53 protein-coding genes and 2 pseudogenes are annotated in these 57,671 nt (G+C 58.5%); 27 read left to right on the forward strand and 28 right to left on the reverse strand.

Annotation, left to right across the window (positions count from 1 at the left end; translation table 11 throughout):
• Positions 1-233 precede the first annotated feature (233 nt).
• On the forward strand, positions 234-896 hold the full coding sequence (locus tag ATC00_RS22175) for a hypothetical protein (RefSeq protein WP_064254467.1): 663 nt from the start codon (positions 234-236) through the stop codon (positions 894-896).
• Between the two features lie 1,323 nt (positions 897-2,219).
• On the opposite strand, the gene ATC00_RS33730 is transcribed toward ATC00_RS22175, so the two are convergent.
• Positions 2,220-2,453, reverse strand: coding sequence for a hypothetical protein (locus ATC00_RS33730; RefSeq protein WP_234782403.1), 234 nt, complete (start codon positions 2,451-2,453; stop codon positions 2,220-2,222).
• Positions 2,454-3,045: 592 nt separating this feature from the next.
• Here ATC00_RS33730 and ATC00_RS22185 point away from each other — a divergent pair.
• The 3 genes from ATC00_RS22185 (at position 3,046) to ATC00_RS33735 (ending at position 3,860) form a co-directional block, all read left to right on the forward strand.
• Positions 3,046-3,228 carry a DUF3606 domain-containing protein gene (locus ATC00_RS22185; RefSeq protein WP_064254468.1) on the forward strand — a complete coding sequence of 61 codons (183 nt, stop codon included), beginning with the start codon at positions 3,046-3,048 and terminating at the stop codon, positions 3,226-3,228.
• A gap of 37 nt (positions 3,229-3,265) precedes the next feature.
• A complete protein-coding gene (locus ATC00_RS22190) occupies positions 3,266-3,487 on the forward strand; it encodes a hypothetical protein (RefSeq protein WP_064254469.1) in 222 nt (73 codons plus the stop codon).
• A gap of 181 nt (positions 3,488-3,668) precedes the next feature.
• The gene (locus ATC00_RS33735; RefSeq protein ID WP_072642866.1) at positions 3,669-3,860 is read left to right on the forward strand and encodes a hypothetical protein; all 192 of its coding nucleotides are present in this window, start codon (positions 3,669-3,671) and stop codon (positions 3,858-3,860) included.
• Positions 3,861-4,521: 661 nt separating this feature from the next.
• On the opposite strand, the gene ATC00_RS22195 is transcribed toward ATC00_RS33735, so the two are convergent.
• The 9 genes from ATC00_RS22195 to ATC00_RS22235 all read right to left on the reverse strand — a co-directional run bounded on the left by ATC00_RS22195 (position 4,522) and on the right by ATC00_RS22235 (position 14,285).
• Entirely contained in the window at positions 4,522-5,229 is a 708-nt protein-coding gene (locus ATC00_RS22195) for a methyltransferase (protein WP_064254470.1), read from the reverse strand.
• A gap of 277 nt (positions 5,230-5,506) precedes the next feature.
• On the reverse strand, positions 5,507-7,135 hold the full coding sequence (gene groL, locus ATC00_RS22200; RefSeq protein ID WP_064254471.1) for a chaperonin GroEL: 1,629 nt from the start codon (positions 7,133-7,135) through the stop codon (positions 5,507-5,509).
• Positions 7,136-7,173: 38 nt separating this feature from the next.
• Positions 7,174-7,488 carry a co-chaperone GroES gene (gene groES / locus ATC00_RS22205; RefSeq protein ID WP_064254472.1) on the reverse strand — a complete coding sequence of 105 codons (315 nt, stop codon included), beginning with the start codon at positions 7,486-7,488 and terminating at the stop codon, positions 7,174-7,176.
• A gap of 400 nt (positions 7,489-7,888) precedes the next feature.
• Positions 7,889-8,848 carry a transcriptional regulator NodD2 gene (gene nodD2, locus ATC00_RS22210; protein WP_064254473.1) on the reverse strand — a complete coding sequence of 320 codons (960 nt, stop codon included), beginning with the start codon at positions 8,846-8,848 and terminating at the stop codon, positions 7,889-7,891.
• Positions 8,849-9,071: 223 nt separating this feature from the next.
• Positions 9,072-10,163: an LLM class flavin-dependent oxidoreductase gene (locus ATC00_RS22215; RefSeq protein WP_064254474.1), complete on the reverse strand. Its 1,092-nt coding sequence runs from the start codon at positions 10,161-10,163 to the stop codon at positions 9,072-9,074.
• 164 nt (positions 10,164-10,327) lie between these two features.
• On the reverse strand, positions 10,328-11,944 hold the full coding sequence (locus tag ATC00_RS22220; RefSeq protein ID WP_064254475.1) for an SDR family oxidoreductase: 1,617 nt from the start codon (positions 11,942-11,944) through the stop codon (positions 10,328-10,330).
• Positions 11,945-12,066: 122 nt separating this feature from the next.
• The gene (locus ATC00_RS22225) at positions 12,067-12,612 is read right to left on the reverse strand and encodes a nuclear transport factor 2 family protein (protein WP_064254476.1); all 546 of its coding nucleotides are present in this window, start codon (positions 12,610-12,612) and stop codon (positions 12,067-12,069) included.
• 213 nt (positions 12,613-12,825) lie between these two features.
• Positions 12,826-13,074, reverse strand: coding sequence for a ferredoxin (locus ATC00_RS22230; RefSeq protein WP_064254477.1), 249 nt, complete (start codon positions 13,072-13,074; stop codon positions 12,826-12,828).
• A gap of 32 nt (positions 13,075-13,106) precedes the next feature.
• Positions 13,107-14,285, reverse strand: coding sequence for a cytochrome P450 (locus tag ATC00_RS22235; protein WP_082912504.1), 1,179 nt, complete (start codon positions 14,283-14,285; stop codon positions 13,107-13,109).
• Between the two features lie 821 nt (positions 14,286-15,106).
• On the opposite strand from ATC00_RS22235, the gene ATC00_RS22240 reads away from it, so the two are divergent.
• The 4 genes from ATC00_RS22240 to rpoN all read left to right on the forward strand — a co-directional run bounded on the left by ATC00_RS22240 (position 15,107) and on the right by rpoN (position 20,060).
• Positions 15,107-15,922 carry a calcium-binding protein gene (locus ATC00_RS22240; protein WP_064254479.1) on the forward strand — a complete coding sequence of 272 codons (816 nt, stop codon included), beginning with the start codon at positions 15,107-15,109 and terminating at the stop codon, positions 15,920-15,922.
• Positions 15,923-16,562: 640 nt separating this feature from the next.
• The gene (locus tag ATC00_RS31505; RefSeq protein ID WP_072642865.1) at positions 16,563-17,417 is read left to right on the forward strand and encodes a radical SAM/SPASM domain-containing protein; all 855 of its coding nucleotides are present in this window, start codon (positions 16,563-16,565) and stop codon (positions 17,415-17,417) included.
• A 571-nt stretch (positions 17,418-17,988) separates the two neighbouring features.
• Positions 17,989-18,528: a peroxiredoxin gene (locus ATC00_RS22250; RefSeq protein ID WP_064254481.1), complete on the forward strand. Its 540-nt coding sequence runs from the start codon at positions 17,989-17,991 to the stop codon at positions 18,526-18,528.
• 77 nt (positions 18,529-18,605) lie between these two features.
• Complete coding sequence (rpoN, locus tag ATC00_RS22255) at positions 18,606-20,060, forward strand: RNA polymerase factor sigma-54 (protein ID WP_072642864.1); 1,455 nt, start codon at positions 18,606-18,608, stop codon at positions 20,058-20,060.
• Positions 20,061-20,111: 51 nt separating this feature from the next.
• Here the strand turns inward: rpoN and ATC00_RS22260 are convergent, their stop codons facing one another.
• Entirely contained in the window at positions 20,112-20,768 is a 657-nt protein-coding gene (locus ATC00_RS22260; RefSeq protein ID WP_037390206.1) for a nitrogen fixation protein NifQ, read from the reverse strand.
• 260 nt (positions 20,769-21,028) lie between these two features.
• Here ATC00_RS22260 and ATC00_RS22265 point away from each other — a divergent pair, with 260 nt between their 5' ends.
• From ATC00_RS22265 to ATC00_RS22340, 16 genes are all read left to right on the forward strand, one after another.
• Complete coding sequence (locus ATC00_RS22265) at positions 21,029-21,793, forward strand: hypothetical protein (protein ID WP_234782404.1); 765 nt, start codon at positions 21,029-21,031, stop codon at positions 21,791-21,793.
• Between the two features lie 635 nt (positions 21,794-22,428).
• Positions 22,429-22,749 (forward strand): iron-sulfur cluster assembly accessory protein, encoded by a 321-nt coding sequence (locus ATC00_RS22270; RefSeq protein ID WP_064254483.1) that lies wholly within the window; start codon positions 22,429-22,431, stop codon positions 22,747-22,749.
• Between the two features lie 42 nt (positions 22,750-22,791).
• Positions 22,792-23,592, forward strand: a complete 801-nt coding sequence (locus tag ATC00_RS34145) for an iron-sulfur cluster assembly scaffold protein (protein ID WP_412458415.1) — start codon at positions 22,792-22,794, stop codon at positions 23,590-23,592.
• A complete protein-coding gene (nifS, locus tag ATC00_RS22280; RefSeq protein WP_064254485.1) occupies positions 23,589-24,779 on the forward strand; it encodes a cysteine desulfurase NifS in 1,191 nt (396 codons plus the stop codon). Before ATC00_RS34145 ends, nifS begins: the two co-directional genes overlap by 4 nt.
• Positions 24,780-24,801: 22 nt before the next feature.
• Positions 24,802-25,953: a homocitrate synthase/isopropylmalate synthase family protein gene (locus ATC00_RS22285; protein ID WP_064254506.1), complete on the forward strand. Its 1,152-nt coding sequence runs from the start codon at positions 24,802-24,804 to the stop codon at positions 25,951-25,953.
• 146 nt (positions 25,954-26,099) lie between these two features.
• The gene (nifW, locus tag ATC00_RS22290) at positions 26,100-26,483 is read left to right on the forward strand and encodes a nitrogenase stabilizing/protective protein NifW (RefSeq protein ID WP_037390211.1); all 384 of its coding nucleotides are present in this window, start codon (positions 26,100-26,102) and stop codon (positions 26,481-26,483) included.
• A 185-nt stretch (positions 26,484-26,668) separates the two neighbouring features.
• The gene (locus tag ATC00_RS22295) at positions 26,669-27,520 is read left to right on the forward strand and encodes an electron transfer flavoprotein subunit beta/FixA family protein (protein WP_037390212.1); all 852 of its coding nucleotides are present in this window, start codon (positions 26,669-26,671) and stop codon (positions 27,518-27,520) included.
• Between the two features lie 15 nt (positions 27,521-27,535).
• Positions 27,536-28,645: an electron transfer flavoprotein subunit alpha/FixB family protein gene (locus ATC00_RS22300; RefSeq protein WP_064254486.1), complete on the forward strand. Its 1,110-nt coding sequence runs from the start codon at positions 27,536-27,538 to the stop codon at positions 28,643-28,645.
• A 12-nt stretch (positions 28,646-28,657) separates the two neighbouring features.
• Positions 28,658-29,965 (forward strand): FAD-binding protein, encoded by a 1,308-nt coding sequence (locus ATC00_RS22305; RefSeq protein ID WP_037390214.1) that lies wholly within the window; start codon positions 28,658-28,660, stop codon positions 29,963-29,965.
• A gap of 12 nt (positions 29,966-29,977) precedes the next feature.
• A complete protein-coding gene (locus ATC00_RS22310) occupies positions 29,978-30,277 on the forward strand; it encodes a ferredoxin family protein (RefSeq protein ID WP_064254487.1) in 300 nt (99 codons plus the stop codon).
• 144 nt (positions 30,278-30,421) lie between these two features.
• Positions 30,422-32,170 (forward strand): nif-specific transcriptional activator NifA, encoded by a 1,749-nt coding sequence (nifA, locus tag ATC00_RS22315; RefSeq protein ID WP_064254488.1) that lies wholly within the window; start codon positions 30,422-30,424, stop codon positions 32,168-32,170.
• Between the two features lie 230 nt (positions 32,171-32,400).
• The gene (gene nifB / locus ATC00_RS22320) at positions 32,401-33,882 is read left to right on the forward strand and encodes a nitrogenase cofactor biosynthesis protein NifB (protein WP_064254489.1); all 1,482 of its coding nucleotides are present in this window, start codon (positions 32,401-32,403) and stop codon (positions 33,880-33,882) included.
• Between the two features lie 30 nt (positions 33,883-33,912).
• Positions 33,913-34,113, forward strand: a complete 201-nt coding sequence (locus ATC00_RS22325; protein ID WP_064254490.1) for a 4Fe-4S dicluster domain-containing protein — start codon at positions 33,913-33,915, stop codon at positions 34,111-34,113.
• 71 nt (positions 34,114-34,184) lie between these two features.
• Positions 34,185-34,487 carry a nitrogen fixation protein NifZ gene (locus ATC00_RS22330; RefSeq protein WP_064254491.1) on the forward strand — a complete coding sequence of 101 codons (303 nt, stop codon included), beginning with the start codon at positions 34,185-34,187 and terminating at the stop codon, positions 34,485-34,487.
• A complete protein-coding gene (gene nifT, locus ATC00_RS22335) occupies positions 34,484-34,696 on the forward strand; it encodes a putative nitrogen fixation protein NifT (RefSeq protein ID WP_064254492.1) in 213 nt (70 codons plus the stop codon). Before ATC00_RS22330 ends, nifT begins: the two co-directional genes overlap by 4 nt.
• 40 nt (positions 34,697-34,736) lie before the next feature.
• Positions 34,737-35,612 carry an SIR2 family NAD-dependent protein deacylase gene (locus ATC00_RS22340; RefSeq protein ID WP_064254493.1) on the forward strand — a complete coding sequence of 292 codons (876 nt, stop codon included), beginning with the start codon at positions 34,737-34,739 and terminating at the stop codon, positions 35,610-35,612.
• 147 nt (positions 35,613-35,759) lie between these two features.
• Here the strand turns inward: ATC00_RS22340 and nodD1 are convergent, their stop codons facing one another.
• From nodD1 to ATC00_RS22415, 14 genes and pseudogenes are all read right to left on the reverse strand, one after another.
• A complete protein-coding gene (nodD1, locus tag ATC00_RS22345) occupies positions 35,760-36,704 on the reverse strand; it encodes a transcriptional regulator NodD1 (RefSeq protein ID WP_037390222.1) in 945 nt (314 codons plus the stop codon).
• 1,004 nt (positions 36,705-37,708) lie between these two features.
• Positions 37,709-38,669 (reverse strand): annotated as a pseudogene (locus tag ATC00_RS33145) (acyltransferase family protein).
• A gap of 93 nt (positions 38,670-38,762) precedes the next feature.
• On the reverse strand, positions 38,763-39,110 hold the full coding sequence (locus ATC00_RS22360) for a YybH family protein (RefSeq protein ID WP_037390286.1): 348 nt from the start codon (positions 39,108-39,110) through the stop codon (positions 38,763-38,765).
• A 214-nt stretch (positions 39,111-39,324) separates the two neighbouring features.
• On the reverse strand, positions 39,325-41,217 hold the full coding sequence (gene nodQ, locus ATC00_RS22365; protein WP_064254495.1) for a bifunctional sulfate adenylyltransferase/adenylyl-sulfate kinase NodQ: 1,893 nt from the start codon (positions 41,215-41,217) through the stop codon (positions 39,325-39,327).
• Positions 41,217-41,871, reverse strand: a 655-nt coding sequence (gene cysD / locus ATC00_RS22370) for a sulfate adenylyltransferase subunit CysD (protein WP_153045273.1), incomplete at its 5' end; no start/stop codon positions are given. The genes nodQ and cysD, both read right to left, overlap by 1 nt.
• 5 nt (positions 41,872-41,876) lie before the next feature.
• Positions 41,877-42,638 carry a sulfotransferase gene (locus tag ATC00_RS22375; RefSeq protein WP_064254496.1) on the reverse strand — a complete coding sequence of 254 codons (762 nt, stop codon included), beginning with the start codon at positions 42,636-42,638 and terminating at the stop codon, positions 41,877-41,879.
• A gap of 150 nt (positions 42,639-42,788) precedes the next feature.
• Complete coding sequence (locus ATC00_RS22380; protein ID WP_064254497.1) at positions 42,789-43,841, reverse strand: NADP(H)-dependent aldo-keto reductase; 1,053 nt, start codon at positions 43,839-43,841, stop codon at positions 42,789-42,791.
• A gap of 34 nt (positions 43,842-43,875) precedes the next feature.
• On the reverse strand, positions 43,876-44,664 hold the full coding sequence (locus tag ATC00_RS22385; protein ID WP_037390228.1) for an ABC transporter permease: 789 nt from the start codon (positions 44,662-44,664) through the stop codon (positions 43,876-43,878).
• A 3-nt stretch (positions 44,665-44,667) separates the two neighbouring features.
• The gene (gene nodI, locus ATC00_RS22390; RefSeq protein WP_037390229.1) at positions 44,668-45,582 is read right to left on the reverse strand and encodes a nodulation factor ABC transporter ATP-binding protein NodI; all 915 of its coding nucleotides are present in this window, start codon (positions 45,580-45,582) and stop codon (positions 44,668-44,670) included.
• A pseudogene (gene nodU, locus ATC00_RS22395) lies at positions 45,549-47,299 on the reverse strand (nodulation protein NodU). Before nodU ends, nodI begins: the two are co-directional and overlap by 34 nt.
• A 35-nt stretch (positions 47,300-47,334) precedes the next feature.
• Positions 47,335-47,952 (reverse strand): nodulation methyltransferase NodS, encoded by a 618-nt coding sequence (gene nodS, locus ATC00_RS22400; RefSeq protein WP_037390231.1) that lies wholly within the window; start codon positions 47,950-47,952, stop codon positions 47,335-47,337.
• 16 nt (positions 47,953-47,968) lie between these two features.
• Positions 47,969-49,327 (reverse strand): chitooligosaccharide synthase NodC, encoded by a 1,359-nt coding sequence (nodC, locus tag ATC00_RS22405; RefSeq protein ID WP_064254499.1) that lies wholly within the window; start codon positions 49,325-49,327, stop codon positions 47,969-47,971.
• A 12-nt stretch (positions 49,328-49,339) separates the two neighbouring features.
• Positions 49,340-49,999 carry a chitooligosaccharide deacetylase NodB gene (nodB, locus tag ATC00_RS22410; RefSeq protein ID WP_064254500.1) on the reverse strand — a complete coding sequence of 220 codons (660 nt, stop codon included), beginning with the start codon at positions 49,997-49,999 and terminating at the stop codon, positions 49,340-49,342.
• Entirely contained in the window at positions 49,996-50,586 is a 591-nt protein-coding gene (locus ATC00_RS22415; RefSeq protein ID WP_037390235.1) for a NodA family N-acyltransferase, read from the reverse strand. The genes nodB and ATC00_RS22415 overlap by 4 nt, the downstream gene beginning before the upstream one ends.
• A gap of 951 nt (positions 50,587-51,537) precedes the next feature.
• Between ATC00_RS22415 and ATC00_RS22420 the strand changes: the two genes are divergently transcribed.
• On the forward strand, positions 51,538-51,789 hold the full coding sequence (locus ATC00_RS22420) for an acyl carrier protein (protein ID WP_037390236.1): 252 nt from the start codon (positions 51,538-51,540) through the stop codon (positions 51,787-51,789).
• Positions 51,790-51,796: 7 nt separating this feature from the next.
• Positions 51,797-53,008, forward strand: coding sequence for a beta-ketoacyl-[acyl-carrier-protein] synthase family protein (locus tag ATC00_RS22425; protein WP_037390237.1), 1,212 nt, complete (start codon positions 51,797-51,799; stop codon positions 53,006-53,008).
• A gap of 147 nt (positions 53,009-53,155) precedes the next feature.
• On the opposite strand, the gene ATC00_RS22430 is transcribed toward ATC00_RS22425, so the two are convergent.
• On the reverse strand, positions 53,156-53,746 hold the full coding sequence (locus tag ATC00_RS22430; RefSeq protein WP_037390238.1) for a NodA family N-acyltransferase: 591 nt from the start codon (positions 53,744-53,746) through the stop codon (positions 53,156-53,158).
• Positions 53,747-54,034: 288 nt separating this feature from the next.
• Here ATC00_RS22430 and nodD2 (ATC00_RS22435) point away from each other — a divergent pair, with 288 nt between their 5' ends.
• Positions 54,035-54,961 carry a transcriptional regulator NodD2 gene (gene nodD2, locus ATC00_RS22435; RefSeq protein WP_037390239.1) on the forward strand — a complete coding sequence of 309 codons (927 nt, stop codon included), beginning with the start codon at positions 54,035-54,037 and terminating at the stop codon, positions 54,959-54,961.
• A gap of 140 nt (positions 54,962-55,101) precedes the next feature.
• On the opposite strand, the gene ATC00_RS22440 is transcribed toward nodD2 (ATC00_RS22435), so the two are convergent.
• On the reverse strand, positions 55,102-56,130 hold the full coding sequence (locus ATC00_RS22440; protein WP_037390240.1) for an LLM class flavin-dependent oxidoreductase: 1,029 nt from the start codon (positions 56,128-56,130) through the stop codon (positions 55,102-55,104).
• A gap of 312 nt (positions 56,131-56,442) precedes the next feature.
• Positions 56,443-57,549, reverse strand: a complete 1,107-nt coding sequence (hisC, locus tag ATC00_RS22445; protein WP_037390241.1) for a histidinol-phosphate transaminase — start codon at positions 57,547-57,549, stop codon at positions 56,443-56,445.
• Positions 57,550-57,671 lie beyond the last annotated feature (122 nt).

The raw sequence follows: 57,671 nt of genomic DNA on the forward strand, positions 1-57,671 counted from the left end.
GGGCGTCTTGCCAGGCTTTGAGACCGTACCAGTGGTGGTAGGCGGATGCTGCGGTACGTTGCCGATTTAGTGTGGACATTGCATGAACTCACGCCGACATCGGCGCCGACGATATCGACAGGTGTCCGAAATCGGCGCGATGATGGTCGGCCCTGACGACCATCATCATCGTTGCGTATGGCGCCGGGATTCGCTAGGCATTTTCTATTTGTAATCGACCGATCGAGGGGCGCATGGCAGTGGAACCGCAACCGTGGCTTGGGCCGCCTCTTCTTGCTGCCGTTTTAACTGGCAGCATCACAATGTTCCTTTGGATCGCAAAGGAGTGGCGCACAGTCGACGACGATAAAAAGAAACGGCGAGACGAGAAAGAGAAGTATATAAGGGCTCTCTTTGCCGAGATCGACTACAACACCAGAGACATGGAAAAATTCATAGAACTCTCCGCCTCAGTTGGTGAGGTCATAATGAAAATTAAGGAGAACAAAGACTTCATTCCCCACATCACCGATTCTCGTCATAAAGAGATATACAAATCTCAGATCGGATTGCTGCACCACGCAGGGGATGAATACATTGCTGATGTAGTGACATTTTACGGCATAATGGAGCGAATAGGCACCGAGATTCAGGGTGTCTATCTGCCGAGCTTCGGTGTTATTTCAGAAAATGGTAGAGCATCTGTTATCGACGATATTGTTGATTACGCATTTGAATGCGCTCAAATCGGTCAGTCGATACTTCTCCAGATGGAGAGAACTTACCCCGAATACCGCCTGCAACGCAAAAAGCGAAAAGCGCCGGATAGACAATCCGACGCCGACTTGCAAAGACGAGTAGTGATATTCAACTTAGATCTTGATCGGGCCAGGACCGCGCATCTCAAGGTCTCCTAGTTCCTGTTTCCTCTTATATGTTGCGAATTCCGCAACAAGTCAACATTTTGTTGAATCTGTCGATCGACAAAAACAGACACAAAACAAAGCGGCCGCTCTATCCCGCGATGCGGGAGAGCGGCCGCATGGTTGCCAGTCGCCAGAGGAGGAAGCGCCAGGCAATGGAGTATCGACGCGAAGGCGGAATGGATCCCGCTGGTTTACAACGCCAGCCGTTTGCAAGCATGTCGAATGCTGTACCGTGGGCGCATGCCGAAGCATAGACGAGACCACGGTTTACGAGTAACCAGACGGGGTGCGCTGTGACTAAGCGTGTCTGGTCTTATACGTGCCTGCGCCAGATCGTGTCATTGGAATTGAAGCCGTCCCGGCGATCTACGCGAGTTTTATCGTTGATCCTTGCCATCGATGTAGGAATCAACGCGAATCGAGCGAATTCCGCCAACAGCTGCTCAATGCGTCACCGATCATAAGCGATGCCTGCGATCTAGTCGTCATGTCGAATCTGCTCGATCCGCTTCGCTGCGAAGCCGTAATCGATGATCCGGCTGGGCCGCCTGTCTCACCGCCCTTGGTTCGACCGCTGATTGCTCGATGCCGGCAATGGCTAAGTAAGGCGATGTCGGCGATCCCAGGCCTGCGCCGGCTCCCAACGATGCGAGGCACCCGATGGAGGTAGTTGTTGGAATAGACGTCGCAAAAGAGACCCGCTGGGTCTGTGCTCGATCATGCGGCTCGCGTTCTTCTCAACCGTGCCGTCGACAACGAACAGGCCGATATCGACGCCTTGCGGTTCACTTCGGCAAAAGGCCGATCAGGTGCGCGAGGACAAGAGCCGCAATTAGCGCGGTTTCCCCGTTCTTTTGAGCAACCGAGAAAATCGCGCGCCGCACGCGCCGTCGGCCAGCCTCATTCCGCGGCGAGTAAACATCGCGCACAATGCTTCTGCTAAAGGGCGGAGCCTGATCGGTTTGCCCTGTGCCTCGCCGCTGGCACGTTCAGCAGTTCGATGAAGTCGATGACTTTTTGCGCAAATGCCAGCCCAGAATCGGTGACGCCGTCACCGAGCTTCGCCCAGTCGGGGCGCTGCACGCTGGCAGCCTCACTACTTATCGGCGCCGATAAGTCCCGAAAACTTCGATTTCGGCTTCTCTTCTGGCGATGACACTGCAGCCCGCGACTCCGGATCAAGCCCAAGGCGATCTCCCATCAACATCATGATGCGCGCCGCCTCGTTTTGATCTTGACCCGGATTTGGGCTGCAGATTGCCTGTGGAACCAGGCACGATGGCGCTCGACAGCCAGCGCCTCGGTAGCAGCCTTCTAGTCCGCCCACGCCGCTGCGTAGACCGCAATAGAACCGGTATCCGTCACGGCGAAATAGCCAGGCTGCATCGCCGCCATCATTTGAAAGCAGGCTAGCGCATCCCCCTGAAGGTAATTGGGAATGACCATCTCGCCGACCGGCTTAACGGATGGTGCGCGCCTCTTGCGCTTGCCAGAATTGCCCTTCACCGCCTGCATTTCTGGCGTTTCGGGGCGTGGACCCCTGCCCATGACCTCTCCTCGGCTTCTCAAAAAATAATCTTAAAACCTGCGGCGTAACGCGCGCGGCTGAGCCAACGGTTCGCGGTGGCCGCGCCCGGAGCTTGCACCCCACCCCCTATCCGTCCACCGGCCAGCCGTCGGCTCCGAATGTCTGGGTCACCCCTCGCGTTTACCGCGAGAGGCGTGACACGGAGCGCAGGTGCTGAGAAAAGGCCCTGACCAGAACGGGATGCGTGCAACAAGGTGATGAACTTCAGTGGCCGGCTCGACAATCTCGAGCTCCAAGCCCCACTGACAAAGAGGTCGGCGGGGAAGCTGTTGCTCACGCAACCCGCGCCAGCGGGCGGTTCGGTAGAGGCGTCGGTATTCCTCCGCCCCTTCGCTGCGAATGTCATTCAGCATGAGGCCTACGATGCATTATGAATAGCTGAAATAAGTACGAACGGAATCGATACAGCGTGGGAACAGAAGATGCTTCTCTAACCCGCCAGGATTAGCGATGCGCATCCGCTCGCTGGGGACATGGCCGATACAAACTCTAGGCCTGGGAACCTACGATTCCCGTATGCGTTGTCCTCCGATCAACGAAGGAGGGCCTCTGATGGCAGACGACAAAACGAAAACCGCCGCAGATCGCCGCCTGGTCTCAGGCACCCAAAAATACGAAGTTGCATACTTCGCGAAAAAGCACGGCATCAATGCCGCGGATGCGCGACGGATCATCAAACAGCATGGCGGCGATCGGGACGCTGCGGACAAGGCGGCCAACAAACTGAAGGGCTAACGTTGGTGTATGATGCGAAGGAAACTTAGGGCTTCAAATGGCCATGGTCCTCAATCAGGCGCTCGCTGATCTAATCAGCGAACAAATCAGGCAACGCCATGTGACCGAACTAAGGGCCGTGCTCTCGACCGGTAACGAGATCACCATGCATGCAGAGTTCACGGTCGGCCGGGACTTCATAATCTACCGAACGGCGAAGGATCACAGCGGAAAATGGGCTATGACGCCGTTCGCTCATATCGTGCAGTTGATCGTCTAAGCAACAAGCGGCCGCTCAATCCCGCCATGCAGGAGAGCGGCCGCACAATCGCCCGTCGCCACAGCAGGGTGGGCATCAGGCAATAAGTAATACTTAAGGCATTAAGTAATACTTACATTTATTCTTGCTTCATCATACCTTAGTATAATAGTGTGGCGCCATCGCTTCGGGAGGAGCAAGGATGGTTGTACGCGTCAAAGCCGATAAACTTTCCACGCATGCTGTTACTAAGGTGTGGAATATTCACGATTTTTGCCGCCGGCAACGCTTGTGCCAGGAGGAAGAACGGCGGCTAACCCTCATCTTTGGCGATTTCGCCACGGCTTCCGAATTGCTTTACAATGCGAAGCGCGCTCCGAGGTGGAGATATTAGGGTTGGGGCAGTCCCGTGACCTCGCGAGTTTAAACGTCCGCGGTTCGGCAGCGCCCCAAAGAGAAGACCGCTCTATGGCGGCCGCTGGAAAATCACCCATTCAAAAATATACGATTTGAGAAACCCGATCGGACATCACGCGGCGATTTTCTCTGCAATCGGCGTAATTTCCGCCCTCGCAGTCTGGTCAAGGCTGATAAGTGCGTCAATCGCGGCGTCGATGAGCGACGGTCCACGTCTTCTCCGCATAGGTTGGTGCCTGCCCCTTGATAGTTGCAAGCGGAGCTGCGGTGGAGCGGTGATCCTTAAGCGTTGGACTTCTCACGGGTGCGGGGCGCGCTCCGCCGCCTCCGCCATTTCCGCCGTCGTCTCCAAGGCCGCCCGTCGTCGCCGAGCACTTCCCTGGCCTGCCGGCCGTCGATGCGCGTGATGTCTGCAGCAGCTCGTGCTCGGTGATGCCGCTGTCCGGCGGCACGTAAGCTTTGACTTGAATAAAAAGAGATAGCGGTGGCGGTAGGTCACTTGCGCAAACCGCAACTTCGCAGAAGGCCCGTTGGAGTCAATATCCGATTGTAGACAGAGATCGGTCCTTTTATTGAGCGTCGCGTCATGGATCCGGATCTTTGCGTCACCGTATCCAAGGCGATGGGCGAAATGGTGGCTAGAGCAGTCCACGTGAGGGTCGGAAACCATATGCTGTAGCGCTGCTGCGAATTGAGAACAGCCTGTAAGCTAAGTCGATGTTGGAGCCCGGCCCCCACTTCACAATCACCGATCTGAGATCATTCGCAGCCACTATGCACTCGAGAAGGTCATCGCGGGCATTGATGCCGAATCCTAAAAGGATTTTTCCTCCTTCCGCAAGAAATGCTTGGGCCTCCGACAGAAATCTCTCAAGCTGGCCGTAGCCGGGATCAAATGCTCCGCGCTCAATGTCATCGCCGAATTCGAATTTTGCTGGAACGAGATTCCAGGGGTAGTTCCAAAAAATAATGTCGAACTTCTTTCCAGGAGGAATATTACTGAAGATATCACTTTCGATTACGTCGACATTTTCAATATTGTTTTTTGCGGCGTTTTCCAACGTGTTCGCGACAGCCCGCGGATTGATATCGCAGGCTAGCAACGACAGCGCTCCGGTCTTTGCCAAAAGGAGACCCGGGAGACCGAAACCGCAGCCGATCTCCAAGATCCGCTTTCGCGCAAATGGAGGGAAGTTCTCGCTAAACCAACGCCAACTTTGGAAATCTTCGGGAGGAAAAACGCCTTCTCGCACGATCAGATCGAGCCCGAACTCCCGTATCTGCCGCGGAAAAGTTCTCTGTTGACTAGTCCTGAGTGTTGCCCGGATTTTATCGACTTCGCCCAAATGTGCCCTCCGAGATGGGGACGCGCTAGCGCTGCTGGCCGCTCAACTGTTTTATGCCCAAGCGGCAGCTTTCTCAGGCCTTGAGGCAAATATGCGGGTTAATCCAGCCGAACGTTTGCGGCATGTCGACTTCCACAGACAAGCCGGCGTTGAATGCTGCCCGGCGCGACAAGTGCAGCTATTTGGCCCCGTCGAGAGTCGCTGGAATACCAACGGCCCCGACGGGGCGAACCACCTTTCTCGGCTAGCCGAAGCTGCGGAACGCGGTCAGGGGGGACTAGAAGTCCATTCCGCCACCGGGCGGCATTGCCGGCGGAGCTTCCTTCTTTGGCTTCTCGGCAATCATCGCTTCGGTGGTGACGAGCAGGCCGGCAATCGAGGCCGCATCCTGTAGCGCGGTGCGGACGACCTTGGCAGGATCGATCACGCCCATCGAGAAGAGATCGCCGAATTCCCCCGTCTGGGCATTCCAGCCATGGGAGAATTCCGCCTTCTCGCGCAGCTTGCCGACGATGATCGAGCCTTCCGCACCAGCGTTTTCCGCGATCTGCCGCGCCGGAGCTTCGATGGCGCGGCGAACGATCTCGACGCCGACCCTCTGGTCGTCATTGACGGTCTGCACGCCATCGAGAGCCTTGACTGCACGCAGAAGCGCCACGCCGCCACCTGGCAGGATGCCTTCCTCGACTGCCGCTCGCGTTGCATGCAGCGCATCGTCGACGCGGTCCTTGCGTTCCTTTACTTCGACTTCCGTCGAGCCACCGACGCGGATGACCGCGACGCCGCCGGCGAGCTTGGCAAGGCGCTCCTGCAGCTTCTCGCGATCATAGTCTGACGTCGTCTCTTCAATCTGCGCCTTGATCTGCGCGACGCGGCCGTCGATGTCGGCTTTGGTGCCGGCGCCATCGATGATCGTCGTGTTCTCCTTCTCGATCGAGACCTTCTTGGCGCGGCCGAGCATGTCGAGCGTGACGTTCTCCAGCTTGATCCCCAGGTCTTCGGAGATCACGGTGCCTGCCGTCAGGATTGCAATATCCTCGAGCATGGCCTTGCGCCGGTCGCCGAAGCCAGGGGCCTTGACGGCCGCGACCTTTAGTCCGCCGCGCAGCTTGTTGACGACGAGGGTGGCAAGCGCCTCGCCTTCGACATCCTCGGCAATGATGAGGAGCGGCTTGCCCGATTGTACGGCAGCTTCGAGAACGGGCAGCATCGCCTGCAGGTTGGAGAGCTTCTTTTCGTGGATCAAGATGTAGGGTTCCTCGAACTCTACCCGCATCTTATCCTGGTTTGTTATGAAATAGGGTGAGATATAACCCCGGTCGAACTGCATTCCCTCGACTACCTCAAGTTCCGTCTCCGCGGTCTTGGCTTCCTCGACCGTGATCACGCCGTCATTGCCGACCTTCTCCATTGCTTCGGCGAGGTAACGGCCGATCTCCGCATCACCGTTTGCCGAGATGGTGCCGACTTGGGCGATTTCCTCATTGTTCGAAACTTCCCGCGCTTTGGCTTTCAGCTCGGCAACGAGCGTATCGACGGCGAGGTCGATGCCTCGTTTCAAGTCCATCGGGTTCATGCCGGAGGCAACGGCCTTTGCGCCCTCCCTGACGATCGCCTGCGCGAGCACCGTCGCGGTCGTGGTGCCGTCGCCGGCGATGTCGCTTGTTTTCGAGGCCACCTCACGCAGCATCTGCGCGCCCATATTCTCGAACTTGTCTTCAAGCTCGATTTCCTTGGCCACCGTAACGCCATCCTTGGTGATGCGCGGTGCGCCGAACGATTTGTCGATGACGACATTGCGGCCTTTTGGCCCAAGCGTCACCTTCACTGCGTTCGCAAGCGTATCGACGCCGCGCAACATGCGATCTCGGGCATCGGAATGGAATTTTACGTCTTTTACACCCATGATTTGCTCCTTCGCTGAATTCTGGTCAGTGGCAGCTCTCAGGCGGCCTTTTTATCCGCGCTCAAATCTTCGATGATGCCGAGCACGTCGGCTTCCTTGAGGATCAGCAGGTCCTCGCCGTCGATCTTGATCTCCGTGCCCGACCATTTGCCGAAGAGAACGCGATCTCCGACTTTGACGTCCAGCTCGACGAGTTGACCTTGATCATTGCGAGCGCCCGGGCCGACGGCGATCACCTCGCCTTCCTGCGGTTTCTCCTTGGCTGTATCGGGGATGATGATGCCGGCCTTGGTTTTCTCTTCGGACGAGACGCGGCGGACAAGAATGCGATCGTGGAGCGGTTGGAACTTCATGCCTTCCTCCTGGATAAAATCAATCGGTGATGCTCTTCGCCAGACGAATGCACTGCGGACGGGCAAGGCCGTTCCGGCTACTGGCAGCGGTTGATTCTGGTTCAGTTGAAAACTGAATTCAAGAGTTTTTAGCACTCTTTGGTCGAGAGTGCTAAAGTGCCGCAGCAAACCGATGGAGCTTTGGCTCACACCGACCTCGAAAGGCCAACGAGCTCTGGCTCGGTTGAGACGGCGGCTTAACCAAGTGGGCTGGCCCCGCGCTTGGGTAGAAGACCGACTTGCGGCGAGGAAGCGATGTCGAGGGGATTTTCAACAGAGAGGGCGGCAACACCGCCTTTATGGAAAGCTGGCGATTAGGAGGCGCACTTGTCGGGAGCAGCGCCTCATCGCGCGGCGGGTGTTATTGAACAACGCGATTAAAGCCGGGATCCTCCAGAGGTTCCTGGGCACGCGGCGAGACCATACGAGACGCCTCCTCTACGAGCATCTCGCGCAGCCAACGACTTGCCGGATCACTGTCGTGAAGGGCGGGCCACTGGATCGCTTCGATAAACGGGGGAAGTGGCAGCGGAAGCTCGACGATCTGCAGGGGTATTGTTTTTGAGAAATGCTGCGCCAGCCGTAGAGGAATGGTTCCTATACGCTCGGTGCCCAACAGCATTGGCGGGATCATGCTGAAGCCCTGTACTGCGACCTCGATACGTTTCTTGAAACCATGCTCGAGCAGATACCATTCCTCGAACGAGGGCTTCCGCGTATTTCCGAACTTCACCGCAACGTGGCCCATCGACATGTATCTCTCGAATGTAAGCGGCTCCGACAGCTGCTCGTTCGTTCGGCAGCCGACGCACACAAATATATCCTCGAACAGCGCAGCGTGAGGATGCAACGACATGCGCGCTTCCGGCATAATCAGAAAATCGATTTCGCCTCGCCGCAGAAGCTCCTCGAAGTCGTCGGCAATCGGCAGACAATCGAAGCTGACGCCAGGAGCTTCCCGCGCCGCACGCTCCACGATCTTTTCGAAAAACACGAGCGTGACGTAATCGGAGAGCACGATTTTAAAGCGGCGATCCGAGTGGGCTGGTTTGAACGCCTCCCAGGAAACAATGGAGTGCTGGATCTGCAGCAGAGCCTCGCGCACCGCCGGGGCGAGCCCTTCCGCCCGCGGCGTCGGGATAAATTCGCGCCCCGCCATTGTGAACAGCTCATCACGAAAATAGCTGCGCAGCCGGCCAACGGCCGCGCTCATTGCCGACTGGCTGAGATTGATGCGACGCGCCGCCGCCGTAAGGTTACGCTCGCTCATCAAAGCGTCGAGCGCGACGAGGAGATTTAGATCAAGGCCCTTGAACCGCATGCGTCATCTATCCAAAACGTGGATGGTTGCCACCCCGAAACCGCCAGCATTCTTAATTAGTAATACAAATTGTTCGAAATCAAGGCGGACGCCGCCACATTTATGCAGGATCGCCCGAGGCGGTCGGTAACCCTTTGAATGGCCGCTGCCATTCAGCCGCGGGGCAACCACCGGGAGACAGCACGTTGGCTGGAAGTTGCTTGAAACTGCGCCAGCTCTGACCTTATCGCCCATCATGTTGAGCGGAGCCGGACCCGACCTTCGCCGAGCGGTGGCGCGTGGCCGAGCTGATCGCCGGGATGATCCTGTCTCCCCAAAGTTCAATTTGCCTCAGCGTCGTCTTCTGGTCGAACTCGCCCAATTGGGTCTGAATGGCAATTTGCGTCGGCTTCAGCACGCCAATTTCTTCAAGCAGGCGGTCGATCACCCGATTCACATTGCCGATCGGCAGGTTCTCGCGCATGCTCTCGAACGACAGGTCCTGTTTCGTCGGGACTTCCTCAAGCATATAACCGTCCTCGCTCTGCTGCCGGCGCTGTTGCAACGCTTCAGATAGCCGCCGCTGAAAGCGGGCGTTGTCGAGATAGCTGTTGATCTCCGCCTCGTGGTCGCTGGCATAGCAGCAGCGCAGCAGTGATATCTTGGCTTTCGTGACATTTTTTCTCTCGCAGATCGCTGCCTTCTCGATGCTTTCGCGCAGCGTGCGCAAAGCGTCCAAGCCGTTGTGAAATGCCGTGACGAACAGATTGTGGCCCTCACGATAGGCCCGCCTCATACTGCGCGCGGATCCGGCCGCGATCCAGATCGGCGGGATCGGCTTCTGGACGGTCCGCAATGAAATCGCCGTCGGAGGTATCTTCTGATACTGGCCGTCGTGTTCGAAAACCTTCTGGCTGAGCCCCTTGAGAAGGATATCCAGGTACTCGGAAAAGACGGCAGGCGCCTCGTCGAGATCGACACCGAAGCGCTCGAACTCGAACTGCTGGTATCCGGAGCCGACCCCAAGCTCAAGGCGACCATCCGACACGATGTCGGCGAACCCGATCTCGGCAAGCAGGCGCTGCGGCTGATAGAGCGGCAGTACGCAGACGGCGGTACCGAGACGAATCGTGCTCGTCAGGCCGGCACAATGCGCCACCATCATCAATGGAGAGGGAACGAGACTGTAATTATTGAAGTGGTGCTCGGCAAACCACGCCGTGTTGAAGCCGGCCTGCTCCGAAAGCACTACCTGTTCGATTGAGTTGCGGATGACCGTGTCGGGGGATTGATGATAGCCCCGTTGGGCGGCAAGCAGAAATGTCGCGAATTCCATAGCAAATCCTTCGGTACGGGAGGGTTCTCGATCCGGCTGATCGACGGCGTCGCGACTTGATGTTCATGGAGGACGTTTGCGAACTCGACGGTCGACGATTCGCTCGCCATTCGAAGGTCGTGCCACGAAAGCTGGAATCATTGCAGCGTGCCGTCGCTCACCCACTAAGGCATGATCGACAACCATTTGGCGGCCGCCACCGGGTATTCTTCGTTGACTCCACTTTCAAATCCAGCTTCATGAAAGGACGTGCAGCCGCCGTCCACGCATAAGGTCGACCCGTTGACGTATGAGGCTTCAGGCGAAGCCAGGAAGAACGCTGCTTCGGCGACGTCTTCAGGTTCTCCCGTCTTGATCGGGATGCGCCGGCTCACCGCTTCCGGGGCGACGCTGCCGACCTCTGCCAACCCGGAGCCTCCGGAAGCGCGTATGTAGCCGGGAGCGATGGTGGCCGTCCGAATACCGACTGGCCCTAGTTCGGCCGCCAGACATCGTGTCAGGATCTCGATCCCTGCCATGGAGGCTTCATAGGCGTGACGCTGTGGGAGGGGCAGAAAGTTGACCATCGATCCAACGTTGAGGATTACGCTTCCGGGGCGCATCATCTTGATCGCCTCACGCGCGCAGGTGAACACGCCGGTGAGATTGACATCCAGGACACGCTGGACCTGTTCTGTTGGTTTTTGGCTCACCGCAACAGAAGGCTCGTTCGCAGCGCTACCGTTAATGAGTACGTCTAGCTTGCCGAAGCGCCCTCGTACCTCGTCGAAAAGCGCCACCACGTCGCTCTCGACGGCAGGGTCCACAGGTTTCGCCATGTGCTTGCCACCGAGAGCGCCCGCAAGCTTTGCCGCCGCAGCGCCGTCTCTATCGGCAATTACGAGGGTATCACCGTTTGCGGCAAAGCTTCGAACAATGGCCGCGCCTATACCGTTCGCTCCGCTCGTGACAAGCACGATTCGCTCCCCGCTGTAATCGGCTGGACGGGAGAGTTCGGCTTCTGGTGTTCCATACACCGGTGGGTGCGCGTCGCCCGGCTGGTTGAAAGACATCCAACCACCATCAACCGTCAGAACCGACCCGTTGACGTGGGCCGCCCGTGGGCTAGCCATAAAACGCACAACCCCGGCGATCTCGTCCGGACGCGCCATGCGCCCCATCGGTACGCGTCGGCGAATAGCAGCGAGATCCGCCTTGCCGGCACGTTCCAGTTGGCTCACCATCGGCGTCCGCACATAGCCGGGCGCTACTGCCGTCACGCGGATGCCGCGCGGCGCCAACTCGCATGCCAATGTTTTCGTGATCGAGATCAGGCCTGCCTTCGAGGCGGCGTAGGCGTTACGCCGGGGATTGCCGAGCACGCCCGCCAGAGAGGCGACGTTGATGATGACACCGCCCGGATGCATACGCCGTGCGGCTTCTCCGGCCATGGCAAAGGGACCGATCAGGTTTACTCCCAAGGCACGTCGGAAAACGTCGACACCGGTGTCAATGGTCGAAGCCATTGACGGCCCGACACCCGCGTTATTGATGAGCACGCCGATCTGCGCGAACCGTGCCTCGACGCGATCATAAAGCGCAAGAGTATCATCCTCTCGCGAGACATCGAACTCAAGGCCGAGATGTCCGGCGCCGAGACCGCGGACCAATTCGAGCACGCCGCTGCCCGGGAGGTCTACAGCGACGACCGTGTCTCCATGCTCTGCAAAAGCATCGACCAAGGCACGGCCAATTCCGCCTGCAGCGCCTGTAATGATGATGACGCGTTCTGCTTGCTTCATGAAGATAATTTCTCCTGACCAGCGTTAGCGTTTTGGAGGCGAAGGGGCCCGTCGCGTACGGCGGCAAGTTATGGTGACGCAGTCTAGGCCCCGACAGATGTGGTGCATTCCAACGAACCGCCTCATTTTCGTACTCGTGAAGGAATGCGGCGTTTGCCAAGCGCGTAGATCGGGTCATCCGGATGCGATGTTCCGATCGGCTGCCTGAGACCGAACCGCTCAATCTCTGACATCGCCTGAGGTGTCTGCTCCTCGAGCCAATCGTAGACCACCGTGCGCTCGGCAATTCTCCACTCCCCTTCCCGCTTCTGAAAAAGGTCGCAATAGCGACCACATAGGAGAACCTGGCGTATTGTCCTGCCGCCGTCCGGCCCGCGTTGGAGCGCAGTGAAGTAGCTTTCGACGGCGGCTTCAGTCGGGCTGATAAACTCGATTAGAATGTTCGTGATCTGATGGATGTTGCGCGGTTCGGTCTTGAAGACACCCAGCGCGAACTCAATGAAACCCTCAGCCGAACCGGCATACGCCCCGTGATTGTCATGCGCGTCGGGCCAGTAGGAGCTACGCAGCGCCGCCTCGTCCGCCCGGTCTATCCCGCGGCAGTACCGATAGAGACAGTCGCGGATCGCTTCGCGGTCGTGTAATTCGACAATTTTCTTGTGGTCCATGGCCTTGTCGCAAGTCTTGAGTTGGAAGAGGCGTGTCCGCGCATCCCGTTATGCAGGTGCAGTTTTCGGTGTTATTCGCCGGTCAGCAGCCGCACGGCGCGCCTGCCTGCCCGCTTGCGCGTCGACTGAAACAGCTCAGTGCCTTAGATTTTCGCGGAGCTTGGACAAACCCGTTGCTTGGGCAGAGGCAATCCTGGTCTCCGCGGCTGCCTTCTATTTGACCCCTCCACAGGCTTGATTGAACAATAGCCGGGTGAGCAAGGCATCGGCTGTGGCATCGATTTCCAGCGCACGCTCGGGGCAGGATCGAGCGCCTCGAGAGGCGAGGAGTTCGTCCCTCTCCGCTACCTCGATGTCTCCAGGTAGGATGTAGCCTTCGTCATCCAGATTGAAGATGTCCGGCGCCTGCGCCCAGCAGCGAGCGTGCCCTTGGCATTTGTTTTTGTGGACGATGATGCGCATGCGCTACTCCATGTCTTTGACCGCGCCTATGGTCAGGACCACTCTAGAATCAGATTCTCGATTCCGAACACATGACCGCCAAAGGTGATGGGTGCCGTACCTCCCTTGATACGGAAGTCGGGAATGCGGGACAGCCATTCCTCCAGACCGATGACGATCTCCCTCCGGGCAAGGTGCGAACCAAGACAACGATGGGGGCCATGGGCAAAGGCGGTGTGGCGGTTGTCTTCCCGTGCCAGATCGATCGTATTGGGACAATCGAATTCCTCCGGATCGCGATTGGCAATCATCGTGGCGCAGGAAATGTAGTCGCCCTTGCGGATGGGCGCGCCATCGAAATCGATGTCTTTCGTTGCCACGCGGATCATCTGTACGGTCGAATAGGCGCGCAGCAATTCTTCGGAGGCAAGTCCGATCCGATCCGGTTCGCTGCGCAGCAATTGCTGATCTTTAAGATTGCGGGCGAGATGGGCTAGGTCAAATCCTATCGCCGTTGCTACGGTGTCGAGTCCCGCGACGAACAGAAGGACCCCGATGCCACGGACCTCCTCATCGGTCAGCGGGCGACCGTTGACCTGCGCCCCAACTGCGAAGCTCATGAAATCGCCGGCCGGTTCCTTGCGGCGCATGGCTGCAAGTTCGTCGATAAACCCCACGATCGCCAGGGCCGCCGCCGTTCGTTTGACATTCTCTCCGTGAAGCAGATCCCTTCCCCAGCCGACAAACGTGTCCCGTTCCTTATCCGATAGACCAAGAAAGCCAAGGAAGATACTGACAGCAAAGGGGAACGCGAAATCCTTCATAACGTCACAGCTTGTGCTCGCCGCCAAGATCCTGTCGATCAGCGTAATCGCGCGCTCACGAATGACCGGCTCCAGAACCATGACCCGCTTAGGCGAAAACAGCGGGTTCAGCAGCGAGCGAAAGACGCCATGCGCAGGTGGGTCAAGTTCCAGTGGTATCATCGGCCAGTTTTCGCCGAGCGCGGAGGCAAAGATGCTGCGATGGCTGGAAAATGTCGCGGTGTCCTGCAGCACTCGACGCTGGTCCTTGGCGCGCGTGATGACCCAGGTTCCCCGGCCATCCCGCGTGTTGTTGGGAGAGTAAAAGATCGGCGGCGCGTCATGGAGACAAGCGACAGCTGCGTGTGGATCCCCGTTGGGCATGCGTTCCATGCCAGGCGACGTGAACAGACTAAAGTCCTTCACCATTTCGGGCGGGACATGATCTGGAACCGGCTTGCAGGCCACGTGGTGTCTCCTCAAGGTCATGCACTCATGCACTCGACTTTTCGCCCGGCGATCATCGATGTTGAATACTGGGGCGGCCCCGTCTTATCCCCCATCTGCTGAACGCTCCCCCGACCCACGCACCAGCGCGGATGAGATCGGTCGCAAATCTCAGCAGCAGAGCATCCGGGCCCCTGGTCCAGGAAGACTGAGCTTACGCGCGCTGAAGTTCAGATGTTGATCAATCACCCGTGAGCTCCTTGAGGTACTGCGGCCATCCGCCCTGCCAAAGCATCGATGCAAGTTCCGTGCCGTTGCCGCCGCACGACTTATCCACACCAGCTGCATGCCTTGGACAACTATTTTGGTCCGGTTTCCGACATAGTTGTTCTGCTTCGGACACAAAGGAGCCTTGCGGGTAGACACGCGAGAGAGAACGTTGCGAACGCCGCAATCCAATCGCAAGTATGAACCGGCCTAAGCGGGATGAAATGGCTGCCATCACATACTTGAGCACGATTACCTCCACGCGGGAGGCCTGTGCCTGCTGAACCGCCCGAGGTTTCTGGAGCACCGGATAGGGTTCTCCGGTGACTTTCCTGGGGGAAAGAAAGGGAAAACTCTAACCGAAATCGGTCCAGCTTGAGGCCATGTCAGTTCTAAGTTTTGGCGAAGCGCACGTGGCGGTTACATCCGCTATGTCAATGCGTTCTATCCAAACAATCAATTACTCTAACTAGCCGACAAGGCATATGAATGAGTTTAGCGACGCGTCGTCGGGCTGTTAGATAAGGTGGATCGCAATGGAAAACACAATTCGAGGCGGCCAGGGTAGCAACAGTCTCTTTGGCAGCGATGGGGATGATGTAATCCTCGATCCGACGGGAGATGACTGGATCGATGGTGGTACCGGCAGCGACTCTATCTCGGCCGGCGAGGGCAATGACCGGGTCTTCGGCGGCGTGGGCAATGACCACGTCTTTGGCGACGAGGGCAACGACTACCTCTACGGCGACCTTGGCCGCGGCAAACCGCGCATCCTCGCTGCGACCATCCTCAATGCGGACAACGACAAGCTCTATGGCGGCCCCGGCGACGACGTCCTCTTCGCGGGCGACGGTAGAGACTCTCTGACCGGGGGTGCCGGCCAGGACACCTTTGTATTCCAGTTCCACAACCCGGCCCCTGGAATTGATAAAAACTACGGGCCAAACGCTGACCACACCACCATTGTGGATTTTGACCCAGCGCAGGATACTTTCACCTTCGATGCAGTAGGTCTTGGCAGCGATGGTATTGAAGCGAATTTCGTGAACCACGCGACGCGTGGCAATCAGGTGGACACTTTCTACAGCGGCCCCGCCGATGGAGCGAACGGCGAGCACGTCGTAGTGATCACTGATCACAGTTTCGCCGATGGCTCGGCGGCAGCCAGGGAAATCTCCGGCGAGGCTGCAGGCGATATAATAGCCTTTTTCAATTATAAGACCATGACGGCGGACCTGGGTTATGTTACCTCCGAGAACCAAGTGGACGACTTCGCGCACCTTGGCAACGTGCAAAGTTTGCTCCACTTGGCTGGCCTGGGCCTGACCGCGTCGGATTTCATGTTCTTCTGATGCGGGACCGACTTTGGCGCACATGGATTGGTGATCTGTATAGTTGCAGCTCGCCCTTCATTGGGAAAAGCACTTTGAAAAAGGCGTCGCTCCAGACGCCGAGTCCGACAATCCTGCCGTTCTCGGAAAGCTCTATCAACGCCAGTGCGTCCGCGGCGCCCTTGCACCGTTAATCCGCGATTGCGAGCAGCTACTCATGGGCAAAAGCACCCCGAGTTCCTCCAGTCTGCTATGAGGCACATCGCGGCCATCTTCAACATAGGTGGCCTTAACGCGGCACTAACGCTCAGAAGCTGGGAGGTATAGTGATAGGTCGACCTATCGAAGCTCAGCGCTCACAGGACCGCGGGATTGAGTCCCCAATCCCGGCAGATGCGCCTTCGCAACGTCGCGCGCTTGCGCGTTGGCATGGCATGGTCCTCACGATCAAACCGCTGCAATGCGTGATTATCTACCTCAGTCCAATGGTGGCCCTTGTTCTTCTTTGGCAAGATCCCATCAAAGCACTAGAGCTACTAACAAAAACACTGCTCCGGGCAGTTCGTTCGAGAAGATGGACGATTAGCCGTCACGAAGGGTGCACTCGACGGCTGTCTGTCGGGAATGCCTTTTGTTCCAGGTCAATTGAGAGATCCAGAAAGTGGCCGAGTCAAACTCGACAAACCTGCAGGAATTGCGCGCTGCCATTCCTGGCGGCAGGGTACTGGAAATAACGACCACCACAGGCTGCGTCGTCGGATGTTCTTATTGTCCGCAGGAAAAGTTCGCCAACCGGCAAAGAGCAGTATCCCGTGTGAAGCATCTTTGTCTTGACGATTTCAAGCGATGCCTGGCGCGCGTACCGACAGCTGTAGACGTTAGTTTTGCCGGCTACTCCGAGCCCTGGCTCAATCCGGATTGCACCGAAATGGTCGAGCATGCTCACATGTCCGGCCATGGCATCCGGATTTTCACGACACTTGTAGGAATGAACAGGCGCGATCTAGGACGCTTGCAGGCGCTGCGCTTCAGGGTATTTGTGGTCCATGTTTTCGATGACGGCGCGTACATGAATAGCCGCCTTGTCCGTGGAAAATATCTGGACTTGATCCGTGAACTGGTCGACTCAGATATTCCCTCAATTCGATTTCTAGTGTTGGGTGAAGTCCATCCCGATATCGCCGGGATAGTTCCTGCGGGAGCGCTAGTTCGGACGCGACCGCTGAGTAGCAGAGGTGGAAGCGTCGATTCTAGGATCGTCGAAACTCGACCGCGCGTGGTCGGAGCACTGACATGTGCTGAGGAACGACAGTATCGGAATGTTCTTCTCCCAAATGGCGACGTTGCTCTCTGCTGCATGGATTTCGAGCGGCGCCACGTCTTGGGCAATCTCCTGCGCGACGAATATCAAGAACTCTTCGAAGGGCCAGTTTTTAGGGAAATCGCCGATCGCATGAACGGCAAGGATGGTTTTTTGCTTTGCAGGGTATGTGAATTTGCCGAAGCTAAAAAGTAGATTGCTGATTTCTATGCCGACGGAGCGCCGTGAAGTTGATGACCGCTGTCCGCCTTGAGGGCGTAGCAGCTGCACGTACGCGAGCAAATCCCTCCAAACTACTCAATGGCAAGCAATCTCCTGCTGTCATATTTCGTTTGTTTCGAACGTTCACGCTAAACGCTACAAAAGCTCGGGTCGAGCCCCAGAAGCGCCAAATGATCTCCTCGACGTCACCTGAGCGCTAGCATCGGCGAAATCTTCCAAGGCGCGGCTATAGGAGGTGGCAGTCAAGCCTTGCCATACTGCTTGCAACACACCGCCGCAACGGCGATCGTCGCCGCACCTATGGAACGCGGTCCGACGTGCTTGGTCGGGGGGCCGACATTCTTGTCTGACTTCGAACACAGGAAAGTTCGCGGCCTAGACACGTAGGCAACAAAGCAAACGCGACGACCCGCGCAAGAGAGCGTGATCCCTGCAATCTGGAATCGGCATGGCACTTGCTTGACCGGAATGTCGGCTAGGTCGATCAGCGTGAGCCTTAACTAAGCAGCACTGCGTTAGTTACTACCCTAGAGGAGCAATATTGATGGCCATGAAGAGGAAGGTTCCCTTCGTCACGTTCCGCACGCGTGTTCGCGATGAGTCTATCGGTGGGCCAAACCCATACCGGTGGGAAACCAAGACGTCGGACGACTATTTCAAGGGCAAGCGGGTAATCCTGTTCTCGCTGCCGGGCGCCTTCACCCCGACCTGCTCCACCTATCAGCTACCCGATTTCGAGGATCTCTACACCGAGTTCCGGAAGGAGCGCATCGACGAGATCTACTGTCTCTCCGTCAATGATGCATTCGTCATGAACGCCTGGAGCAGGGCCCAGGGGCTGAAAAACGTCAAGCTCATTCCCGACGGCTCGGGCGAATTCACCCGCAAGATGGGCATGCTGGTCGCCAAGGAGAATCTCGGATTCGGGATGCGTTCCTGGCGCTACGCAGCAATAATCAACAATGGCGTGGTGGAGCAGTGGTTCGAGGAGGAAGGCCTGTCCGACAACTGCGAAGCCGACCCCTATGGCGTCACTTCTCCGCAAAATATTCTTGAGAGGCTGAAGGCCCCGGCCGCCGCATGATCTAGAGGAGCAGCCACCGTTTCACCGCTACCATCACGCACGGCAAAGTGCGTCGCTCGACAGGAGTTTCGCTCTTCATGGAGCCCTTTGTAGGCCTTCTTCAGCGTCAGCAGCAATCGCTCGTGATGACGCCCCAACTCATCGCGTCGATACGCTTGCTGCAACTGGCGCATGCCGAACTGCATCAGTTCGTCGAGCAGGAAATAGAGAAGAACCCATTCCTGGAGTTGGCGTCAAACGATACCGCCGCCTCTGCCGATTCATCGACCTCCCCGGGGGAAGATCCAAGCATCTGCGCGCGCGCAAACAACGCAGATGGGCCGAGGGCCGAAAACTCGGAACTGCTCGGGCAATGGAAGTCGATCCGCGACACAACCAACACCGCCGCCGGCGAAAGGCCTGCCCTGGAGGAGTTTGCCGCCTCAGCGGAAACATTGCACGACCATGTCGCCCGTCAGATCGCCCTTACTGCATTCACGCCACAGGAGCGGCTGATCGCCGGCGAGCTTGCCAGTCATCTGGAAGACACTGGGTATATTCATGTAGACCTGTTGGAGCTCGCCCTGAGGCTGAATGTCCAAGAGGCTGATGTAGAACGGGTTCTCGGAACCTTGCAGCTCCTTGATCCACCCGGAATATTCGCTCGAACTCTCAGCGAATGCCTGGAGATACAGCTACGCCAACGAGATCGCTTCGACCCGGCGATGGCGGCGTTGATCGCCAATCTTGAGATGCTGGCGCAACGCGACTTTCAGGCTTTGACGCGGCATTGCGGAGTTGACGAAGACGACCTCCTCGACATGTTGCATGAAGTCCGCACGCTCGATCCCAAGCCTGGAAACCGATACCAATCCGGAGCTCCGGACTATATCATACCCGACGTCTGGGTTCTGCCCTCGCCAGGAGGTGGATGGCAAATCGAGCTTAATCCCGACACTCTGCCCAAAGTGCTCATCAACCAAACCTATTTTGCCGAAGTCTCTCGCCTGACCGCAGACAATTCAGCAGATCAGGCATTCCTCAACGAATGCCTGGAAAACGCGAGCTGGCTGGTTCGCAGCCTCGATCAGCGCGCCAAAACGATCCTCAAGGTAGCAACTGAAATCGTCCGCCAACAGGATGTATTTCTGGAGCATGGCATTGCCCATCTTCGGCCGCTCAACCTTAAGACCGTCGCTGAGGCGATCGAGATGCACGAGTCGACTGTAAGTCGGGTGACATCGAACAAGTACATGCTCACTCCGCGCGGCGTCTTCGAGCTAAAGTACTTTTTCACGGTCGCGATCGCCTCCACCCAAGGCGGGGATGCGCATTCCGCTGAAGCTGTCCGCCATCGCATCAAGGCGATCATCGCCGCAGAAGCCGCCGATGAAGTGCTTTCCGACGATGAAATCGTCGCCCGGCTCAAGGAAACCGGCATCAGCATTGCGCGCCGCACCGTCACAAAGTATCGGGAGGCAATGAACATACCCTCCTCCGTGCAACGCCGCCGCGAAAATCGTGTACGGATTCAATGGCGATCAAAAGCCTGACGGCCCCCGTTTCGCTGGCCAATGATCCCGAGCGTATCCCGGCGAGGCCGCCTAGCCGCCTTCCTCCGGTCCGAAGCAACTCTTGAACTCGTTGCATTCCCGGCAACTCGGCGCGGAACAAAGGGAAAAGCCTTCAGCCTCGCAGAGCTTGTGGTAGAGATACTTCTTCCATTTCATGTTGTTTGTGTTGCCCTCCGCGAGCTTAGGGAAATGCGTTTCAAGCAAACGGCTGAGCTCGGACCGGTCGACGAGGCCGAGCTCCTGCCAGAGATGGCCATCGCGCAAGGCACGCCGGGCGACAATCTTGGCGAAACGGGCGCTCGCGGGGTTGCTGGGGCGGGCATGCGTCTTAAGCAGGCGACGCAGAAGTTCTTCTTCCATGCCCGGCTCGGGATCGCTCACCTCATCCAAGGAGAAGCCGTGGATGAGGCTTGTTGGAAAACAGCGCGTCAGGATGTCCAGCAACTCTCCACTTGAGAGGCCGGTTGCCTCGGTCGCCGTCGCCTCTCCCGCCTCGATCTCCTCCAGCGCACGCGAAAGAACACAGGCAAGCACATGTTCGTCGAAATCCATCTCGAGGTCCATACGCGGCCACCCGCCAGTGCCGGACGATTGTGAGTGTCGCCGCCGACTGGACCGGTAGGATATACGCACTCCACGGGTGATGCCCGTCCCGGAGAAAATGCGCATCTGACGCCGATCTGACATGCTGCTCGTCCTTCCGTTCTCATCCATGGATGTCATATCGGTCGGCAGGTCCCGCCACCCATGACACGGGAATTTCAAAACTCGTGCCAGCTGCGCGAGAAACCTCCTGAAACCGATTTTCCAAGCTTCATTCAACAACTTAAGATGAGAGTTTGAGCAGGAACGGGTCGAACACGGTGTCTCGGAACAGACAAAACCCGACAGCGCCGCCTCCCGATGCGTCAAACAATCGTCTCGGGGTCGATTCTCGGCGCCGCCGGATGCGAGCACGTGGCGCGCTGTGCCCGATACCCGAAGACGAAACGAAGAAGACCGTCCCAAAAGGTGTCACGATCGCCCAAGCTCGGGCGCTGGTTGGTACGGTGCTTGCAGATTACGCTCGGGGCAAGCGAAAGCTGTGGGGCCACGCCCAGGCTGCTCGCGCGACCATCGATATTCAGAAGGCTGGATGTAGCCCACATGAGGAGGAGCAGCGGCGAATGACATGCATTGTCGGTCTTACCAATAATGGGTCAGTTCACATCGGCGGCGACAGCGCTGGTGTGGGCGGCCAATCGCTTACCATCCGGGCCGATCGCAAGGTTTTCCGCAAGCAAGACTTCATCTTCGGATTTACGGGCTCCTTTAGATTGGGCCAGTTGTTGGCACACTCCTTCGATCCGCCGGAAAAGCATGCTAAAACAGATGTCTACGCATTTATGGTAACCGAGTTTGTCAACGCGCTTCGCCGATGCCTGCAAGATGGCGGCTTCGCACAGAAGCACAACGAAGCTGAGACCGGTGGCACCTTCCTCGTCGGCTATCACGGACGGCTCTTCAAAATCCACACGGACTATCAGGTTGGCGAGGCGGCTGATGGCTACGACGCCTGTGGATGCGGCCAACAAATCGCACTGGGCGCGCTTTTCGCATCGGCCGACTCTCCGCCTCACGAAAGGGTGGCGATGGCGCTCAATGCGGCCGAGCGCTTTTCAACCGGCGTACGCGGCCCGTTTCACTTCGAGACGCTCGAAGCCGTTGAGTGAAGAGGTCAATGCCCACGCCCCGCCCGTGCGGCACACCAGGTCTCTGCTAGCCTTCCAAAAGCGCCTGTCGCACCTGACGGGCCTTCGCTCGCATCTCTGCGACCAGACTGTCCTGGTCGCAAGCCTCGAAGGCAAGGCGTTCTTCCGCCCCAACCCTCAAACAGTGAGGAAATTGCGGTCGCGGCAGAATCTTGCCAGACTCGCTGAACGTGGGAGAATTCATAAGGCTGGAACCAGGTCAGAGCGGGTCTGCGAACCCAGGCGCACACGCCGCACTTTCAGCCGATCTCGCCGAAATACGCTCATGATCTTGCACAGGGTGTTGCGACGTCAGCCGGTAACAACTGCCGCGTGAGAAAATGCATCTCACGACATCGGGCACAATCTGCAGCAACCATCGATGACTTGGCAGTGCCGCGGAGAGCGAGCCGAGGCGAAGTCCAGTTAAGGGCAACCCAACAACGATACTTTGTTGCAACGTATCGGCTGGAGCCCGGTTTCCTGTCCCATGTGCGACGATGTCGGACATAGGACACCAGTGTCAGAGGCATATTGTTGTTTGCAAACAGTTTTTCCTTTGGCACGGCGGATGCGTGATTGCCCGCCGAACGCATCCGTCCGAGGGAACCCAACGCATGATCACGCTCACCGAGAATGCCGTCGCCGTCATGAAAGCTGCTCTTTCGCGATCCGCCGAGCCGGTGGAAGGTTTTCGAATCATGATCCAGGCGGGCGGCTGCTCAGGCTTCAAATACCTGATGGGGCTGGAAAGCTCGCCGCGCGAGGACGACGCCATAATCGAGGCCGACGGAGTAAAGGTGTTCGTAGACGTCGCATCGCAATTGCAAGTCGCTGGCATGACCGTCGACTTCGTCACGGAGGTCGAATCCGCCGGATTTGTTTTCGACAATCCGAACGCGCAAAAGACGTGCGCCTGCGGAAAATCCTTTGGCTGATCACCTGACTCAAGGGAAAAAGCCATGGGGAACTATTTCGAGATGGTCGAAGAATGTTTCTTCAACGATGTGAATGCCGGCGTTCTTGAGGTCACTAGGGTCGGCGCCATCTCCTGCGGCAATAGGCTTGACCGGATCACAAAAGTCGATGCGGAAGCGATCACTGGCGCGAAATCCCAGTTGTTGCGCTGCAGCTCTGCGATTGCCGCCTTGCCGGAATGTGCCGAGCGCATCGTCGGTACGACTGCCGGCGAAGCGTGCCGCCTGACCCATCGGGAGACGGCGGGGTTTATCGATAGGCTGCTGCAGGAGAGGACGCAACGTCCCGCAATGCGAATTGTTGCAAGGGCCAAAACCCGCGGTATGGGTCGCATCTGGCCTCGCGAGCGAGGCGCACCAGTGTACAAAAGCTTCAGTGTTGATGAAAGGGTGATCATCAGGACATCCGCATCAACTGTCTCGCCACCAACCGGCAAGTCACTCACGACACGCAGCCTGGTAGCAGCGGAGTTACATGTTCCAAAGCATTGGAGGAAATGCTTGTCGGGGGCCGTGCAGCAATGTTCACCGAAGCCCTCACTGCGTGAGAGAAGGCGTGTCGGCAAAACAAAGACCGCCGTCGATGCAAAGTCGACCTGTCGCATCACTGTCAAGGACCTGCGTTCGCCTGAAGCCTGTCGGGACCGCGACACTCCTGATCTCAGCGGTGTTCAGGCTGCCTCACGTCACCACGTGCCTCGGTCCCGTGTCTGGCCGCCTCAGTCATTAAGCGCACGAGCAAGCAAGGGGGTCGAGCACACAAATGTTCACGTTGCTCCCGGCCAGCCGAGAATGCGTCCATGAGATCTATCTATCTGGATAACAACGCGACGACACGAGTCGATCCCGAAGTGGTCGAAGAGATGCTGCCATTCTTCACGGATCAATTTGGAAATCCTTCTTCGACGCACGCGTTTGGCTCCTCCGCCAGCGGGGCTGTTAGGAAAGCGCGCCGGCAGTTGCAGGCGCTGATTGGCGCAGAGTTCGACTACGAGATGGCGTTCACCTCAGGCGGGACGGAAAGCGACAATGCAGCGATCCTTTCGGCGCTTGAGGTGATGCCTGAGCGCACGGAGATCGTGACTTCGACGGTCGAGCATCCCGCCGTTCTGACGCTCTGCGCGGATCTTGAGAAAACGCGGGGCATCAGGGTGCACAGGGTCCCAGTTGATCGCCTTGGGCGGCTAGACCTCGACGCGTACAAGGCCGCGCTCAGCCCGCGTGTGGCAATCGTCTCGATCATGTGGGCGAACAACGAAACGGGTACGATCTTTCCCGCGATCGAACTCGCAAATTCAGCAAAGGAGGTCGGTGCCCTTTTCCATACCGACGCAGTCCAGGCCGTCGGCAAGATTCCAATCGACCTCAAGTCGACTGCAATCGACATGCTTTCGCTCTCCGGCCATAAACTGCACGGTCCGAAAGGGATCGGCGCACTTTACATAAGGCGTGGCGTACCCTTCCGCTCGCTGATCAAGGGAGGGCACCAGGAACGGGGCAGGCGTGCGGGTACAGAGAATACGCCTGGCATAGTCGGGTTAGGCAAAGCAGCCGAACTCGCCTTGAAATTCATGGACGATGAGAACACACGGATAAAATCACTGCGAGACCGCTTGGAGAAAGGTGTTCTCAAGCGTGTTCCATACGCCGTCGTCACCGGCGACCCGCTGGAGCGCTTGCCGAATACTGCGTACATCTCCTTCCACCAGGTCGAAGCCGATGGCATGCTGTTTCTCCTCAGCCGTTATGGGATTGCCTGCTCCTCCGGCTCCGCTTGCAGCTCCCGCTCGCTGGAACCGAGCCATGCCTTGAAGGCAATGAACTACCCTGATAGCGCGGCACACGGGACAATCCGCTTCTCCTTCTCACGCCACAACAGCGAGGAGGATGTGGACCGGGTGCTCGAGGTGATACCCGGGATAGTCGAGAAGTTGCGCGACATGCCCCGATATGGATCGCCTGCGGAAGAGCGGCGATCTGGTCTGCGCTGAGGAGAAGAGGCGGCCTCGGCTCATGAAACGGCAAATCTTTCTCAACGATACCACCATGCGCGACGGTGAGCGGGCGCCTGGCGTCGCCTTCACTACGGCAGAAAAGTTGGGGCTCGCCGAGTCGCTCGCCGCCGCCGGCGTCTGGGAAATCGAGATCGGCACGCCGGGCATCAGCCCCGACGAGATCGAAACAATTCGCGCGGTGGTCGCATTGGGTCTCCCCGTTCGGCTCGTCGCCTGGTGCCGGATGACGTCAGAGGATCTCGACGCAGCAATTGAATGCGGGGTGCCCGCCGTCAATCTGGCCCTGCCCGCATCGGACATCCAACTGACCGGCAAGCTCGGCCTTGATCGGGCAGGAGCGCTCAAAGTCGTCGAGAGGATGGTCGGGCGCGCAGCCAATCGGGGACTCTTCGTGGCGGTGGAATGCGAGGATGCATCGCGCGCCGACCGGGCTCATCTCGCCCATGTGATCGAGACGGCTGCGCGCGCGGGCGCAAGCCGCGTCAGGCTGGCCGACACAATCGGAGTTCTCGACCCCTTCTCGACGTTCGATCTTGTCTCCGAGTTGGCGTCACAGTTCCTGATGGATCTGGAATTTCATGGCCGCAACGACTTCGGCCTTGCTACCGCCAACACGCTGGCGGCGATCCGCGCCGGGGCGTGGCATGCCTGCGTAACCGTCGGCGGCCTGGGCGAGCGCGCCGGCAATGCCGCGCTCGAAGAGGTCGCTGCAGCACTGGCTGTGCTCGACGGCGAAAATATCGGCATTGCCCTCAAAGCGTTACCCGAGCTCGCCGCCCACGTGGCGCGTGTCGTCGGCCGCCGCATACCAGCCATCAAGCCGGTGGTCGGCGCGGATAGCTTCACCCAGGAAACCGGACTGGATGTCGCAGAGCTGCTCAAGGAACCCTGTACTTACCAGGGTCTCGATCCGGCTCTCGTTGGCCGCCGCCAACAGATTGTCATCGGCAAGCATTCTGACGCCACTGCCATTGCACAAGTGCTGAAAGAAAAGGGGCGCGAACTTGACCCGGATCTAGCAGCCGCGATCATCTCCCGCGTCCGCTCCCAGGCGTGCGAGACCAAATCGACCGTCACTGAAACCCAACTGGTCAAGCTTTACGACGAACTATGTCGTGCATCGTCAGACCGCTATCTTGGAAGCGAGTGAGCCGGACAATGTCATTCCGCTCCGCCGGCTTGGTCGATATGGCAGCCGTACGCCGTGAAAAAAGCGTTCCGTGATCGCCGATGACAGTAACGCTCCGGCGTGCTTGCCGATTCTAACGCGCCATCTATCGTCGACCGGAGAATACAATGTGCAAGTGCTCTAATAGGACTGACCATATTAATGCTAGTGACATCCTCGCGCGGCTGAAGGGTCTGTCGGCTGCAGAGGAGTTCTTTGCAGTGCTTGGCGTCTCTTATGACCCGAAAGTGCTCGATGTCTCGCGACTCCACATCATGAAGCGTATGGGCCAATACCTCGCCGAAGAGGACTTCTCCGGTCTACCCGATCAGGTGATCGCGGCCCGGGCCCACGCCATGCTGGAACGGGCCTACGAGGATTTCGCGACTTCATCGCCCCTCAAGCACCGGGTCTTCAAGGTGCTCAAGGATCACGATCCGGATAATCCCGCCACATCAGCCCGCGCCTTTGTCCCGTTAGACTCCGTCCTGAAACCGTTTGGGAGGGAATGAGCGCGTCGCGCTTGCGACAAGATGCTGTCGAAACTCCGACAAACCAGTAGCGGCGCAAACACCCCCTTGTCCGGAAATCTACATTCCTTTCAGTCGCATAGGAGAGTGCGGAGCGTTTGGCACAAATGATGCTGGCTAAAGGCGACGAGCCGGAAAATTAGGACAGGGAAGAGTAAGCGACCGCCATGCACATCCTAATCTGTATCAAGCAGGTGCCGGACTCCGCGCAGATACGCGTCCATCCGGTGACGAACACAATCATGCGTCAGGGGGTGCCGACCATCATCAACCCCTATGACCTGTTCGCCCTTGAAGAAGCCCTCAGATTGCGCGACTGCCATGGCGGCGAGGTCACCGTACTGACCATGGGGCCGCCCATGGCAGAGGACGCATTGCGCAAGGCCCTCACTTATGGCGCCGACCGCGCCGTCCTTTTGACCGACCGGTATTTTGCCGGCTCCGACACCCTGGCGACCTCATTCGCTCTTTCTCAGGCCATTGCGAAGATCGGAGAGACCTTCGGTGCGCCTGACATCGTCTTCACGGGCAAGCAGACGATCGATGGTGACACCGCCCAGGTCGGGCCCGGCATCGCCAAGCGCCTCGACCTTTTGCAGCTCACTTACGTCGCGAAGATCGTTTCGATCGATCTCGATGCGCGCGAGATCACCGTGGAGCGCCGCTCGGAAGGAGGCACGCAGACGCTAATGACCAAGCTCCCCTGCCTCATCACAATGCTGGAAGGCACCAACGAGATCCGCCGCGGCTCGCTCGACGACGCGCTCCGCGCCGCACGCAGCCAGATCGTGAAGTGGAACGCGGCCGACGCCGGCATTGAGGACCTTACCAAATGCGGCCTGCGCGGTTCTCCAACCGTCGTCAAGCGCGTCTTCGCCCCAACTGCGCGGGCCGAAAAAGCAGAGCAGATCGACACCACCGAAAAGACGTCCCGCGATCTTGCTGAAGAGTTGATCGCCGGGATCTTCTCGCGCCAGCCGGCGCTGGAAGACGAGCTCGCCTTCGACGGCGACGATTGATGGCAAGGAGAGCCGATGTTGGACACGAAGCGAGACACCCCTCCTCCAGCCGCTGGCCGGGCCGGCATGAAGAAGGAACTGCCAGAGCATTTCAAGGACTATCGGCACGTTTGGGTCTTTATCGAACTGGAACGCGGCCAGGTTCATCCCGTCTCCTTCGAGCTGCTCGGCGAAGGCCGCAAGCTCGCTGACAAGCTGGGCGTCGAGCTTGCCGGCGTCGTTCTGGGCCCGCCGGGGGAGGCTACCTGGCATGCCGTCGCCGAGGCCTTCGCATATGGCGCCGACCTTGCCTACATCGTCGAGGCCCCACTGCTCGCCGACTATCGCAACGAGCCTTTCACCAAAGCGATGACGGATCTGGTCGAGACCTACAAACCGGAGGTTCTGCTTTTGGGTGCGACGACGCTCGGCCGCGATCTTGCCGGTTCCGTGGCGACGACGCTGTTGACAGGGCTAACCGCCGACTGCACCGAACTCGACGTGGATGCCGACGGCTCGCTTGCGGCAACACGGCCGACTTTCGGCGGCTCCCTGCTCTGCACGATCTACACGCTCAACTGCCGCCCGCAGATGGCCACGGTGCGGCCAAGGGTCATGGCCATGCCGGAGCGAATGAACAAGCCGGTCGGTCGCGTCATTCAGCACGAAGTGCCGATGGTAGAGGAAGAGATCGTCACCAAGGCCCTCGGTTTCCTGTCCGACGGCCAGTCCTCGAACGCCAACCTCGCCTATGCCGACGTCGTGGTTGCCGGCGGTCTCGGTCTCGGCGCGGCCGAGAACCTGAAGCTCGTGAAAAATCTCGCACGGGTGATTGGGGCCGAATATGGCTGTTCGCGCCCACTGGTCCAGAAGGGCTGGATGCCGGCTGATCGGCAGATCGGCCAGACGGGCAAGACTATCCGGCCGAAGCTCTACATTGCGGCCGGAATCTCGGGCGCCATCCAACACCGGGTTGGCGTCGGGGGAGCTGATCTCATCGTAGCGATCAATACCGACCCGAACGCGCCGATCTTCGATTTCGCTCACCTCGGCGTCGTAACCGATGCAATCCGCTTCCTGCCGTCATTGACGGAAGTCTTCACCCATCGGCTGTCGCCGCACAGTCGCGACAAGCTTGCGAACTGAGGAATACGGGCCATGACCGAGGAAAAGTTCGACGCCATCGTGATCGGGGCCGGTATGGCCGGCAACGCAGCCGCATACACAATGGCGAGCCGCGGCCTCAAGGTGCTGCAGCTGGAGCGCGGCGAATACCCAGGTTCCAAGAATGTCCAGGGCGCCATCATGTACTCCAACATGCTGGAGAAAATCATCCCTGACTTTCGGGATGATGCGCCATTGGAGCGGCATCTGATCGAGCAGCGCTTCTGGATGATGGACGACACATCCCACATCGGGATGCAGTACCGGTCGGATGACTTCAACGAGTCAAGACACAACCGCTATACGGTCATTCGCGCCCAGTTCGACAAGTGGTTTTCCCGCAAGGTGCGCGAGGCGGGAGCGACGGTTCTTTGCGAGACGACGGTGACGGAACTCGCCCGGGACAGCGACGGAAAGGTGATCGGCGTTCTTACCGACCGCACCGGCGACATGATCCTTGCGGACGTGGTCGTTCTCGCAGAAGGGGTCAATGGGCTTCTCGGGACGCGGGCTGGCTTGCGTGAGACGCCAAAGCCTCAAAACGTGGCGCTCGCAGTCAAGGAAATGCATTTCCTGCCCGAAGAGGTGATCGACCAGCGGTTCGGCCTGAAGGCAAATGAAGGCTGCGTGATCGAGGCGGCGGGCACCATCTCCCGCAGCATGGCCGGGCTCGCCTTCCTCTATACCAACAAAGAGTCGATCTCGATCGGCATCGGCTGCCTCGTCTCGGATTTCGCCGCGACAATGGAGAGCCCTTACGAGCTGCTCGAAAGCTTCAAGAACCATCCGTCGATCCGGACGCTGATCGCAGGTTCGGAGGTCAAGGAATATGCCGCTCATCTCATTCCGGAAGGTGGTTACAGGGCCATCCCGCAGCTCTTCGGAAACGGCTGGGTGGTGGTAGGCGACGCAGCCCAGCTCAACAATGCGGTGCACCGCGAAGGATCCAACCTCGCCATGACGTCCGGGCGCCTTGCCGGTGAGGCTATCTTCCTGGTCAGGAAAGGCGGGCGGCCAATGACGAAGGAAAACCTCGCCCTCTACAAGTCAATGCTGGACAAGTCCTTCGTCATCAAAGACTTGAGGAAATACAAGGATATGCCTGCCCTTCTTCACACGAATTCCCGCAATTTCTTCACGACTTATCCGCAATTGCTGTCGCAGGCGGCACAGAATTTCATGCGTGTCGACAGCACCCCGAAGCTCGATAAGGAACGGGCAACCACTGCCGCCTTCATCAAGGCTCGTTCGCGATGGGGGCTGGTCGGTGATGCAGTGCGCTTGGCATTCGCCTGGCGCTGAAGGAGAGATGAGATGACGATTGCAGTCACCAACTTACGTGTAGAGGACAAGCTCTACCAGAACCGCTACGTCGTCGACTCAGGACGTCCGCACATTAAAGTGCGACCGCACAAGTGGCCGAGCGCGAACCTCTTCGCCCTGACGAGCGTTTGCCCGGCCAAATGCTATGAGTTGAATGACAACGGCCAAGTCGAGATCACCGCCGACGGGTGCATGGAATGCGGCACATGCAGGATCCTGTGCGAGGCAAGTGGTGAGATCGAGTGGAATTACCCGCGAGGCGGCTACGGCGTCCTCTTCAAGTTTGGATGACGAGGCTCGCGCGCGTATCGGAACCAGCATTCGCTTGTTCAGGTTGTCGAAAACATGCAAAAAGGAGTTGGGGTAATATGCTTCCAAAGTTCAGAAGCAAAAGGTCGCTTGGGAGGAGCACCTGACAACCACTGAGGAATTTCAATGGCTCACATGCTGCGCGGTCGGTTCGAAGAAGGAGGGCGGTCTGGATCAGGCACGAACAACAAGACGGATCCCTTTGTCAGCGGAATTTACCAGATATCGAAAGTCCTGACCGCACCTACCCGGCTGGAGATCACGCTCACCAATGTCGTGAACATCCTCTCCTCGATGCTGGAAATGCGTGACGCAGCAATCGTCGTCCTGGAAAATGAAAACGAGCCAGAAATTGTCGCGACTGCGGGCATTACACCCTCACCTCACTCCGGCAGCGGCCGAGTTGTATCCCAGGCCACAATTGACGAGATCGTTGCTACCGGAGCACCGGTCGTCATACAGGATGCCAGCAAGTCGGAGCTCCTTCAACTCGACCGTCAAGCGTCTTCCATCGGCACCACCATCCCAGGCCGCTTTATTGGTGTTCCGGTAAAGGCCGAGCGCAAAATACTTGGCACATTGTCGATCTTTCGCGTCAGGGGCGACACCATCGACATTCCCCATGACGATGACGTAGGCTTTCTCACAATGGTCGCCAACCTTGTCGGCCAGACGATCTGGCTCCATCGCAGTTTTGGCATCGATGATAAGCGGCTCACGGACGAGGAACGCAGCCACGAGAGCTCTCCCGACGGTGAGCGGAACGACATCGGCGGGCGGTTGCCTGCCAAAATCGACTGGATCGTCGGGGAAAGCCCCGCTGTCAAGGAGGTGCTCGCAACCGTTTCGGCCGTGGCCCCGACCAACACCACCGTACTCCTGCGGGGCGAAAGCGGCACCGGCAAGGAATTCTTTGCACAGGCCATCCATGAGCTTTCACCTCGAAGGAAGAAATCTTTCGTAAGATTGAACTGCGCCGCGCTGCCCGAAGGCGTTCTTGAATCGGAGCTGTTCGGGCATGAGAAGGGTGCCTTCACCGGGGCTATCTCGCAGCGCGCGGGCCGTTTCGAACTGGCAAACGGCGGAACACTGTTGCTTGACGAGATCGGCGAAATCTCGCCTGCATTTCAGGCCAAGCTGTTGCGCGTCTTGCAGGAAGGTGAACTGGAGCGGGTTGGCGGCACCAGAACGCTAAAGGTCGACGTTCGGCTCATATGCGCCACCAACAAGAATCTCGAAACGGCTGTCGCCAATGGAGAGTTCAGGGCTGATCTTTATTACCGCATCAATGTAGTGCCGATTGTGTTGCCGCCGCTCAGGGATCGACCCGGCGACATTTCTCGCCTTGCAAAAGTTTTCCTCAAGCGATTCAACAAGGAGAATGGCCGCGAACTCACATTCGCGCCGGCGGCGCTTGACCTGGTCTCGCAATGCCGCTTCCCCGGGAACGTCCGTGAACTTGAAAACTGCGTGCGAAGGACGGCAACTCTCGCGCCGTCAAGGACGATCGGTCCGTTGGATTTCGCCTGCAAGAACAGCCAGTGCCTCTCCGCGCTTCTGTGGAAGGGACCGAACGGTTTAATCGGCGACAATGGCATCGATGAGCCCACCAGAGAGAGGACAATGTCGGCTGGATCCCCGTTCGCGGCCAGGCGCGACGGCGCCTCTCTAGGCGAGGTCTCCTCCAAGGCCTGTGATCCGAACGATCCTGCCTGCCCTGCAATCGGTGCGCGCCTGACTGAGCGCGAACGGCTGGTCGACGCGATGGAGAAATCCGGCTGGGTTCAGGCCAAGGCGGCTCGCCTCCTCGGCCTCACGCCACGTCAGGTAGGTTATGCCATCCGCCGGCATCAAATCGAGGTGAAGAAGTTCTAGACCTGGTGTGGTCGAACGGCAGGCCCGACCTGCCCTCCTCCCCTCATGCACTCGAGCCGCCCCGCCATCTTACCTCGTGTCTTGTCCATGTCGAATGCCTTACAAATGACTGTCTGGTCGCAAATGGAGGGAAGCGGACAAAAAAGCTAAGCTGTTGAAAAGAGCAGCTCTTTTCATTGGCATGGCCTTTGCTTTCTGAACCGCGAAGTTACGCAGCAACGGAGCCTTCAATGTCCCCACCGATGATTTCGCTCAAGAGTCTGACCAGCACCACGACCATGAACCAGCTGCTGGCCACCGCGAAGTCCACTGCTTGCGCCGCGTCATCGTGCGGTTCGTCCGCAAAGCCGCACGACGTCGAGCCGGCTGTCTGGGAGAAGATCAAGGATCATCCCTGCTACTCAGAAGAAGCGCACCATTATTTCGCGCGCATGCACGTCGCGGTCGCACCAGCCTGCAATATCCAGTGCAACTACTGCAATCGTAAATATGACTGCGCCAACGAAAGCCGGCCCGGGGTCGTCTCGGAAAAGCTGACGCCTGACCAGGCGCTCAGAAAGGTCGTTGCGGTCGCCAATGAAGTCCCGCAGCTTTCCGTGCTCGGCATCGCCGGACCAGGCGATGCCTGTTATGACTGGAAGAAAACAAAGGCGACATTTGAACGCGTGGCCCGGGAGATCCCCGATATCAAGCTGTGTCTTTCAACCAACGGTCTAGCGCTGCCGGACCATGTCGGCGAGCTTGCCGACATGAATGTCGATCACGTGACGATCACCATCAACATGGTCGATCCGAGAGTCGGCGCGAAGATATACCCGTGGATTTTTCATGACCACCGCCGCTTCACCGGGCTGGAAGCCGCCAGAATCCTGCATGAGCGGCAGATGCTGGGTCTGGAGATGCTGACGGCGCGCGGCATCCTCACCAAGGTCAATTCGGTGATGATCCCCGGTGTCAACGACGAGCACCTGCTCGAGGTGAACAGATGGGTCAAGGATCGCGGTGCGTTCCTGCACAACGTGATGCCGCTGATCTCCGACCCGGCGCATGGAACGCATTATGGCCTGACCGGTCAGCGCGGCCCGCGGGCGACCGAACTGAAGGCGCTTCAAGATCGTCTCGGTGGGGGTGCGAAGCTGATGCGCCATTGTCGGCAGTGCCGGGCCGATGCAGTCGGCCTGCTCGGCGAGGATCGCGGCGGCGAATTTACCCTCGATCAGATCCCGGATGAGGTCAGCTACGACGCCAGCAAGCGCGAGGCCTATCGTGAGGTGGTCGCGCGCGAGCGAGACGATCACCTGGCTGCCAAGAAGGAGGCGATCGGAATGATCAAAGCGGCGGGCTCCAACGGATCGCTTCATTTCGCAGTGGCAACGAAGGGCGGCGGCCGAATCAACGAACACTTCGGACATGCAAAGGAATTCCAGGTCTATGAAGCCTCGGCGAGCGGTATCAACTTCGTGGGGCATCGCAAGGTAGAGCAGTATTGCCGCGGCGGCTGGGGTGAGGAACATGCGCTCGAGACTGCCATCGCCGCGCTCGAAGGCATAGATATCGTCCTGTGCGCCAAAATTGGAGATTGCCCCAAAGATCAGCTCAGGGATGCTGGTATCCGAGCAATTGACGATTATGGCTATGACTACATCGAAACGGCCATCAGCGCACTTTATGCCGAAGAGTCTGGGGCCGAACCACTGACGGCCACTGCTTGAGCCCGATTCCAACCGAACGAGGAGCTGAAAATGGCCTTCAGGATCATCGCATCCCAATGTACCCAGTGCGGTGCCTGCGAGTTCGAATGTCCCTCCGGCGCGATCAAGTTCAAGGGCGAGGCCTACGTGATCGATCCGAACAAGTGCACCGAATGCAAGGGAGCTTTCGAGCTGCAGCAATGTGCCTACGTATGTCCAGTGCCAAAGACCTGCGTTCCCGTTCCGGCATAGTCGGGGTTCCCCCCCCGGCACGTGTTGCGCTCCTTTATCGATATCATGCAGTTCAAAACGGAAAGAACGCAATGGGCCTTTCACGCGAACAGGAGGTCGAGATCCGCAAGCCGCCACTTTTCATGCCCGGTGAGCGGGTCCGTGCTACACGCCACGTAAAGAATGACGGCACCTATCCCGGCAAAACCATCGGTGAAAACCTGGTGCGGAAAGGCGACGAAGGCTATGTGCGCGACATCGGTACCTTTCTCCAGCAGTTCTACATCTATGCGGTCGAATGGATCGATCGCGGCACCGTTGTCGGCATGCGCGCGCGTGAACTGACGAGCACTGAGAAAGCCGCCACCGTTGTCAGCGAAGGAACAGCAAGATGAAGGTAATGATCCGCAGAACCAGCGCCGGCTTGTCGGCCTATGTTCCTAAGAAGGATCTCGAGGAGCCGATCATCAAGGTCGAGAATGAAGAGCTGTGGGGCGGGACTGTAACGCTCAAGAACGGCTGGCGGCTCGCCCTCCCTGACCTGCCGCGCGATACGCGTCTGCCGGTCACCGTCGAGGCCAGGAGGATTTTCGACGACGACTGATGCTGCAGATAATCGAGGACAAACGGCAAGAGAAAGCAGCATGAACACGATCGTGACCACCGACAGTCTCCTTTTGGTGCGCAACAGCGATGCGGAAAAGCGGCTTCAACTGCTGAAGGAAGCGCTCGCCGCCGATGCGGTCGTTCCCTATCTCGGTCCGGGTCTTCTAAGGCTCAGCTCTGCGCGGCCGACTGTACCGCACGAGCCGGAAGCCGTCGCGGCGGCACTCAACACGCGGGCGCCAGCCCCCTCCAGAATACGCACCAATATGTGGTCGGTCGCGCAATTCATCGAACAGCGCCGGCATCGCCGGACGCTTCAAACCTGGATGGCTGATATATTCGCATCGCCGGTGGCACCGACCATTCTGCATGCCTGGCTCGCAACGCTACCCCTCTCCCTCATCATCGATAGCTGGTACGACGCGACGATGCGGGCGGCCCTTGCCGAGACCGGCCGAACGGACGTGGTTGAGATACAAGGCGTCACCAGGGCAACCGGATACGGCGACATCTGGACGAAAGCCTACGATTTGTCCGGAAGGGAAATCGGAACCGGATCAGCGGCAAAGACGGTTCTCTACACGCCTCACGGCAGCGTCAGGCCGGCGGCAAATTTTCTCGTCTCGGATTCCGACTATGTCGAAGTCCTGACCGAGATCGATATTCAGAGGCCGATCCCTGAAGCGGTGAAGGAGCGGCGCACCAACAGGGGCTTCTTCTTCCTCGGCTGCCGCTTCAACGACCAGATGCTGCGCACCTACGCCCGACAGATCATGAAGCGTTCCAACGGCCCACGCTTCGCGGTGCTCGATGCGGCAGCGCTGACCAACAACGAACGCCGTTTCCTCGCAGCAAGCGCGATTACGCTCATCGACATGCCGACGGGCGAGGCTGCGGCTCGGCTTATCGGATGAGGAAAGTGCAGCCAAGGAGTGCTGCGGAGACGAAGCGTCCGTCAGGCGTTCGTCGGGCTGTCGATACTTGAAGGCAGTCGCAGCCCCATTGCACCGGACGTCGACCATCTCGGCTATTGAGACTAGAAGTGGTGAGAGGATAGCCGGCTAGGGAAATCTGAAACGTCTCATGACCTCACGTGGAGAGGGCATGCGGGATGCCTCCTGAAATAACACGTCTCGCATCCAGAGGCTTGCCTGATCGCTATTGTGAAGCGCCGGCCATTGGACGGCCTGGTTGAATGCGGGCATTGGCAGCGGAAGTTCTACGATCTGCAGGGGAATAGTTTTTGCGAGCTGATTGACAAGGCGTAAGGGCATCGTCGCTATGCGCTCGGTCCCTGAAAGCATGAACGGAACCATGCTAAAGCCCTGCACGACAACCTCGATATGTCTCTTAAGCCCGTGCTCAAGCAAATACCATTCCTCAATGGAAGGCGTCCGGGCATTCCCGAACTTCACCACAACATGCCCCATCGACATGTATCTCTCGAATGTAAGTCGCTCTGACAGCTGCTTGTTCGAGCGGCAGCCTACGCACACGAGAGTTTCCTCGAACAGGGTCGCCTTAGGATGCGCGCGCGACATGAACAATTCCGGAAAGATGAGAAAATCGGCCTCACCGCGCCGCAGGCATTCATCGTAGTTGTCGGCGAGAGGCAGCAACTCGAAGCAGACGCCGGGCGCCTCCCGGGCAACACGCTTCACGACCTTCTCAAAAAAGACGAGCGCGGCGTAATCGGAGAGAATGACCTTGAAGCAGCGATCCGATTGGGCCGGGCAAAACGGGTCCCAGGAGATGATGGAGATTTGGATGTTCAGCAGGGCCTCGCGCACTGCGGGCGCAAGCCGTTCGGCACGCGGGGTCGGAACGAGTTCGCGGCCAACCATGGTAAAAAGATCGTCATTGAAATAGGTGCGCAACCTGCCGACAGCCGCGCTCATGGCAGGCTGGCTCAGGTTGATGGTGCGTGCCGCCGCCGTGAGATTACGCTCAGCCATCAGGGCGTCGAGTGCGACGAGGAGATTTAGATCAAGGCCCTTGAACCGCATGTCTTCATCTACCCGTCGCGAGGTGTCGAGAAGGGTGACGAGGCTTGTTGGCAGGCAAAAGCTTACCTTCTTCCCAGCGTATCTGCTTCCGACATGGAATTCGTTTTAAGCAAAAGAAATGAAGGGCCATGAGCACGATCGAGCTGACTGCATAGAAGAAATGGGCAGGTGACGTTAAAGCCGGCTGCAGAGCGGCTTTAGCTCTCGATTGCCGCGTCAGACGCCGGCAAAGCCGCCGGTCTCATCAACCTGCTCCAACTGAGGAGGCATATTGACCTAGACCTGCAAGCGAAGTTGCGATCGCGAGCACACATTGGCCTGTCGCATGCGCGATTTTGTGCTTCCGGTTCCAAAGACAAAGCATGGTGAGATGCGGTAGGCCACAGTGCCGAAGCCTCCGACGACGCGCCAAAGTCTTGGACTTGGCGGAGGGGAAGATCAACGACACGACAAGCCCTGTGCCAGCAGCGCCGGCAAAGAGTCCGAGCGCTCCGGCGATAGCGAGAAGAGCATTGTGATTCATTTCCGTGGCGCCTCGCTTGATGCTCTATGTTGAAATTGAATCAGAAGTGCACTTTCGAGACCTTGTCGTTCGGGATACCGGAGAACCAAGGATTCGAGCGACACGGCCTGCGCTTGCAGGACATCAGGGGAAAGTTCCGGCGCCTCAGCATCCCGGCATGCAACTACGGAGCTTGACGACGGTTTCTGAGAAAAAACCAGAGAAAACTCCGCCGCCCTTGGCTGAGTCCGAAGAATAGCCGGCGTGCAGACGTCGTCGAATTTGAGGACATTCTGGTCGTGCGCAATGACAACGCTGAGCATCGGCATCTTACCCCTGCGGCTTCTCTAAGATGGAGCCTGGTTCGCCTCCTCCTACCGGTCACGGCCGGCAGGACACGATTGAGGACGCAGCGGATTAAAATCCGCGGCCATCCAGTGTTGGAATCATGCACGACTGGGAGGTTTGGTCGCGCAGGCGGGCCTCAGTGCCCGGGCTTTCGTCAATGCAGCATTACGCGGTACCGGTAAAATCGATTGTATGGATGGACTCCATTCGCGTTATGGATGATAAACGCAAGCAGCGACCGCCAGTGCTGAGGAGAACAACGGGGCATTGGAACGCTGCCGACCGCAGATTGTCCCTGAACCGAAAAACGAGAGCACCATCGAAAGGCAAATTGCCTGCGTGAAGTCCTATCCGGTTGCGCCGCCGAGCTTTCGACCGCCGCCACCAATGGCCGTTCGAGCATCGCGTAAGCGGCAATGCCCAGAAGCGTACCCGATAGTACCGCCGCGGCCATCGCAAACGCTCAATCGAGGTTGAACGTGGCTACGGCCTTTGCCGCCAAGGAGATTGCGAACGTGGGCCAAAGATAGATTGAATAGGATGCATTGCCGAGAAGGCTCGGGACCCGCAGGCTAGGCACTCGTCCCGCGGCCTCTAACGTCAGCGCGCTGAGGACCAGCAGCACCGCCAGCGGACCGATCATCCATTCGTCGAACGGCAGATGAAGAATATCCACAAGAGCAAAGCCGCCGAATGCCAAGGCCGTCAGCGCCAGGCCAAAGACCACGGGGGCATCCTACCCTTCAGCCAGAGCCCGCCTATCATTCCGGCTACGAACTCCAGAAATGACGGCCCGCGTATAGGTCAGCACCACCGCGTTTTTCGCAGCGGACTTCGAGACCCGCAATCACCAGCAGCAGGAAAAGGCCGACGACAGCCGGCAGACGCCAGTAGATCGGCACGACGCGGCGGATGCGATCGGCAATGAACTTCGCGGGGGCCAACGGTCGGCGCTCGCTGATGACCCACATGACGAAGCCGCTGATGACGAAGAAGACATCGGCGCCTGCCGCACCGACAGCGAAATGATGCCCGGTCCTCTCGGCAGCGTGAAAGATCACGACAGCGAGGGCGGCGCCGGCCCGCAGATACTGGATCGCCCGGATTGTCCCCATCGAAGGCCTCCTAACTGCTATCGCGGCACTCACCCACCACCATATGCGGTGGCTTTCACAGTCCCCCAATGCCCGCGGGCCATCCTTCAACGATCATTGGATCGGAAGATTTTGCATCCGAACGGATGCACGTTCGTCCCAGTACGCAAAGGAGATGCGACTTTCGCGCACAGCGAAGACGCCACATCCTCGCCGGCCGGATGGATCGCGCCATTCGAGTACTGCGCTACCACCTATTTCGTATATGACCTCTGGAACGCAGGTCATTCCCGCGACCGCGAAATCCTCCTCAAACATTTTCTGGATTGCAAAGCGACCTTCGACAGAACGCTGCTTTGCTGGAAGGTGCAGGGCATCTTCCCGATATAGTTCTGCGACGGCGATCGCATCACGCCTGTTGAAGCGTCTAATCCACTCTTCGACCATTTCACGCGGCTTCATAGGGATGTTCCTTCCGCCGGGCAGGATCATCGGAGCACGCTCTGAAAGACGGCTCCTGACAGTAATAGGAGACACTCAAGAACGCCTCGTCAGTGTTCAAGAACGTTGGTCCCGCACGCCCTAGCAAGACACCTTGGCGCGTGCCGCGTTGACACATCATAGACTGCCGCTCCCGTATTGAGCGCAATTCGTTCCAAGACTTCGCAAAGGGGCGTCATTTCTCCTCCATCCATTGGTCGAGGAATGCCTCGATCTTGAGCGCAAGGGCGACTCGGTCCTCTTCGACCGTCTTCAGATGCAGGTCCGGATTTTCCGGCGCTTCATAGAGTGAGGAGACGCCGGTGAAATTTGCGATTTTTCCCGCAAAAGCTTTCTCATAGAGCCCTTTGGGATCGCGGCGCGCGCACTCGTCGATCGGCGTGTCGACGAAGATCTCGATGAACTCGCCCTCTTCCATCAATTCGCGCGCCATGCGCCGCTCATCGCGGAATGGCGAAATGAAGGACACGAGCACGATCAGCCCGGCATCGGCCATCAGCTTGGCCACCTCGGCAACGCGGCGAATGTTCTCGACGCGATCCTCGTCGGTAAAGCCCAGATCCCGATTGAGCCCGTGGCGCACATTGTCGCCGTCGAGCAGATAGGTGTGCTTGCCGCGGGCATGCAGGATCCGGTCGAGCGTATTGGCGATCGTCGACTTGCCGGAACCGGAAAGCCCGGTAAACCAGAGCACGGCAGGACGCTGGTTCTTCATTGCGCTGCGCGCGCTTTTGTTCACTTCGAGTGCATGCCAATGGACGTTGTCGGCGCGGCGGAGCGGGAAGTCGATCATGCCGGCGCCGACGGTGGCGTTTGTCACACGGTCGACGAAAATGAAGTTGCCAGTCGCCCTGTTGTCCTTGTAGGCGTCGAAGGCGATGGGTGACTGCGTCGAGATGTTGCAGACGCCGATCTCGTTCATCTGTAGCGATTTCGCGGCTTCGCGGACGAGGCTGTTGATGTTCACCTGATGCTTGAGCGTCGTCACCGTTGCGTTGACGCTGTCGGTTTCGGTCCTGAGGATGTAGCTCCGCCCCGGGAACATCGGACTTTCATCCAACCAGATCACATGCGCCTGGAACTGGTCGGCCACGTACGGCTGCGCGGCAGCGGGGACCAGCATGTTGCCGCGCGAGACATCGACCTCGTCGGCAAGGACGAGTGTGACGGCCTCTCCTTCCCCTGCCGCCTCGCGATTCCCGGCATAGGTCACGATCTCCTTGACTGTGGATCGCTGGCCGGATTTGGCAATGACCACCGGATCGCCGACGGAGATATGGCCCGATGCAACCTGACCCGCATAGCCGCGAAAGTCCGCATTCGGCCGCATCACCAGTTGGACTGGAAACCGGAACGGCCGCTCCTTTGCGGGTGGGTCGAGATCCACTGTTTCCAGGTATTCGAGGAGTGCGAGCCCCTTGTACCACGGCGTGTTTACCGAGGCCGAGATTACATTGTCGCCATAGCGCGCCGAGATCGGGATCGGCTGGATGCTGACAAAGCCGAGTTCCCTGGCAAAGGCCAGATAATCGGTTGCGATCTCGTCGAAGACCTGCCGGCGGAAGTCGACGAGATCGATCTTGTTGACCGCCAGCACGACGTGGCGAATGCCGAGCAGCGAGGCGATATAGGAATGCCGCCGCGTTTGCTGAAGAATGCCCTGGCGGCTGTCGATCAGGATGATGGCGAGATCGGCCGTCGAGGCGCCCGTCACCATGTTGCGGGTATATTCCTCGTGGCCGGGCGTGTCGGCGACGATGAATTTGCGCTTCGGCGTGGCGAAATAGCGGTAGGCGACGTCAATGGTGATGCCCTGTTCGCGCTCCGCCTCGAGGCCGTCGAGAAGCAGCGCCAGGTCGATCTCATTGCCGTTCGCCGCCCCGACGCGTCGGAGATTGGCCAATTGATCCTCGAAGATCAGCTTTGCGTCGTAGAGTAGCCGGCCGATCAGCGTCGACTTGCCGTCGTCGACGGAGCCGCAGGTGATGAACCGAAGGATCGATTTGTTGTCGTGCTCGGCCAGTTGCGCCTCAATGTCATGCGGCGGTATCGACGGCATATACGACATCAGAAGTACCCCTCACGCTTCTTCTTTTCCATCGCCGCGACTTCGTCAGTGTCGATCAGGCGACTGTGCCGCTCCGAGGTGCGTACGGTCATGATCTCCCGCACAATGTCCGGAACCGTGGCAGCCTCGGAGTCGATCGCGCCGGTCAGTGGGTAACAACCGAGCGTACGGAAGCGGACCATCCGCTCCACGACCTCTTCGCCGGGTTCAAGCGGCATACGGCTGTCGTCGACCATGATCAGCATGCCGCCGCGGCTCACCACCGGCCGGCGCGCCGCAAAGTAGAGCGGCACGATCGGGATATTCTCCTGATGGATGTATTGCCAGATATCGAACTCGGTCCAATTGGAGAGCGGGAACACCCGCATCGTCTCACCGGCACCGACGCGGGTGTTGTAGGTCTTCCACATCTCCGGCCGCTGGCGCTTCGGGTCCCAGCCGTGCTGGGCGTTGCGGATCGAGAACATGCGTTCCTTGGCCCGCGACTTCTCCTCGTCCCGCCGCGCTCCCGCCAAAGCCGCGTCGAAGCCGTATTTCTCGAGGGCCTGCCTCAGCGCCATCGTCTTCATGACGTGGGTGTGCAGGTTGGACCCATGCGTAAAGGGATTGATACCCTGCTCGACGCCGTCCTGGTTGACATGGACGAGAAGTTTGNTCACTTACCCCTCCGGCATCAATGCGTCATCAAGCTCGAAGAATCTCGCGTAAGGTCCGCCTGCGAAATGACGCCGCAACTCTTCGAAATTTTCTACCGTGTCGTCCAGCGGCCGCTGTTCCAGGCGCTGAAGGGTACCACTGCCTGAAAGTTGCAACGCAGGAACGCCCAGAAATCGCCAGGCCGTTTCCAGGCATGCGGTAGGTTCACGCAGAAGTCTCTCGTACTCGATCTCCAGCAACCTGCTCGAAGCGAAGGAGTCCGCGACGCGGGCATGAAACTCATCAGCGGCCCTGAAGTAGTCCTCGCAGGATGCGATCGACAAGTTGACGCGTGGCGGCGGAGCCGTATCGTCATCCGAACTGAATTTCAGCCATTGGCGGCTTTGCCTTGCCTGCACCAGCGAACGCAGCGACTCCAAGGTGTTCCTGCGAGACAAAAGGATGACCTTGAGCCCTGGCCAACGCGCCAGCTCGTTGAAAAAGCTTGGACGTTCCTGAAACTGCGGTTCGTTGATCTTGCATCCAACATGCGTGACCTCCTTGTCGCTCCGCGTGGGAAATCGCAGATAAGCGAGCTCCAGAAGCTCGCGATCGCTGCGTAGCAGGCGATCCTTATCGGGCCAATTCGCGTCATACGTGTTAAGGAGCTCACCGTTGCTCAACACGTTCGCATGCTCATTCAGCAACTCTTCGAGGTAGTGCGTTCCAGTTCTCGGCATTCCAAGGATCGCAAATGGCTGAGGCGCCGGTGCGGTGTGGGTCATTGCACGTGTTCCCGACTCAAATAATTCGTGAAGGTTTGGGTGGCGCCAGCATGACGAACTCGCCCACCCCGTTCCGCGCGAGTCCAGTTTCACCCGCGTGACTTACAGAAAACCAAATTGGCGTATGTTGCAGCAGGAGGCCGCCCCGGCTCATGGCGCTGTCGTTCCATAGCGCTGATAGATCGATTGGATACCATCCAGGACTTCGCGTGAAAGGTTGACTTCCAGGCTGGCGATGTTGTGCTGCAACTGCTGCACGGAGGTGGCCCCTATCAGGGTCGTTGCCACGAATGGGCGGCCTCTGACGAACGACAACGCCCCGTGCACTGGATCGATGCCATGTTCGCGGAAGAGCGACGTATATGCGAGCGCCGCGTGCTGAGCCCTCTCGTTGCTGTAGCGGAAGAACCGTCCGAACAAGTTCAGCCGCGAGCCAGTTGGCCGGTGGCCCCCCAGGTATTTCCCGGTGAGCGTACCCATCGCGAGCGGCGAATAGGCGAGGAGCCCCACCTGTTCGCGCAGAGCCATCTCGGCGAGACCATATTCGAAATCCAGGTTGAGCAGATTGTAGGGATTCTGGGTGCTTATCACGCGCGCCAGCCCTTGTGCTTCCGCGTGATGCAGGAAGCGCGCAAGGCCCCAAGCTGTCTCGTTGCAGAGCCCGATGTGACGAACGCGGCCGCTCTCGACGAGCGCGCTCAACGCTTCCAGCGTCTCCAGGATCGGAACAGTATCGTCGTCCAGCTCGTACTGGTAGTCGAGCAGCTGGAAGACGTTGGTGCTACGATCTGGCCAATGCAGCTGGAAGAGATCGATATAATCCGTCTCAAGCCTTTGAAGACTGGCGTCCACGGCCTCGAGCAGATTGGCGCGAGTGTAGCTGACCCGGCCGTCGCGCACATAAGGTAGGTTCGCTTTTCCTACCCGAGCAGGCCCGACGGCTTTTGTTGCGAGCACAATGTCCTGCCTGCGGCCGGTCTTTCGTATCCAGCTGCCGATGTAACGCTCCGTCAGGCCATGCGTCTCGAGGCGGGGCGGCACGGGGTACATCTCTGCGCTATCGACAAAGTTTATGCCGGCATCGAGGGCCGCATCCATCTGCGCGTGCGCCTCCGCTTCGGTATTCTGCTCTCCCCAGCTCATTGTGCCCAGGCCAAGCACGCTTATCTTCAGACCGCTGCGGCCAAGTTCGCGAAGCTGCATCGCGATTCTCCTTCTCGTGTGGTCGTGAGTAGCGTCAAGACATCAGGCGCCGACGAAACAGTGCCGCCGACAGAAAGAACGGCAAGATTGTGTAGAGGCAAAGCGCGCCCATATGCAGGCCTATGCTGCCCGCGGGGCGGCCAAGCATTGCCGGACGTATGAGGTCGATTGCATGCGATAGTGGCAAGAATTGCGCTACCTGCTGAAAGGTCTGGGGCAGCTGCGTGATCGGAAACACCGCGCCGCACAAGAACAGCATTGGTGTGAGGACGAGCGTCTGGTAGAAAATGAAGTAGTCGTAGCTGGGCGCAAGCGACGTGACCACCATCGCCAGGCTCGCGAAGGCAAATCCAGTGAGCACGATGACCGGTAGCGCATAAAGGACGGACGGCCACGTCGCATAGCCCAGCACGGTGGCGACAATCATGATGCCCGTACCGGCGAGAAACGCCTTGCTGGCTGCCCATGCCAACTCACCGAGAACGATGTCCCCGAGTGTCATTTGTGTGTAAAGGATCCCTTCCCAGGTTCGCTGGGCGTTCATCCGCGCGAAAGCCGCGTAAATCGTCTCGAATGTCGCAGCCGTCATCGCGCTTGTCGCCACCATGCCGCCTGCAAGGAACGCAACGTAAGACGTGCCGTCGACGCGACCTACAACAAGTCCGAGGCCGAGGCCGAGGCCGAACAGGTAGATCATAGGATCGGCCAGGTTCCCGAGAATTGACGCAAGTGCTACCTTCTTCCAGGCCAGATAGTTGCGTCGCCATACCGCGATCCAGTTCCAAGCGTTGGCGGGCAGAGCCGCGGCACAACCTTCACCCATAGCTCACTTCTCCATCTCTCGACCGGTCAGCCGCAAAAACACATCCTCGAGATTCGGCGGACGCTGCAGGACACGCAATCCTGCGCGCTCGCGCAGCCGCACTCGCACCTTTTCCGGATCGGGCGCGTAGCAAAAGAGTGTCTCACCGCTGATTTCGATGCGATCGGAATATGGTCTAATCAGAGAGTCCAGTTCATGCGGATTGCCGCCATAGATCTCGATGACCTCGCACCCGATCAGTTCATCGATCAGCGCGTGCGGACGTCCTTCTGCGATGTTGCGACCTCTTTCGAGCACGCAAAGCCGATCGCATAACCGCTCAGCCTCTTCCATGAAGTGGGTCGTCAGGATAATCGTCTTGCCGCGCGCCAGCAGGAAACGCAGGCGCTCCCAGATGAGGTGGCGCGCGTGCGGATCGAGACCGGTGGTCGGCTCGTCCATGACAAGCAGCTGCGGGTCATTGATCAATGCACGTGCAAGCGTCAGGCGCCGCTTCATGCCGCCCGAAAGTTCGGAGACCCGCGCATCCACCTTGCTTTCCAGGCGTGCGAACTCAAGAAGCGACGGCATGACCGCCTTGACCTTGCGTGTGTTCATGCCGAAGTAGCGTCCGTAGACCAGCAGGTTCTCGCGTACGGTGAACTCAGGGTCAAGGTTGTCGAATTGCGGGACCACGCCGATGCCCCTTCGCGCCAAGCGAGCCATTGCCGGCACCGGCACGCCGAGCACAGTAATCTTCCCGGCATCAGGCGCTGTCATGCCGAGGATCATACGCGCAATCGTGCTCTTGCCCGCGCCGTTCGGTCCAAGCAGCCCGAAGCATTCCCCCGGGGCAACACTGAACGACAGCTTGTCGACCACAACCTTGTCGCCATATGTCTTGCTCACGCCGGAAAGGTCGATTGAAAACATGGACATGCGCTCATCTTGCCGTGAGGGCGACGCCGTCGGCTGGCGCTTCTTGGGTTACCTGCGTTTTCGTATAGAGCAGGCCGTCGCACCATACGTGTTCAATGCGTCCCCATTCGCAGGCTGCGGCAGCATCCGGGAAGAAGCCCCGTCCATGGTAATTGGCACTCGTGTTGCAAAGCAGCGGAATGCCCGTCAGCTTTTCATATTCGACGATGAGCTCGGCGACTTCATGTAGAGAGTGCCTGGATATGGTCTGCAATCGTGCCGATCCATCGAGATGGACAACAGCCGGAATTTTGTCCTGCCATTCCCTCCGCGTCTGATGATCGAACAACATATAGGGATCCGGAGTTCCAGGGCTGAATATATCCGGCGCCCGGTCCTCCAGGCATATCGGCGCCACGGGCCGGAAGTGTTCGCGAAATTTGACGTCGTTCAGAAAATCCTTCATTTTCCGCGAAGTCGCGGCTGCCAGAATGCTTCGGCCTCCCAACGCTCGAGGCCCAAGCTCGGCGGCCCCGGAAAGGAAAACCACGGGCTTGTTGCTGGCGAGGATGGTGGCAAGTTCGGGCATGCCGCATAGCTGGGCCTCCCATCCCGGCGGCACACGCCCGATCTGCAGGGCCGGGCCGCTGTAGACCGACCATTCCAGGGGCACGAAACCTTGCTGCTCCACCATTGCGCAGCAAGCGGCACCGATTGCCGAGCCGCTGTCATTCGGAAATGGCGGTACCCAGACGGCATCGAACAGGCCGGTCTCCCGCAGTGCACTGTTCCATTTGATATTGAGACCGCAGCCCCCAGCTATACACAAGTTCTGAGGTCCCGGAAACGAATGGCGCCGCACAGCATTTGTCATTTCCTGGACAAGGAGACGCTCAAGGAAGAGATGAAACGACGCAAGCACGTCTTCCGGTGCCTTCGTCTCCAAACGCACCACGCTGGCTTCGAAGAAACCATGCACAGCTGCGAGCGAGGACTCGGCGTCCGTGATGTTGGCGCGGTAGCGGCTGGCAAGTGCCGTATCGGCCGCAAAGTGCTCCTCGTAAAGCTCCTGAAATACCGCGACGATATCTTCGTCAACCGAGCCGAGCGCGATATAGGCCATCAGCTTGCCAGCCACCCCTAGGTCCCAACCTCCCCGGCTCGCCTTCTTATAGGGTCCGAAATAATGGCCCGCCGCGGCGTAGGCTTGGCCTATCACCGGGAACAGGCTTTCGAGGAACCGTGCGCCTCGGCCGTCCACATGATAGAGGCGCGGAAAGATGCAGCCGTCCCAAACGAGGCAGAATGCGGGTTGTCCGGTGTTGGCGAAGGGGCTGGTGCAGTATGCGGAGGCCACGTGGGCCGTAACATGAGGATAGCTCTTGTAAGGAAACGCCCGGTCATCGAGAATGAGTCCGGAGCCGTCCAGGGATTCGAGAAGGCCATTGGCATGGCGTTCGACATAAGGCGCCCCTTTTAGAGTTAAGGGTGCCACTCCACTGAGGACCTGGAACTGTGACTCGTCCTCACCATCCCAGCCGTCGATAACGAATTGATCGATATCGCGCGGATTGAGACCGTGTTGCGCCAAAGCGGCGACAACTGCGTCGAGATTGTCGACGGTTTGATATCGCGGATTGTTGTCCCGCTTCTCCTGCTCAATGCAGAAGACGAGCCGTCCGTCCTCGACAAGCGCGATCGCCCCGTCATGGGTCAGCTTGATACCACAGATGCGCATAGTGTCTCCATGTCTAAAGTCGACGGTTCAGTTCGTCAGGAAGCAGAAACCGGATTGCGGAAGCGGGCGATCAAGCAGTCTTCGTTGACCGACTCACCCCGGCACTCGAGCCGCTCTACCTCAGACAAAGTTTCGTTCAGCATGCCGATGACCGTCTCAGCACCAGCAACGTGGCCCCAGCGACGGCAATTGGCGTCGCGCGCCGATCCGAAAACGAGATGTCCTCCTGGCGCCAGCATCCGCACCAGATTGCGGACGGCGGCCCGCATCTCGGCTATTCCTCCAACGTAGTAGAGCACTTCCGCCACAACGATCAGATCGAACCGCTCATCAGGTGAAAACTGTTGAACATCAGAGACTATCCAGCTGATGTGCGGCGGTTCATTCATCCGTCGGCGCGCTTTTTCTATAGCCTGAGGCACAACATCGATCACGGTGAGGCGTTGGCAGTGGGGTGCTAGCTGCACTGTGAAGGCGCCGGCGGCGCACCCCACTTCGAGCGCATTTGAGATAGATCCCTGGGCAAGCGACAGGCGGAGCATTTGCGTGTGGCGCCCACGCTCGAATGGATTGGCATCGAGTCCCCACGGATCGTCTGCAGCCAGTTCCCGATTCAGCAATTGATAATTATCGATCTGTGTCAACTCGTTCACCTCGGGTATGTAGCTCTTACTCGTCGCTGCAAATGCAGTCAGACGTCACAAGCCTCGAAGAATCACGCGCAAGGTTGAGCCTTCGAAGCGGCGTCGCATGTGCTGAACATTCTGTAGTGCGTAGTTCAGTCGCCGGACGTTGGACCGGGGCCTGTTCCGCCGCTTTCTTCGACGAGCTGCCAGCAGAGCTGCGCGACAGCCAGTCGCTATTGCTCAGTGTGCACAACGCGTAGGCCTTCAAGGGCAGCAACAGAAAAATGTTGATGAATGTGTGCAGAGAAAAGCCCAGGAATCGAAGTTGGCGGGCCCGAAACGCTACAACGGTGCAGCGAACCATCGTCATGGTCACAATCATCAGGGCTGTCCACCAAGGCACGGTGCCTGTCAGTGCGAGCTGTGCGAGCCCCGTCAGCACTGATAGCGCCAGAAGCAGCGGTCCGAGATTCTGTCCGACCACGTCCAGCGTCAGGAAGCGATTGAGGCCGGGCAGCAGGCGCAGCCCAAGCAACGTATCCCGGAACGTGCTGCGTGCCCAGCGCAGTTGTTGGCGCAGATACGGACCTAGTTTATTCGGAACGACTGTAGCTGCGATGGCGCTTGGCACGTACTCGGTTCGAAAGCCTGCCTTCAGCATGAGAATGGTGAGATGCCGATCCTCACCGAAGTCGCTCGGCTTGCCCCGGAAATATTGTGACTCGTACTGGTCCAACAGCATAACGAGCGCAGAACGGCGATACATAGCACATGGGCCGCAGCAGCACATAACGGCACCGAAGCGAGCCTGTGCCGCACGCTCCTCGTTGCAAGCCAGCCAGTACTCCATATCGATCAAACGGGTCAGCCAACTGTCGCTGCGGTTGCTGGCCGTCAACTGTCCCATGGCCGCACCGACGGCCGGATCCTGCATCTTGGGTACGAGCTTCGTGATGACATCGGACGCGAGTATCGTGTCAGAGTCGACGTTTAACACCAGATCGCCATGAGAGCGGCGTATCGCGGCGATCTGTGCCTTGCGCTTTCCGACATTCTGAGGAAGCACAATGATATCGAACCTGGGGTCGCGCGCGAAGGTCTCGTGCACGGATCGCAAGGCGTCGCGATTGCCAGAACCGTCATCCACCACATAGACGCGCATTTCCCCGGCGTATTGCTGATCTGCAATGGAAGCCAGGCACTGCGAAAGCGTGCCCGGGTCTTCGTTGAAGCAGGGTACGATGACGTCCACGCTCGGCAGCTCGTCGAAGCCGACCGGGCGCTCCGACGCCGATGAATCGAATGCCGGCTGAGAGTAAACCGCCTGCATGCTTTTATAAGCAGTCGAAAGCAGCGCATAAAGCGAGATGGCGACGGTACTGGTTGTATCAAGAAAGTTCATGGGATCTCTTCTTCAGTGATCTTGAGGAAGCGAGCGGATTACAAAACCGCGGCCATGCAAGGCCGGAATCAGGCTGGATAGCGCCAAGATGGTCTGCTCGCGCAGATTGCGGCCAGTGCCGGGCTGCATTTCGTTGGGAGGACATCCGTCGTGCAAGAGCACGATTGCGCCTGGCCGGACAGAGTCGAGCACTGCATCGACAATGGCGTCGACGCCGGGGCAGGACCAGTCTCGAGGATCGATCGACCAATGCACCCCGGTCAGCCCAGCCTTGGCCGATGCCGTCAGCACTTCTTCGCTCCAGATGCCATACGGAGCACGGATGTGCCGCACCGAGGCGAGAGGGGACGCCGCCTTGATGGCTCTGTTCGCCGCGAGTATTTCACGCTCTACTTCGCCTGGTCCGCATTTGGACAGGTCCGGATGTGTCATCGTGTGGTTAGCGACCTCGTGCCCTTCCGCTACCATTCGCCGGACGAGGCTCGACTGGTCGGCCGCGAACTGGCCAATGACGAAGAATGTTGCCGGGACCCGATGTTCCGCCAGCACATCGAGGATTGCCGGCGTGCAAAATGGGTGAGGACCGTCGTCGAACGTCAAGTAAACGCTGCGCTCAGCGATAACGTCAGTGCACCCGCTGCGCACTTCAGACAAGCAATCGGGGTGCGTCATAGCTCTGGTCCGTTCCGATCGATGATCGAGCCGGTTGGCCAGTCGGAGATCGACCGTTTAACCGGCAGAACGATGACAAGTGGGTCATCGATGCGTATGGGCGGTTTGTCGAGACGCGCCTCTGGCAGGGTGAACCGCACCTGAACCCCAGACATGACGGTCAACAGACCGTACCGGGCGAATCTCTCAACATGCTTGCGCAGCGCGTGCCGAACTGTGCCGAAAGCGAAGGGAACGCCAAGCTCCTGCAGTACTGGAAGCATGACATGGATCGAATGCGCGATCCCGAGTCCCTCAAGGTCTGGACGTACCCCGTACAATCCTAGTTCAGCCACAAGTTGGTCGACCTCGCCAACCTTGATGAAACGGCGCAGCAAGCCCATGTGGGCAGCAACTCCCCCGGAATCATAGGCGATTGCCCGAAGCTCAGGCCTCGCTCCGGCCCAACTTCGACTACCCTCGAAGGGTTTTGCATTGAACTCGCCGGTCGGCCCATAGGTCTTTCGAAAGAACTCGCAGAGCTCTACATGGTCGGAGAGTTGCAATTCGTTTTCCCAGCATAGACGCCATTGCACCTCAGAGCGCATGCAAAGACCTCCTCATTTTGCTGCTGCTAGCGCCCGATCACACGATCGAAGCTGCGAGCGATTGTTAAATCGTCAGAGGCTGTCGTTAGCGATCGCAATGACCTGTAACTGGAACGCTCGAGCCTTTTCGTAACACCGTTCCAGAACTGCCGGGCTGCCTAACCACTTCCGGTCCCTTCCTGCGCCACTCGCAAATGTGCCGTCGATGGAACTTGATTTCCGTCAAGTGACGGCCTTCTAATGGAGCAGGCGGATAAATTCGTAAAATCGATTGTTTGGATGGCATGCATCCACGGTATGGATGGCTTGGCGGCCCTCGAGCTAATTTGTCCTGTGTCGTTCTGGACCTCTGACGGGCGAGCTGGCAGGCGCTCAGCATCAATGGGCTCCGTCCGGCCGTCCGTCGCGGTTACGCACCGGCTGAGGATGTCCCCAGATCAAAAACTCGATCCTACATTGGCCCGCCTGGGGATCCGATGTAGGGGACTGCCGGCCGGTGGAGTCCTCGCAAGACGTCGCCCAACCGGCACCCCGCCTCCTAACGCCAGCGATTGCAAAGCGCCAATCCAACATATGGATGCATGCCATTCATACAATCGATTTTACCAATGTTGCGGAAAGCGGCATGGATGAACGACGCGAATTCTCGTGCAACACCACTTGAACCGTCGCGTCGAATGTTAACTGCTACACGACCTAGCGAGGGCATGCGACCGCTACACGAATTTAAACCCCGTATTTCAAAGAGTTACGGCTTTCACTTCGCGCAGGCCTCACGCGGACTTCTCCGTGATTGTGTGCGTCTGCCTGGCCTTGGCGGACTCTATGCAAAATGAAGACTGACCACAGGGTAGACTGAACAAGACAAGGTTCCAGTGTGGAACGGCAGCTGCAGCTGGCCCGCTCAGCTTCGTTGCGCAGGGAATTTGAACCAGGAATTTGGGTGAGGCAATGGCCGATCAACTGGCAACCGAGATTATCGAAAAGATAAAAGCTCATGCGGACAAAGACAAAGAAATTACGATGGACTCAGAGCTCGGGGATCTTGAAATCCATTCGCTCGAACTGACCGAGATCGTCTTTGATCTCGAGGTTGCCTACGGCATTGAAATCGAGATGAGCACTTCCGAGGCCTGGAGCAACCTCAAGAACGTCGGCGACCTCGTCGAGGCGACACGCGCATTGATTACAGCCAAGAGTTAGCTTTCGCATGGCCCGGTCCCGCATCGTCATAACCGGCCTCGGCGGCATCTGCGGCTTGGGCGTCAGCGTGCCCTCCATCTGGGAAGCAATGCGCGCAGGCCGCTCGGCGATCGGCGAGATCACCAGGGTCCCCCTCCATAAGACGAAAATCCGCACAGGAGCAGAGGTCAAGCAGTTGCCCGAGGTCGAGTTCGATCGCAAGCGTCTTGCGACGATGGACCGCTATAGCCTGCTGGCTGTTCTTGCCGCCGGCGAGGCGCTGCGGCAATCGGGGCTCATCGTGGACAATGTCAACACCGATCGCATCGGCGCGGTCGTCGGCACAGCCATCTTCGGTGCTGAGACGCTTGAAGAGAATTATCGCGGGCTCTTCATCGCCGGGAAATCACACACGAATGTCTTTGCGGTGCCTCGCTCGATGCCAGGCGCACCGGCCAGTCAGGTAAGCATGGTCTACGGGCTGCGTGGGCCGGTGTTCGGCGTAACGTCGGCGTGCTCGTCGTCAAACCACGCGTTCATATCTGCGATCGACCAGCTGAGGCTCGGAAGGGCTGACGTCATGTTGGCTGGCGGTACCGACGCGCCGTTCGCCTACGGTGTGCTGAAGGCGTGGGAGGCGCTGCGCGCCGTCGCCCGCGAGACTTGCCGGCCGTTCTCGGCCGACCGGGACGGCCTGGTGCTCGGCGAAGGCGCGGGCATGGCGGTCCTCGAAACCTATGAGCACGCCGTGGCGCGCGGCGCTCCGATCCTTGCCGAGCTTGCCGGCACTGGAATGTCCGCAGACGCATCCGACATTGTCGCACCGACCGTCGAAGGCCCGATCGCCGCAATCAAGGCCTGCCTTGCCGATGCCGGGCTCCTGCCCGCGGACATTGACTATGTCAACGCTCACGGCACAGGCACCAAATACAACGACCGGCTCGAGACCCAGGCAATTCGCCGCGTCTTCGGCAATCACGCCGATGTCCTTTCGGTGTCCTCGACCAAGTCGATGCATGCCCACTGCATGGGGGCATCCGGCGCTCTCGAGCTGATTGCCTGTGTCATGGCGCTTCGCGACGGTCTAATCCCGCCGACCGCGAACTACCGGGAGAAGGATCCCGAATGCGACCTCGACGTGACACCCAACATTCCGCGCGAGCGCAAGGTGCGGGCAGCGATCAGCAATTCTTTCGCCTTCGGCGGCACCAACGCCGTGCTGGCAATCACGGCGGCCTGACCACTCCACGCGAAGTAGAAGACCTAACGATGTTCGTGGTTTACTCAATCAGGGCTCGCCTGAGTGGGTACCGAGCCCTTGCGTGTCCGCAACACGCAGTTGGGTACCTCGGGGCAGACTTCGTACACGTCAAAAGAAAAAGAGCTGCTATAGCTCTGGCCCGTTGCGTTCTATCGTCATACCGGCGGGCCAATCGGAGATTGACCGTCCCACTGGCAGAACGATGACAAGTGCATCTTCGATACGCGTGGGCGGCTTGTCGAGACGAGCTTCCGGCAGCGTGGACTGCACGCGAAGCCCCGACAAGACAGTCACTGGACTATGCCTGCCGAATCTCTCAACATGGCGCTGCAGCGCGGGCCTGACCGTGCCGAAAGCGAACGGAACCTCAAGCTCCTGCAGTGTTGGAAGCATGACGCGGATTGAATGACTGATCCCGAGTCTTTCGAGATCCCGACGCACCCCATACAAGCCAAGTTCAGCCACCAGCAGGTCAACCGCACCAACCTTGATGAAACGGCGCAACACGCCCAAATGGGCCGCTACACCGCCCGAGTCATAGGCAATCGCGCGAAGCTCCGGCCTCGCTCCGGCCCAACTTCTGCTGCCTTCGAATGGTTTGGCGTTGAATTCGCCGGTCGGCCCATATGTCTTTTGAAAGAACTCAGCGAGTTCGATATGGTCGGCGAGTTGCAACTCATTTTCCCAGCACAGCTTCCACCGCACCTCAGAGCCCATGCACAGACCTCTCCTTCTTGTTTAGTTCTGAGACAGGCTACGCGATTGAAAGCGAGCATCTGAAGCGGGCACGCACAATGCGCTGCTAGCCGATGAAGCTCGTGGCATAGCGCAATGTTCCAGAGCAGATACGTGTTCCAACCACTTCGGTTACTTCCTGCACCACTCGCAATTTGCCGTTGATGCCTTGATTTCTTTCGATTGACCACGATCTAATGGAGTAAGCCGGTAAATACGTAAAATCGATAGTTTGGATGTCATGCATCCACGCCACGGATAAATGAGGAAATGCGTTTCAAGGGCCTTGATCTAAATCTCCTCGTCGCGCTCGACGCGTTGATGACCGAACGGAACCTCACGGCTGCGGCACGCAGCATCAATCTCAGTCAGCCGGCCATGAGCGCGGCGGTCGGGCGCCTGCGCACCTATTTCGACGATGAGCTCTTTACAATGATTGGCCGTGAGCTGATTCCGACGCCACGTGCGGAACGGCTTGCGCCGGCGGTCCGCGAGACCCTGCTGCACGTCCAGGTCTCGATCATTTCCTCGGATCCGTTTGACCCGGCCCAGTCGGATCGTCGCTTCAAAATCATCCTCTCCGACTACGCTACACTCGTCTTTTTCGAGAAGATCGTGGAGCGTGCTGCGCGCGAAGCGCCCGGCGTCAGCTTCGAATTTCTGCCTCTTGCGGACGACTATGAGGACCTTCTTCGACGCGGCGACATCGATCTTCTGATCCTGCCGGAAATCTTCATGTCAAACGCTCATCCCAGAGCGAAACTGTTCGACGAGGTACATGTGTGCGTCGGTTGTCGCACGAACGAGCAACTGTCGGAGCCGCTTACATTCGAGAGATACATGTCTATGGGGCATGTTGTGGTCAAGTTCGGCAATACGCGCAAGCCATCCATCGAGGAATGGTATTTGCTCGAACACGGCATGAAGAGACGTGTCGACGTTGTCGTGCAGGGCTTCAGCATGATCGCGCCCATGGTATCTGGTACCGAGCGTATAGGGACCATGCCTCTGAGACTGGCGCAGCGTTTCGCAAAAACAATTCCCCTGCGGATCGTCGAGCTCCCGTTGCCACTTCCCCCATTCACCGAGGCAGTCCAATGGCCTGCCCTTCACAATAGTGATCCTGCGAGCCTCTGGATGCGCGATATGTTGGTAGAGGAGGCATCCCGCATGGCTTTGCCGCGGGAGTCCAGGTGACGTCCCGGCGTCCCCGGTTCAAGCGTTCAAGCCGCAGCGCGGGGTGCCGCCATCGTGGTGCAGAGTACAACACGGGCGTAAGCTGAGCCTCATCGCAGCCCCGACTAACATGGCTGAGCGTCGAGTTGGTGTACTCATCGTCAGGCAACTCGCTCCATAATTTCCGACCGAATGGTTGTCGCGGTGTAGAGCGAAGCCTCTAATGGAAGGCTTCCAAATGCGAGTTGGCACAGCAGATAGTTGGCGCCTGCCGCGTCCAGCTGATCAAGAAGGGCTTGCCGCACAGAAGCTGCCGTTCCTGCTACGCACAATTCACCTTCGATCGCTGCATCGAAGGTCAAAGGGAGATTTGGTGGTGTCGGGAGCCCGTTGAGTTCGTAGAGAAACTTAAAACTTTCGAGCCACCGGGCGTAAGCAGGCATCGCGAGCGAAACCGCTTCTTTTTCCGAGCGTCCGATTACAACCATGCGAAGCAGGCCCAGAAAGGGCGCTCGATCGTCGATGTTGACGCTGCGCTCTCGGTGGGCGCGGTAGGCGTCAGTAACCTTGCGAACTGAAGAGGCAGGCCCTACGCACGCGATGTTTGCACCGTGCGCAGCCGCCCAGCTTGCGGACTCGGGTCGATTGGTGGCGATCCATGTCGGCGGATGTGGACGCTGATATGGCCTCAGCGTCAACGGAACGCTGTTCAGCTCGAAATAGTCGCCTTGATAGGATAGCGTGCCCCCTCTCATCGCATTCATAAGTATCTTGCTGGCTTCGGCATAGCGTTCTGGTGCCGCGTCCGCACCGATCCCGAAGTAACCCAATTCGATCGGGAGAGAGCCGCGCCCTATGCCCAGCTCTAACCTGCCACCGCTCAATTGGTCCAGCATGCAGATCTCTTCAAACGCGCGTAGCGGATGACAAAGGCTAAGCAGCATTACCATTGGGCCGAGACGAATCTGCTGGGTGCGCTGTGCGACGCTCGATAGAAACAGATTTGGCGACGGACCTCTCCCATGAGGGGTAAAATGGTGCTCTGCGAGATGATACGCATAGAAACCGAGGCGATCACACGCCTCCGCCAGCGTCAGGCGATCCGCGTATTGTCGGGCGATATCGCTGCCGTCCTCGTCCAGGTGATCGAAGATGCCGATGGTGAGGTTAGAAGAAGAGGCGTTTCTCATTCAATTATCTCCAACTCTGGCGCGGAAATCTGGATATTTTGGCCGTCGGCCCCAAGCGGCCGCTGGGATTGATGTGTCTCTGGTCCGAGAATTGCCTTTGCTCCTCATTTCGATATTGGTCCTCTCAGCGGCATCGGACAGCGCGGCAGCGGTGACCGTCAATCCGCACGGCTTAGCTCTGGAGCTTTGCTGAGTGGCTCCAGCGAAAGGCGATGCCATTCTTGGTTCGCGGTTCTACGAAGCAAGGATGTGGGCTTGGCTGAATTTGGAAGATCAGTGAGTTACGCGTGCCTCTGGCTTAGCAGTCAGAACTCAACGGCCAGGGTCGTGCTGAAGCCGGCCAGAAATGTCTCTGACAGCTGTGAGGAAAGCATCCATTTGGGCTCTTGTACCGATGCTGACGCGAATGCAGTTTTCGAGGCCATCTTCAGGGAATACGGCAACGAGTATCTTTCGCTTCTTCAGAGATGCTTGCCACCAAGTTCCGTCTTGCCCTGGAGGCACTTGGGCCAGCAGGAAATTGGCATTGGAAGGTGTCACGGAGAAGCCAAGTTGCGACAGCGCCACGCACACTCTCTGTCTTTCCCGCTTGATATGTATGTGGTTCTCTTCATACGCTTCACGATGGGAAAGGATGCCGATGCCAACGGCGTGCCCGATCACGTTCATGTTGAAGACGTTCTGAAGATTACGCAGCCTTCCAACAAGCTCAGGATGACCCAAACCGAAACCAATCCGAATGCCGGCGGCGGCATAGCTTTTCGAAAATGTTCTCAAGATCAGAAGGTTCGAATAGCGATCGAGAAGGCGCAGCGCATTGTCCGGAGCGAAGTCGACATAGGCCTCATCCAGCACGATCAATCGGTCCGACTGGGCTACGAGGCTCTCGATTTCGGCAACCGGAAGAAACATTCCCGTAGGGTTGTTCGGATTGGCTAATAGAATGAACTTGGCATCCTTGGCAGGGCCGAAAAGCAGTTGCTCTGTCGGCAGCAAATAAGCTTCGGTCAATGGTATTTCGAGAAATCGAGCGCCCTGCAAAGTGGCTAGTTTGCGGTTGAACGCAAATCCTGGCGAAATCATCGCCACGGCGTCGCCTGGACTAAGGAAAGCCTTGTAGATAAGCCCTAGCAGTTCAGAGGATCCGTTACCGGCGATCACCTGATCCCTGCACAGCCCATACGCTTTAGCGGCTGCTTCCCTCAAGCTGATGTTATCATCTTGCGGATAGAGATATTGGCGTTCGAGCGCCGCAACGGCGCACTCCATCACGGGCGCCGGCAGCGCAAATGGATTCTCATTCGTGTCGAGTTTGACACAACGAGCATCAGGCATCGTACAAATGGACGGCAGCGCATTTAACTCACTCGCCTGCTGCGAAAGAGATGAAAGCACGCTCTGCAGTTTTGCGTCAGGCATATCTTTCTCCGTTTCAGTCTCCACGTCCGAGGACTCGCGGTTTAGTTGAGTGCTAAGCGGAGTGGAGCCCAGTTTTGCGTCCCACTTTGGAGCGTGGCCGAATCTTCTGCGTCAGATCGCCA

The organism is Sinorhizobium americanum, assembly GCF_001651855.1.
GTDB lineage: Bacteria > Pseudomonadota > Alphaproteobacteria > Rhizobiales > Rhizobiaceae > Sinorhizobium > Sinorhizobium americanum.

Coding starts and splice junctions, on each gene's coding strand:
- ATC00_RS22190 (WP_064254469.1), top strand. CDS start 3,266: ATGGCCATGGTCCTCAATCAGGCGCTCGCTGATCTAATCAGCGAACAA.
- nodI (WP_037390229.1), bottom strand. CDS start 45,582: ATGTCCATGTTTTCAATCGACCTTTCCGGCGTGAGCAAGACATATGGC.
- hisC (WP_037390241.1), bottom strand. CDS start 57,549: ATGCCTGACGCAAAACTGCAGAGCGTGCTTTCATCTCTTTCGCAGCAG.
- nifB (WP_064254489.1), top strand. CDS start 32,401: ATGTCCCCACCGATGATTTCGCTCAAGAGTCTGACCAGCACCACGACC.
- nifA (WP_064254488.1), top strand. CDS start 30,422: ATGGCTCACATGCTGCGCGGTCGGTTCGAAGAAGGAGGGCGGTCTGGA.
- ATC00_RS22175 (WP_064254467.1), top strand. CDS start 234: ATGGCAGTGGAACCGCAACCGTGGCTTGGGCCGCCTCTTCTTGCTGCC.
- ATC00_RS22260 (WP_037390206.1), bottom strand. CDS start 20,768: ATGTCAGATCGGCGTCAGATGCGCATTTTCTCCGGGACGGGCATCACC.
- ATC00_RS22425 (WP_037390237.1), top strand. CDS start 51,797: ATGGCCCGGTCCCGCATCGTCATAACCGGCCTCGGCGGCATCTGCGGC.
- ATC00_RS22385 (WP_037390228.1), bottom strand. CDS start 44,664: ATGGGTGAAGGTTGTGCCGCGGCTCTGCCCGCCAACGCTTGGAACTGG.
- nodD2 (WP_064254473.1), bottom strand. CDS start 8,848: ATGCGGTTCAAGGGCCTTGATCTAAATCTCCTCGTCGCGCTCGACGCT.
- ATC00_RS33735 (WP_072642866.1), top strand. CDS start 3,669: ATGGTTGTACGCGTCAAAGCCGATAAACTTTCCACGCATGCTGTTACT.
- nodB (WP_064254500.1), bottom strand. CDS start 49,999: ATGACGCACCCCGATTGCTTGTCTGAAGTGCGCAGCGGGTGCACTGAC.
- ATC00_RS33730 (WP_234782403.1), bottom strand. CDS start 2,453: ATGGGCAGGGGTCCACGCCCCGAAACGCCAGAAATGCAGGCGGTGAAG.
- ATC00_RS22300 (WP_064254486.1), top strand. CDS start 27,536: ATGTTGGACACGAAGCGAGACACCCCTCCTCCAGCCGCTGGCCGGGCC.
- rpoN (WP_072642864.1), top strand. CDS start 18,606: ATGGAGCCCTTTGTAGGCCTTCTTCAGCGTCAGCAGCAATCGCTCGTG.
- ATC00_RS22295 (WP_037390212.1), top strand. CDS start 26,669: ATGCACATCCTAATCTGTATCAAGCAGGTGCCGGACTCCGCGCAGATA.
- ATC00_RS22325 (WP_064254490.1), top strand. CDS start 33,913: ATGGCCTTCAGGATCATCGCATCCCAATGTACCCAGTGCGGTGCCTGC.
- groL (WP_064254471.1), bottom strand. CDS start 7,135: ATGGGTGTAAAAGACGTAAAATTCCATTCCGATGCCCGAGATCGCATG.
- ATC00_RS22230 (WP_064254477.1), bottom strand. CDS start 13,074: ATGCGCATCATCGTCCACAAAAACAAATGCCAAGGGCACGCTCGCTGC.
- ATC00_RS22440 (WP_037390240.1), bottom strand. CDS start 56,130: ATGAGAAACGCCTCTTCTTCTAACCTCACCATCGGCATCTTCGATCAC.
- ATC00_RS22415 (WP_037390235.1), bottom strand. CDS start 50,586: ATGCGCTCTGAGGTGCAATGGCGTCTATGCTGGGAAAACGAATTGCAA.
- nifW (WP_037390211.1), top strand. CDS start 26,100: ATGTGCAAGTGCTCTAATAGGACTGACCATATTAATGCTAGTGACATC.
- ATC00_RS22270 (WP_064254483.1), top strand. CDS start 22,429: ATGATCACGCTCACCGAGAATGCCGTCGCCGTCATGAAAGCTGCTCTT.
- ATC00_RS22360 (WP_037390286.1), bottom strand. CDS start 39,110: ATGAAGCCGCGTGAAATGGTCGAAGAGTGGATTAGACGCTTCAACAGG.
- nodQ (WP_064254495.1), bottom strand. CDS start 41,217: ATGTCGTATATGCCGTCGATACCGCCGCATGACATTGAGGCGCAACTG.
- ATC00_RS22380 (WP_064254497.1), bottom strand. CDS start 43,841: ATGCAGCTTCGCGAACTTGGCCGCAGCGGTCTGAAGATAAGCGTGCTT.
- ATC00_RS22340 (WP_064254493.1), top strand. CDS start 34,737: ATGAACACGATCGTGACCACCGACAGTCTCCTTTTGGTGCGCAACAGC.
- ATC00_RS22375 (WP_064254496.1), bottom strand. CDS start 42,638: ATGACCCACACCGCACCGGCGCCTCAGCCATTTGCGATCCTTGGAATG.
- ATC00_RS22225 (WP_064254476.1), bottom strand. CDS start 12,612: ATGGACCACAAGAAAATTGTCGAATTACACGACCGCGAAGCGATCCGC.
- ATC00_RS22330 (WP_064254491.1), top strand. CDS start 34,185: ATGGGCCTTTCACGCGAACAGGAGGTCGAGATCCGCAAGCCGCCACTT.
- ATC00_RS22235 (WP_082912504.1), bottom strand. CDS start 14,285: ATGGTGAAGGACTTTAGTCTGTTCACGTCGCCTGGCATGGAACGCATG.
- ATC00_RS22250 (WP_064254481.1), top strand. CDS start 17,989: ATGGCCATGAAGAGGAAGGTTCCCTTCGTCACGTTCCGCACGCGTGTT.
- ATC00_RS22185 (WP_064254468.1), top strand. CDS start 3,046: ATGGCAGACGACAAAACGAAAACCGCCGCAGATCGCCGCCTGGTCTCA.
- nifS (WP_064254485.1), top strand. CDS start 23,589: ATGAGATCTATCTATCTGGATAACAACGCGACGACACGAGTCGATCCC.
- ATC00_RS34145 (WP_412458415.1), top strand. CDS start 22,792: ATGGTCGAAGAATGTTTCTTCAACGATGTGAATGCCGGCGTTCTTGAG.
- nodD1 (WP_037390222.1), bottom strand. CDS start 36,704: ATGCGGTTCAAGGGCCTTGATCTAAATCTCCTCGTCGCACTCGACGCC.
- nodC (WP_064254499.1), bottom strand. CDS start 49,327: ATGAACTTTCTTGATACAACCAGTACCGTCGCCATCTCGCTTTATGCG.
- ATC00_RS22215 (WP_064254474.1), bottom strand. CDS start 10,163: ATGGAATTCGCGACATTTCTGCTTGCCGCCCAACGGGGCTATCATCAA.
- ATC00_RS22265 (WP_234782404.1), top strand. CDS start 21,029: ATGCGAGCACGTGGCGCGCTGTGCCCGATACCCGAAGACGAAACGAAG.
- groES (WP_064254472.1), bottom strand. CDS start 7,488: ATGAAGTTCCAACCGCTCCACGATCGCATTCTTGTCCGCCGCGTCTCG.
- ATC00_RS22310 (WP_064254487.1), top strand. CDS start 29,978: ATGACGATTGCAGTCACCAACTTACGTGTAGAGGACAAGCTCTACCAG.
- ATC00_RS22240 (WP_064254479.1), top strand. CDS start 15,107: ATGGAAAACACAATTCGAGGCGGCCAGGGTAGCAACAGTCTCTTTGGC.
- ATC00_RS22305 (WP_037390214.1), top strand. CDS start 28,658: ATGACCGAGGAAAAGTTCGACGCCATCGTGATCGGGGCCGGTATGGCC.
- nodD2 (WP_037390239.1), top strand. CDS start 54,035: ATGCGTTTCAAGGGCCTTGATCTAAATCTCCTCGTCGCGCTCGACGCG.
- ATC00_RS22430 (WP_037390238.1), bottom strand. CDS start 53,746: ATGGGCTCTGAGGTGCGGTGGAAGCTGTGCTGGGAAAATGAGTTGCAA.
- ATC00_RS22285 (WP_064254506.1), top strand. CDS start 24,802: ATGAAACGGCAAATCTTTCTCAACGATACCACCATGCGCGACGGTGAG.
- ATC00_RS22420 (WP_037390236.1), top strand. CDS start 51,538: ATGGCCGATCAACTGGCAACCGAGATTATCGAAAAGATAAAAGCTCAT.
- ATC00_RS22220 (WP_064254475.1), bottom strand. CDS start 11,944: ATGAAGCAAGCAGAACGCGTCATCATCATTACAGGCGCTGCAGGCGGA.
- nifT (WP_064254492.1), top strand. CDS start 34,484: ATGAAGGTAATGATCCGCAGAACCAGCGCCGGCTTGTCGGCCTATGTT.